At 55.8% G+C, this 42,903-nt stretch carries 34 protein-coding genes; 16 read left to right on the top strand and 18 right to left on the bottom strand.

The window, feature by feature from the left end; translation table 11 throughout:
* Positions 1 to 86 precede the first annotated feature (86 nt).
* Positions 87 to 1,940: a DUF4105 domain-containing protein gene (locus B348_RS0127070; protein WP_017739153.1), complete on the bottom strand. Its 1,854-nt coding sequence runs from the start codon at positions 1,938 to 1,940 to the stop codon at positions 87 to 89.
* Between the two features lie 90 nt (positions 1,941 to 2,030).
* Positions 2,031 to 2,519 (bottom strand): DUF3015 domain-containing protein, encoded by a 489-nt coding sequence (locus tag B348_RS0127075; protein WP_026137099.1) that lies wholly within the window; start codon positions 2,517 to 2,519, stop codon positions 2,031 to 2,033.
* Between the two features lie 268 nt (positions 2,520 to 2,787).
* Between B348_RS0127075 and B348_RS0127080 the strand changes: the two genes are divergently transcribed.
* Complete coding sequence (locus tag B348_RS0127080) at positions 2,788 to 5,226, top strand: Lon protease family protein (RefSeq protein ID WP_017739155.1); 2,439 nt, start codon at positions 2,788 to 2,790, stop codon at positions 5,224 to 5,226.
* Positions 5,227 to 5,538: 312 nt separating this feature from the next.
* Positions 5,539 to 5,847 carry a hypothetical protein gene (locus B348_RS0127085; protein ID WP_017739156.1) on the top strand — a complete coding sequence of 103 codons (309 nt, stop codon included), beginning with the start codon at positions 5,539 to 5,541 and terminating at the stop codon, positions 5,845 to 5,847.
* 3 nt (positions 5,848 to 5,850) lie between these two features.
* On the opposite strand, the gene B348_RS0127090 is transcribed toward B348_RS0127085, so the two are convergent.
* A complete protein-coding gene (locus tag B348_RS0127090; protein ID WP_017739157.1) occupies positions 5,851 to 7,674 on the bottom strand; it encodes a hypothetical protein in 1,824 nt (607 codons plus the stop codon).
* A gap of 161 nt (positions 7,675 to 7,835) precedes the next feature.
* On the opposite strand from B348_RS0127090, the gene B348_RS0127095 reads away from it, so the two are divergent.
* Entirely contained in the window at positions 7,836 to 8,324 is a 489-nt protein-coding gene (locus B348_RS0127095) for a TIGR00645 family protein (RefSeq protein WP_017739158.1), read from the top strand.
* 15 nt (positions 8,325 to 8,339) lie between these two features.
* On the opposite strand, the gene B348_RS0127100 is transcribed toward B348_RS0127095, so the two are convergent.
* Both B348_RS0127100 and B348_RS0127105 read right to left on the bottom strand, forming a co-directional pair.
* A complete protein-coding gene (locus tag B348_RS0127100) occupies positions 8,340 to 9,773 on the bottom strand; it encodes a glycosyltransferase family 39 protein (protein ID WP_017739159.1) in 1,434 nt (477 codons plus the stop codon).
* A 145-nt stretch (positions 9,774 to 9,918) separates the two neighbouring features.
* Positions 9,919 to 10,428 (bottom strand): hypothetical protein, encoded by a 510-nt coding sequence (locus tag B348_RS0127105; protein WP_017739160.1) that lies wholly within the window; start codon positions 10,426 to 10,428, stop codon positions 9,919 to 9,921.
* Between the two features lie 162 nt (positions 10,429 to 10,590).
* On the opposite strand from B348_RS0127105, the gene B348_RS0127110 reads away from it, so the two are divergent.
* The 4 genes from B348_RS0127110 to B348_RS0127125 all read left to right on the top strand — a co-directional run bounded on the left by B348_RS0127110 (position 10,591) and on the right by B348_RS0127125 (position 15,877).
* A complete protein-coding gene (locus tag B348_RS0127110; RefSeq protein ID WP_026137100.1) occupies positions 10,591 to 11,127 on the top strand; it encodes a sigma-70 family RNA polymerase sigma factor in 537 nt (178 codons plus the stop codon).
* On the top strand, positions 11,124 to 12,071 hold the full coding sequence (locus B348_RS0127115) for a FecR domain-containing protein (protein WP_017739162.1): 948 nt from the start codon (positions 11,124 to 11,126) through the stop codon (positions 12,069 to 12,071). The genes B348_RS0127110 and B348_RS0127115 overlap by 4 nt, the downstream gene beginning before the upstream one ends.
* A gap of 96 nt (positions 12,072 to 12,167) precedes the next feature.
* The gene (locus B348_RS0127120; protein WP_017739163.1) at positions 12,168 to 14,612 is read left to right on the top strand and encodes a TonB-dependent siderophore receptor; all 2,445 of its coding nucleotides are present in this window, start codon (positions 12,168 to 12,170) and stop codon (positions 14,610 to 14,612) included.
* Between the two features lie 461 nt (positions 14,613 to 15,073).
* Entirely contained in the window at positions 15,074 to 15,877 is an 804-nt protein-coding gene (locus tag B348_RS0127125; RefSeq protein WP_017739164.1) for an HNH endonuclease, read from the top strand.
* 72 nt (positions 15,878 to 15,949) lie between these two features.
* On the opposite strand, the gene B348_RS0127130 is transcribed toward B348_RS0127125, so the two are convergent.
* The 3 genes from B348_RS0127130 to B348_RS0127145 all read right to left on the bottom strand — a co-directional run bounded on the left by B348_RS0127130 (position 15,950) and on the right by B348_RS0127145 (position 19,522).
* Positions 15,950 to 17,821, bottom strand: coding sequence for a DUF2075 domain-containing protein (locus B348_RS0127130; RefSeq protein ID WP_017739165.1), 1,872 nt, complete (start codon positions 17,819 to 17,821; stop codon positions 15,950 to 15,952).
* Positions 17,822 to 17,845: 24 nt separating this feature from the next.
* Positions 17,846 to 18,229 carry a nucleotide pyrophosphohydrolase gene (locus tag B348_RS0127135; protein ID WP_017739166.1) on the bottom strand — a complete coding sequence of 128 codons (384 nt, stop codon included), beginning with the start codon at positions 18,227 to 18,229 and terminating at the stop codon, positions 17,846 to 17,848.
* 609 nt (positions 18,230 to 18,838) lie between these two features.
* Positions 18,839 to 19,522 carry a hypothetical protein gene (locus B348_RS0127145; protein ID WP_017739168.1) on the bottom strand — a complete coding sequence of 228 codons (684 nt, stop codon included), beginning with the start codon at positions 19,520 to 19,522 and terminating at the stop codon, positions 18,839 to 18,841.
* A gap of 156 nt (positions 19,523 to 19,678) precedes the next feature.
* Between B348_RS0127145 and B348_RS1000000130550 the strand changes: the two genes are divergently transcribed.
* The 7 genes from B348_RS1000000130550 to B348_RS0127185 all read left to right on the top strand — a co-directional run bounded on the left by B348_RS1000000130550 (position 19,679) and on the right by B348_RS0127185 (position 31,474).
* The gene (locus B348_RS1000000130550; RefSeq protein ID WP_017739169.1) at positions 19,679 to 21,058 is read left to right on the top strand and encodes a hypothetical protein; all 1,380 of its coding nucleotides are present in this window, start codon (positions 19,679 to 19,681) and stop codon (positions 21,056 to 21,058) included.
* A 54-nt stretch (positions 21,059 to 21,112) separates the two neighbouring features.
* Complete coding sequence (locus B348_RS0127155) at positions 21,113 to 21,343, top strand: AlpA family transcriptional regulator (protein ID WP_017739170.1); 231 nt, start codon at positions 21,113 to 21,115, stop codon at positions 21,341 to 21,343.
* A gap of 332 nt (positions 21,344 to 21,675) precedes the next feature.
* Complete coding sequence (locus tag B348_RS0127160; RefSeq protein WP_017739171.1) at positions 21,676 to 22,656, top strand: inovirus-type Gp2 protein; 981 nt, start codon at positions 21,676 to 21,678, stop codon at positions 22,654 to 22,656.
* Positions 22,657 to 23,069: 413 nt separating this feature from the next.
* Positions 23,070 to 23,954 (top strand): YafY family protein, encoded by an 885-nt coding sequence (locus tag B348_RS0127170; RefSeq protein ID WP_026137101.1) that lies wholly within the window; start codon positions 23,070 to 23,072, stop codon positions 23,952 to 23,954.
* A gap of 131 nt (positions 23,955 to 24,085) precedes the next feature.
* On the top strand, positions 24,086 to 26,953 hold the full coding sequence (locus tag B348_RS01000000130365) for an SNF2-related protein (RefSeq protein ID WP_017739174.1): 2,868 nt from the start codon (positions 24,086 to 24,088) through the stop codon (positions 26,951 to 26,953).
* Complete coding sequence (locus tag B348_RS0127180) at positions 26,953 to 28,647, top strand: site-specific DNA-methyltransferase (protein ID WP_017739175.1); 1,695 nt, start codon at positions 26,953 to 26,955, stop codon at positions 28,645 to 28,647. Before B348_RS01000000130365 ends, B348_RS0127180 begins: the two co-directional genes overlap by 1 nt.
* 1 nt (position 28,648) lies before the next feature.
* Positions 28,649 to 31,474 carry a DEAD/DEAH box helicase family protein gene (locus B348_RS0127185; protein ID WP_017739176.1) on the top strand — a complete coding sequence of 942 codons (2,826 nt, stop codon included), beginning with the start codon at positions 28,649 to 28,651 and terminating at the stop codon, positions 31,472 to 31,474.
* A 241-nt stretch (positions 31,475 to 31,715) separates the two neighbouring features.
* On the opposite strand, the gene B348_RS0127190 is transcribed toward B348_RS0127185, so the two are convergent.
* Both B348_RS0127190 and B348_RS0127195 read right to left on the bottom strand, forming a co-directional pair.
* A complete protein-coding gene (locus B348_RS0127190; RefSeq protein WP_017739177.1) occupies positions 31,716 to 32,507 on the bottom strand; it encodes a hypothetical protein in 792 nt (263 codons plus the stop codon).
* Between the two features lie 116 nt (positions 32,508 to 32,623).
* Positions 32,624 to 32,977 carry a hypothetical protein gene (locus B348_RS0127195; RefSeq protein WP_017739178.1) on the bottom strand — a complete coding sequence of 118 codons (354 nt, stop codon included), beginning with the start codon at positions 32,975 to 32,977 and terminating at the stop codon, positions 32,624 to 32,626.
* A gap of 139 nt (positions 32,978 to 33,116) precedes the next feature.
* Between B348_RS0127195 and B348_RS0127200 the strand changes: the two genes are divergently transcribed.
* A complete protein-coding gene (locus tag B348_RS0127200; protein ID WP_017739179.1) occupies positions 33,117 to 33,464 on the top strand; it encodes a helix-turn-helix domain-containing protein in 348 nt (115 codons plus the stop codon).
* On the opposite strand, the gene B348_RS0127205 is transcribed toward B348_RS0127200, so the two are convergent.
* The 7 genes from B348_RS0127205 to B348_RS1000000131300 all read right to left on the bottom strand — a co-directional run bounded on the left by B348_RS0127205 (position 33,451) and on the right by B348_RS1000000131300 (position 38,023).
* The gene (locus B348_RS0127205; RefSeq protein ID WP_017739180.1) at positions 33,451 to 33,756 is read right to left on the bottom strand and encodes a hypothetical protein; all 306 of its coding nucleotides are present in this window, start codon (positions 33,754 to 33,756) and stop codon (positions 33,451 to 33,453) included. The genes B348_RS0127200 and B348_RS0127205 overlap by 14 nt on opposite strands.
* Positions 33,757 to 33,815: 59 nt before the next feature.
* On the bottom strand, positions 33,816 to 34,028 hold the full coding sequence (locus tag B348_RS0127210; protein WP_017739181.1) for a hypothetical protein: 213 nt from the start codon (positions 34,026 to 34,028) through the stop codon (positions 33,816 to 33,818).
* Positions 34,029 to 34,038: 10 nt separating this feature from the next.
* Entirely contained in the window at positions 34,039 to 34,536 is a 498-nt protein-coding gene (gene radC / locus B348_RS0127215; RefSeq protein ID WP_017739182.1) for a DNA repair protein RadC, read from the bottom strand.
* Positions 34,523 to 35,458 carry a hypothetical protein gene (locus B348_RS0127220; RefSeq protein WP_017739183.1) on the bottom strand — a complete coding sequence of 312 codons (936 nt, stop codon included), beginning with the start codon at positions 35,456 to 35,458 and terminating at the stop codon, positions 34,523 to 34,525. The genes radC and B348_RS0127220 overlap by 14 nt, the downstream gene beginning before the upstream one ends.
* Before the next feature lie 87 nt (positions 35,459 to 35,545).
* Positions 35,546 to 36,550, bottom strand: coding sequence for a YqaJ viral recombinase family protein (locus B348_RS0127225; RefSeq protein ID WP_017739184.1), 1,005 nt, complete (start codon positions 36,548 to 36,550; stop codon positions 35,546 to 35,548).
* A gap of 78 nt (positions 36,551 to 36,628) precedes the next feature.
* Entirely contained in the window at positions 36,629 to 37,597 is a 969-nt protein-coding gene (locus tag B348_RS0127230) for a DUF932 domain-containing protein (RefSeq protein ID WP_026137103.1), read from the bottom strand.
* A 96-nt stretch (positions 37,598 to 37,693) separates the two neighbouring features.
* Positions 37,694 to 38,023, bottom strand: a complete 330-nt coding sequence (locus B348_RS1000000131300) for a hypothetical protein (protein WP_081609295.1) — start codon at positions 38,021 to 38,023, stop codon at positions 37,694 to 37,696.
* A gap of 282 nt (positions 38,024 to 38,305) precedes the next feature.
* Between B348_RS1000000131300 and B348_RS0127240 the strand changes: the two genes are divergently transcribed.
* A complete protein-coding gene (locus B348_RS0127240) occupies positions 38,306 to 40,543 on the top strand; it encodes a hypothetical protein (RefSeq protein ID WP_017739187.1) in 2,238 nt (745 codons plus the stop codon).
* Positions 40,544 to 40,692: 149 nt separating this feature from the next.
* On the opposite strand, the gene B348_RS0127245 is transcribed toward B348_RS0127240, so the two are convergent.
* The gene (locus B348_RS0127245; RefSeq protein ID WP_017739188.1) at positions 40,693 to 41,982 is read right to left on the bottom strand and encodes an integrase domain-containing protein; all 1,290 of its coding nucleotides are present in this window, start codon (positions 41,980 to 41,982) and stop codon (positions 40,693 to 40,695) included.
* Positions 41,983 to 42,903: the final 921 nt, after the last annotated feature.

Below are 42,903 nucleotides of genomic sequence, written 5' to 3' on the forward strand. Positions count from 1 at the left end.
CAGTCACTGGAGACTTGGCTGATACACCGCCATCGCGGGCAAGCCCGCTCCCACATTTTGGATCTGTATTTAGGTTTGGGGCTTGGTTAGTAGTGATACCACTTCACTTCCAGCATCACTTCATTCACCGGCGTCGACAGGTGGCTGTACTCACGCTGCGCACTCAAGCGCACACCCAGGTTGCGCGACAGTTCCCACTGCTGGTTCAGGCTGAGACTACGGCGCACTTCGCCATTGGTGAAGAAGTCGCCCTTGGCCTCCAGGCTGAGGTTACCCAGCGGATTCCTCCACAGCACACCGGTGTTAAACCCGGCCGCGGGTGAAATGGCTTCGTTGAAGTCATTGTTGTGTTCCACGCGCACGGTGCCGAGGGCGAAGCCGAGCATGTCGTCGCGCAGTTGCCAGGTGCCGCCGGCGCCGCCGTTGACGTGGGCGACCAGGGTTTCGTCGTCGTGTTTGCCGGGGACGCGCTCCAGGCCGCCAGTGACTTGCCATGACAGCGGTTGCAACAGGGCGTTGCGCGGGGTCAGGGAGCGGATGGTGGCCAGGTCCAGTTGCTGCAATTGCCAGTGGTTGCCTTCGTACTGGCGCAGTTTCATTTGCAGGATTTCGATCTGTGCGCCGAGGGGGAAGCCTTCGGCGTTGTCGTTGAGGTCGTGGTAGGCCATGCGCAGGCCGTATTCGCCAAAGGCCTTGTCGCCCCGGGTGCCGATGCCGGCTTGCCAGGTGCGCGATTCATGGCCGTTTTCCGGCAGGCCGGGCGGGGTGATCTTGAGGTCGGGCGCGGGGTTCTGGTTGATCGCGCGCAGCAGTTCGAAGCTGCGTTGGGAGCGGGCCGGGTCGCGTTCCAGGCCGTTGGCGCGGTAGCGGCCAAGGCGATAGGCGGCGTCGATGATCAGGGCCTGGCGGTCTTTGGCGAGGGCCTTGAACGCCGGGTCTTGCAATTGCTTCTGGTCATCGCTGACTTTCAGCACCCATTGCTGTTCATCACTGTCCAGCGGCTTGGCACGCTCCAGCAACTCGCGTTCGCGGGAAGGCCGATAGTCGATCTTTTCAACCAGGCCGGCATCCTTGACGGCTTTTACGGTGTCGGTGGGGATCGCGGTCAGCGGGAACTGTTCGGTCAGGCGCAGGCCGGGGCGCGCCACTTGCAGCAGTTCCAGCAGGCGATAGGAGCAGTTTTCGTCGAAGAAGAAATAGTCGAACTTGATCTGCTTGAGCTCCCACACGTGCTCGACCATGCGCTCGGTCTCGACCTGCGTGAGGTTGAGGCGGTATTCCCACAGGTCGCGGTTCTCCAGGCTGCGGTATTCGGAGAGTTTTTCCTGGTACGGCACCAGCGCGAACAGGCCGGGGTAGCCGCCCATCAGGCCTTTCCAGGCGTAGAGGATGCTGTTGTCCGAGCCTTCGATATAGGCACCGAAGTTGATCGCGTAGCTGAGCAGGGCGGTCTTGTCTCTCTGCACATCGGCCTGGTCGATGCGCAGCAAGGTATGGCCAAACATCGACGACGGGCTGTTGAGGTAGGCCGCCGGGAAGATCATCACCGCGCTATGGGGGGCGACGTCCTTGAACCATTGCTTGAATTCTTTGCAGTCCACGGCGGGCAGGTCGGTCAGGTGCAACTGATCCTTGAGCCAGCGGGTACGTGCGGGGTAGACGCATTGGGCGTGTTTTTCGCCGAGGCTTGCCGGCGCGTACAACGCGTCAACGGTGGCCTTGAGTTCGGCGTCGGGGTGGTGCGCGCCATCGGTGGCGAGAAAGAACTTCTGCTCGCTGACGTAACTGCGCCAGCCACTGATTTTGCCGGCTTCGTAATGGCCCAAAGATAGCCAGAACGGATCGTTGGCCAGTTGCTGCAAACGTTGATCATCAAGATGCGGGGCCGCGTACAGCGGGGCGCAGGCGAAGAGTGCCATCCAGGCAAAGCGTTTGAGCATAGGGGCAACTTAAAGTCGGAAAAGTGAGACCCAAAAGGGGGCGGGTCCAAAAATACAGCCCGCGCCTGGAGAGGCGCGGGCTGGTCGAGCTTAAGCTTGGGTCGCGTATTTCGCCAAGCGGGCATCGCTTTTCAGTACAGACAGGGTGTTGTTGTGCACGTCGTCAGCGGTCACGTCAGCCTTGCTGAAGATCTGCTGGAAGTGCTCGTGGGTCACGGCCGCGAAGTGCTCGCGATCTTCCGGCGCCACGCCCAGTACCACCGCGTAGGTGGTCAGCGCTTCGCCATTGCCCTTGGCCATGTCTTCGGACAGCTCGTTCATCATGCCATTCATGGCAATCCAGGACTTGCCGCCATAGGTCAGGGCGCTGTTGGTGCTGCAACCGTTGGTGCCCGAGGTCATGCCGAAGGTGGCGTTGCCGGACGTGCCGTTGGTGGTGGAAGCCAGGAAGTGGGCTGGCGTGCCGCGCTGGCCTTCGAACAGCATGTTGCCCCAACCGCAGTTCGGGCCGCCTGGCGATTCTGCCATTGCATTGAGGGAGACAACGGTGAAGAGAGTACCGAGAAGGATCCGTTTCATAGCTTTGTTCTCTTTGTGTGCAAACCAATGGACAAGGGTTCAGGCGCGTTGCAGCGCCCTAGGGGCCAGTTATTAGTCCAACCCGCGCAGTTTGGAGTTTAGGCAGGTTCAAGGGGTTCCGTGGTTTTTTATAAAACAATCAGAGATGTCGTGCTTTTTTTTGTAGGACCTGTTCTGTGTCCACGCTTTCCCAACGACGCGCCTTGCCAGAGCGCGCAAGCGAGAGCCAGAATGCCGACATCTGCCCCGCCTGATGTAAGGAAGCCCGATGCCTGATCCTGTTGCTGCCAGCTTGCGTCTAGCGCCCGAAGCGCTGACTCGCCCTTTCTCCGCTGAACAGTTCAGCTTCTCGACCACCAATGATTTGGAGCCCTTTCGCGGTGTGCTTGGCCAGGAACGTGCGGTTGAAGCGTTGCAGTTCGGTGTGGCCATGCCACGCCCCGGTTACAACGTGTTTGTCATGGGCGAGCCGGGCACTGGCCGCTTCTCGTTCGTCAAACGCTACCTGAAGGCTGAAGGCAAACGCCTGCAGACCCCGTCGGACTGGGTCTACGTGAACAATTTCGATGAGCCGCGCGAACCCCGCGCCCTGGAATTGCCCGGCGGCGCTGCTGCGGCGTTCATCAACGACATCAACGGGTTGGTCGACAACCTGACGGCCACCTTTCCGGCGGTCTTCGAACACCCCACTTACCAGCAACGCAAAAGTGCCATCGACCGCGCCTTCAACCAGCGTTACGACAAGGCCCTGGACGTGATCGAGCGCCTGGCCCTGGAAAAGGACGTGGCGCTCTACCGCGACAGCTCCAACATCGCGTTCACGCCGATGCTCGACGGCAAGGCCCTGGACGAGGCGGAGTTCTCCCAGCTGCCGGAAGCCGACCGCGAGCGTTTCCACACGGATATTTCCGAGCTGGAAGAGCGTCTCAACGAGGAGCTGGCCAGCCTGCCGCAGTGGAAGCGTGAGTCCAACAACCAACTGCGCCAGTTCAACGAAGAAACCATCACCCTGGCCCTACAGCCTTTGCTCGCGCCGCTGTCGGAAAAATACGCGGAAAACGCCGCCGTCTGCGGTTACCTGCAAGCCATGCAGGTGTACCTGCTCAAGACCGTGGTCGAGCAATTGGTGGACGACGCCAAGACCGACGCCCAGGCGCGCAAGTTGCTCGAAGAGCAATACTGCCCAAGCCTGGTGGTGGGCCATCCGGTCAACGGCGGCGCGCCCGTGGTGTTCGAACCGCACCCGACCTACGACAACCTGTTCGGCCGTATCGAATACAGCACCGACCAGGGCGCGCTCTACACCACCTATCGCCAGTTGCGCCCGGGCGCTTTGCACCGCGCCAACGGTGGTTTCCTGATCCTTGAAGCCGAGAAAATGCTCAGCGAGCCGTTTGTGTGGGACGCCCTCAAGCGCTCCCTGCAATCGCGCAAGCTGAAGATGGAATCGCCGCTGGGCGAGCTGGGCCGCCTGGCCACGGTGACCCTCAACCCGCAGATGATCCCGTTGCAGGTCAAGGTGATCATCATTGGCTCGCGCCAGTTGTACTACGCGTTGCAGGATGCCGACCCGGACTTCCAGGAGATGTTCCGCGTGCTGGTGGACTTCGACGAAGACATCCCGATGGTGGACGAAAGCCTGGAGCAGTTCGCCCAGTTGCTCAAGACCCGCACCTCGGAAGAAGGCATGGCGCCGCTGACCTCGGATGCGGTGGCGCGGTTGGCCACCTACAGCGCACGGTTGGCGGAGCATCAGGGCCGTTTGTCGGCGCGTATCGGCGATTTGTTCCAACTGGTGAGCGAGGCGGATTTCATTCGCCACCTGGCCGGCGACGAGATGACCGATGCCGGGCATATCGAACGTGCGCTCAAGGCCAAGGCCACCCGCACCGGGCGTGTGTCGGCGCGGATTCTTGACGACATGCTCGCCGGGGTGATCCTGATCGACACCGACGGTGCCGCGGTGGGCAAGTGCAACGGGCTGACGGTGCTGGAAGTCGGTGACTCGGCCTTTGGCGTGCCGGCGCGGATTTCCGCCACGGTGTACCCGGGCGGCAGCGGTATTGTCGACATCGAGCGCGAGGTCAACCTCGGCCAGCCGATTCACTCCAAGGGCGTGATGATCCTCACCGGTTACCTCGGTAGCCGTTATGCCCAGGAATTCCCGCTGGCGATCTCGGCGAGCATTGCGCTGGAGCAGTCCTACGGCTACGTGGACGGTGACAGTGCGTCGCTGGGCGAGGCGTGCACCTTGATCTCGGCCCTGTCGAAGACGCCGCTCAAGCAGTGCTTTGCCATCACCGGTTCGATCAACCAGTTTGGTGAAGTGCAGGCGGTGGGCGGGGTCAACGAGAAGATCGAAGGTTTCTTCCGCCTGTGCGAAGCGCGCGGTTTGACCGGCGAGCAGGGGGCGATCATTCCCCAGGCCAACGTGGCCACGCTGATGCTCGATGAGAAGGTGTTGCAGGCGGTACGCGCCGGGCAATTCCATATCTATGCGGTGCGCCAGGCGGATGAAGCCTTGAGTCTGCTGGTGGGCGAGCCGGCCGGTGCGCCGGATGCGGAAGGGCAGTTCCCGGAAGGCTCGGTCAATGCGCGGGTGGTTGAGCGTTTGCGGGTGATTGCGGAGATGATCAGTGAGGAAGACCTGAAGGAAGCGGAGAAGGAGTTGGCGCAGGAGGCGCTGGCGGAAGCCAAGCCCACCTGAGGCTCGGTCCCCTGTGGGAGCTGGCTTGCCTGCGATAGCGGTGTGTCAGTCAACAGAGATGGTGGCTGTGAGTCCGTCATCGCAGGCAAGCCAGCTCCCACATAACCCAGCTCCCACATGGGTACAGCAGCGCCTTCGGGGGCTGTCATGAAATTGACTCGGGTTCGGGACCAACGCCCGTTGGTCCCTACAACCTTGGTTTCTCGCGGTTTTCTTCTATTCTCTGCTCAAGGGATCTCCACAGGAGTCGCAGGATAGAAACAGCCTCGCCGAGCGTTGAGGCTGAACACCGATCTACCGAGGGTCGCCGCCATGCCGCGCAGCCTTTGCCTTACCCGCCAGTGCCTGGGCCTGGTTACCCGTATCGAATGTTCCATTCGCCCTCTTGCCGGGGATAACGGGCTGTGGACCTTGTTGTTTGCCGCCGGAATGACCGGTGAACAGCCGTCCACCATCAAGTCACAAGGCCCGTTTCATGGGCCGGTCGTGGCAGAAACCATGCTTGAATCAATCGTCGACAGCCTCACCCTGCATGGCTATGAGCAGGCCGGCGATCCGCAGATCTGGAGCCTGCACATGCAGGCCCATTTGCGACAGCTCAATGGCGACACCCATCACTGAGCGCTATTTGCTCTCGGGCTTGTCCAACTTGACCTCGAAACCGTATTGCACGGTGCTCAGGTCGGTGCGCTGGTAGCTTTCCAGGGCGGTTGGCTGGCCGTAGAAATAATGCACGTCAAACATCGCCGTGCCGTATTCCTCGGCGCGGTGGCTGACGCCGAGGATTTCCTTGAGGTAATGGCCGCTGGCGTCCTTGGCATAGAAGCGCCAGCTGTCGGCGGGGAATTCTTTCTGATCAACAATCAGCGCGTTGTCCTTGAGCGACAGGCCTTTGGGCAGCTTGCTGGTATCAATCGTGGCTTTCTCGATGGTGGCCAGAAACAGCGGGATCGAACCCACCACATACGCCGGGTTTTCCGGGAACAGGTTGAGGTCGTAGGTGAGGGTGCCGCGCACCGGATTGAGCTCGAAGGCTTCGCTCGGCAGCTCGATAGGCTCGCCGCGTTCGCCCTTGTCGTCGGCGGTGAAAAAGGTGATCGGTGATTCACTGCTGTTGCGTTCGGCACCGACCAGGTCGTCATTGAAGGTGAACGGGTGGTCGAAGACGATATGCGCGGCGCTGGCGTCTTCGGTGGACTGGCTGATGGTGACGCTGTTTTTCAGCTGGTCTTCGGTCAGGGTCGCGTCTTTCAGCCAGCTCGCGGCACCGTCGTCATACACCGTGACGGGCATCGGCAAGGCTTGCACGGTTTTTTGCAGGCTGTTCTTGTCGAAGCGCAGTACCGGCAGGTCGAGGTCTTTGCGGGTGAGCGTGGCCTTGGAAAAATCCAGCACGCTGATCTGCAGGTTGTCGATCACGCCATTGAAGTAGACCTTGGCGTAATGGCTGCTCTGCTTGTGTTCGAAGTCTTTCTGTTGGTCGACGAGTTTTTTCTCGAAGGCCTCGGACCAGGCCGTCTGTTTTTGCATCTCGGCCAATTGTTTCTCGTAGAACGCCACCTGCGCGGCGCTTTCGTTGATCGAGCCCGAGCGTGTGAGAAATTGCCCGGTGCTGTCCCGCGCCTCGACCAGCAGCGGGTTGGGCGACTCGTCACCGACCTCCGGGGCCAGCGGTGCGCTGTTGCTCATCTCGATCTCGGCGTAGTTCTTTTCCAGCAACAGCAGCTTGAGGGTGACCGTGCCTTCGGTACGTGTGCGCCCGACGTCCTGTTTGCCCAGGTCAAAGCTCAGGACTTTGCCCGGCGCGATCACTTCCACCGTGCCTTTGAGGCTGACGGGCTGCGGCTGGCTCTTGTTTTCGGTCTCGATGCCGTCGATGAACGGGTAGGTCACCGTCAAATCATCGGGGTTGGTCAGGTTGGAACTGCTGGGGCTCAACTGGATGCCGGGGTCGGTTTCCGACCATTCCGGCTGGAAGGGAATGACTTTGTTGTTGCTCAACGTTACCGACTGCCACTCTAGCCCATGGGGGAACGGGAACTGGTCCGGGCTGTTGAAACTGAATGGGAAGACCGGCTGCAAGTCCGTCAGGTAGTCGGAATGGGAGGCTTTGCGCAGTACGAAAAGGCCGTTGATATAGGTGTCCACCAGCGCCTGGGGCGTAGGGTAGTGGCTGAGCAGGGCGAGGGAGTTCTCACCGTATTCCGCTTCGATGGGTTTGTCGGCGAGCTTGACCCGCGCCCGTTCCAGCAACAGCAGCGAACCGCCAAGGTCGGCGATGGCGTCGCGCAGCTTGGGGTCCTGGATGCTGTCCAGGGAGTGTTCGAACTTAGCGGTTTTCTCTTCGAGGGTGGCTTGCTTCTGCTCATCTTTGGGGGAGCAGCCGCTGGCCATCAGCAACACTGCACACAGGCCGAAGCTGGCCAAAGGCGTTCGCACATCCATCATCTGAGTTTTCCTGTCCGACGTCATCGAGCCGATTTAATGGCCTCGACACTAGCAGAAAAATTCTCTTACAGATGCGCCCAGGTCAGTTTTCTCGCGGTTACAGGTGTCTGGTAGCGGCTGGTATACTCGCCGCCATTTCTAGCCCCGCTGTGTGAGATCCCATGGAACGCTTTATCGAAAACACTATGTACGCCTCACGCTGGCTGCTGGCGCCGATCTACCTGGGGCTGTCCCTGGGCTTGCTGATCCTGGCGTTGAAGTTCTTTCAGGAAATCATCCACGTCCTGCCCAACGTGTTCACCATGTTGGAAGCCGACGTCATCCTGCTGCTGCTGTCGTTGATCGACATGGCGCTGGTGGGTGGTTTGCTGGTGATGGTGATGATTTCCGGCTACGAGAACTTTGTCTCGCAGCTGGATATCGATGACAACAAGGAAAAGCTCAACTGGCTGGGCACCATGGACTCTTCCTCGCTGAAGATGAAAGTGGCGGCGTCCATCGTGGCGATTTCGTCGATCCACCTGCTGCGCATCTTCATGGACGCCAAGAACGTCGATCCACAGCACCTGATGTGGTACGTGATCATTCACATGACCTTCGTCGTCTCGGCGTTTGCCATGGGTTACCTGGACAAACTGACCAAGCACTGATGCACCGCGCCGGCCTTATTGCTCGATGAAGTAGTAAGGTTGGCGGCCGATCGCCATCTCCTTGATCACCTTCACCGGCTCTTCCAGCCCTTTGGTGTGATCCGTCAACGCAACGTTGCCGGGTTTGGCCGTCAGGAATGCGCGCAACTCGGCCTCGGTTTGCAGGAGCGGCACGTAGCCCTGCATATAGAACACCCCGGCCCCGGCAATCCGCTCGTTTGGCTGGAACATCGCCACTTCCCGACCTTCTGCTTGCAGCGCCTGAAGCTCGCTGATCACCGGCACGAACGACTCGTGCTTGTCGGCTTTGGGCGCAAACCAGAAGGCCGTGGTCAGGTAACTGGCAAACAGTGCGGCAAATACGCCGCCGATGATCTGCCGGTGGTAGCGGTACACGCCGGGCTTGCGCTCCTTCAAGCGTTCCAGCAGTACGCGAGCATATTCCGCCGCCAGCACAGCGGCGGCCGGCGTGAGCGACATCAAGTACACGGTGCGTTTGCTGGACGCCAGCGTCAGCAGGGTGAACTGCGCCACCAGCCAGATGCAGAAAAATAGCTGATAGCGATTGCGCACCAGGCTCTTACGGAAATGCCACAGGCCCAGGTACACCAGGATATTCCACGGCAGGAACGCCTCGGGCAGTTTGGCGATGTAGTAGTAGAACGGTTCGTAGTGCCCAGCCTCGACAAACGAGCCACTGAAGCGCCCGACGCTATTGGTCCACAACACTTCGCCGACCGCCTGCATGCCGCCGCGCTGGAACAGGAACGCCAGCCAGATCATCAGCGGCACCAAGGCCAGCAGGGTGAACAGCCCAGGCTTGAGCCAGTCGCCGATGCGCAGGCGCTTGTCCTGCACGCTAGTCACGGCCAGGTACACAAAAATCACAATGCCCGGCATCGCCAGGCCCAGCACGCCTTTGCTCAGGGTGGCGATCACCATGCCCGCGGTAAACAGCGCCCATGCGCCCGCCTTGGAACCCGCGTTTTCGGGGCGCATCGCTTGGTAGAACGCCAGCAATGCGGTGGTCACGCCGAGGCTGAGCAGCGAGTCTTCACCCACGCCGCGCACGTTGCTCCAATAACTGGCCATGGTCGCGAGGATCAGCGCCGCGCTAAACGCCAAGGTCTGCGGCCGGCCGAACTTGCGCAACATCCCGTAGAACAGCATCACGCTGAACAACCCGGCGAACGCCGAGGCCAGGCGCACCGCCCAAGTGGTGCCGCCAAACAGGCGAATCGCCCCGGCGTCGAGCCACAGGCTCAGGGGCGGTTTTTCCAGGAACGGCTCGCGAAACAACTGCGGCACCACCCAGTTGTTGTCCAGGTGCATGGCCATCGCAATCCCGGCGACCCGGGCTTCGGTGGAACCTTGCAGCTCATGGCTGCCAAGGGCGAAGAAAAACAACAGGGCAACAAGCAGGAGCAGCAGAGGAACAGGACGCGTCATGGATTCTGGCTACCAAGGCGGGGGAGCGCTCGGGGGGAGCGGTCATTGCAATGGGCTAGTATCGGTTGGCGATTCTGAATATTTCGTGAACGGATGGATAAATAGTGAGGGGGTCAGCCCCTGCGCCGATCTGGCCGCAGGAGGGTCATATGGGCACAGCGCCTATCACCACAAACCCCAGAGGCCCGCTACGTTTCTCCACCCGCACCCAACCCTGATAAGCACCGCTGCCGGCTTCGCAGATTTTGATCTGTTTGTTCACTTCCGTATCGAACACGTGGATGCCTGTGCAACTACGGTGGCCTCTACCCGCGTATTCGTACGCGGTGTCGTAGCTGCTGAACGTTCTGCTTGTAAGAAAAATGACTGCTGCTAGCAGTGAGACCATGACTACGGCACTCGCGACGAAGGCGCCGAGAAAAACTTTCAACCGCTCCAGCGCTTTTTTGCGCAGCCATTCGCCCTTCCTGGTGTGCCACAGGTGCAATAGCCATGCGATTGCCAGCACTGGCGATGAGATCAGACAGATTTTTTCGGCCATCGGTTTGAAGTGTACAGAGGGCCAGACTATGAGTACCCAGCCCAGCAGCAGCGCCGTGACCAGCACGAAGCCAATGACGACCGGTATCAGGTAGGTGTAGGAATTTCTATTCAATGCAACGTTCGTCCTTGTAGGCAAAGCTTGCTGCCGTTGTCTTTTGGCGGCTGGGGCAGTGGGTCCATTGCGGCGGCCTATTCTGCGGCTTGATCGCGGACAATTGCCATCCCCGGGCCTTTAAGCTAGATTGCGATTCATTCTCAAATGCGCGCAATTACCATGTCGGCCACCCTCCCTCCCCACGAAGCGCCCCAGTCGATTGCCCGTCTGTACAGTGACCACCACGGTTGGCTGGTGCGTTGGCTGCGGGCACGGCTGGGGTGTTCTCATCAGGCGGCAGACATGGCCCAGGACACCTTCGTACGCCTGCTGCTCAGCGAGCGCAAAGGGCCACCTGCAACGCGCCTGCAACAACCGCGTCCCTATCTGGCTACCGTTGCGCGACGGGTGATGATCGACAGTTTTCGTCGCCATGGGTTGGAGCAGGCTTACCTGCAAGCGCTGGCCCAGCAACCTGAAAGCTACGCGTTGTCGCCGGAAGACAAGCTGTTGATGCTCGAAGCGCTGCACGCGGTGGATGCGATGCTCGATGGCCTGGGGCGCAAGGTGAAGCAGGCGTTCCTGCTCTCGCAACTGCAAGGTCAGGGTTACAAGGAGATCGCCGCGACCCTGGGGGTTTCGGTCAGCTCCGTGACGCAATACGTGGCCAAGGCTTCGGAGCATTGCCTGCTGTTTGTGCTGGAGTCGGAGTTGTGACCCTCGACGACAAACGCCAGGCCCTGCGCGCCGCTGCACAATGGTTGGCCCGGCGAGCAGGGGCGCCGGACGACGTGGCGCTGGAGCAGGCGTTTCGCCAATGGCACCTGGACAGCCCGACCCATCGCTGGGCCTGGCAGCGTGTGGAAAACCTGCAAACCCAACTGGGCCAACTGCCCGGCGCCGTGGCGTATCAAACGCTCGATCACGGTCCAAGCGCCGGCCCGACGCTCAACCGCCGTACGCTGCTCAAAGGCCTGATAATGGTTGGCGGGGTTGGTGGCCTTGGCTGGTCCGGCTACCGGCAGGCCCCGTTGTGGTTGGCCGACCTGCGCACGAACGTGGGCGAGCGGCGCAGCGTGCAATTGGCCGACGGTACTCGCCTGGTCCTCAACACCGCGACGGCCGTGGATATCGAATTCACCGGCCAATTGCGCCTGATCACCCTGCGCGTCGGCGAGATCCAGGTGCAAACCGGCCAAGATCCGCGACCCTTTGTGGTGCGCAGCGCCCAAGGCGATATGCAAGCACTGGGCACACGGTTCGATGTACGGCAGAACGACGGCAGCACCACCTTGAGCGTGTCGGAGCATGCGGTGCAGATCCGCCTGGGCGATGGCCGCACACAGTTGGTCAACAGTGGGCAGGCCATCACCTTCCATCATGGCGATTTTGGCCCGTTGCACGCGGCGTCGCCGGGAAGCGAGGAGTGGGTGCAGGGCCGCCTGCTGGTCGACGCCTGGCCGTTGCGGCAGGTGTTGGCTGAACTGAGTCGGTATCGCGTCGGCTATCTGGGCTGTGCCGATGACGTGAGCCACCTGCTGCTGTCCGGTGCGTTCCCCCTGGACGATCTGGATGCCGCACTGGCTGCCGTCTCGCGCGCGCTGCCGGTGGCGGTAGTGCGCCGCACCCGTTACTGGACGCGGGTGGTCAAAAAAGCCTGAGCGCAAAAATAAATGCGCGACCTCTGTAGAAAACCGAATCCCCGCTCGACCTACTCCTGAACTTATAAAACTCTGCCCATTACGTCAGGAGCCCCCATGTACCTCCAGCAAACAGAGGACGTTTGTCTTCGCACCCATCGGCCACGCAAATCCACACTGGCCACGACGATTCTGTCGGCCGGCCTGGCCTTGCAGTGCATCGCCCTGGCGCCCCTGGCGAATGCTGCCGAGCAGGCTCAAGCCAGCGCCGAGCAGAAGGCTTTTCGCATCGCGGCCGGTCCTTTGGGCACAGCGCTGACGCGGTTTTCGGGGGATGCTGGCGTCGTGGTGTCGTTTGACGCGAACCTTACCGCCGGGCGCAATACGGCGGGGTTGAATGGGGTATACAGCGTCGAGCAGGGTTTCGCGCTGTTGCTGCAGGGCAGTGGTCTGCTGGCGCAGAAAGTCGATGAGCGCACCTACCTGGTGTCTGCGGCGCAACAGGGCGACGCCATCAGCCTCGGCCCGGTCAGCATTCGCGGCCAGGAGCTGGCGCAAACCACCGAGGGCAGCGGTTCCTATACGACCGGCTCGACGAATTCCGCGACCAAGATGAACCTGAGCCTGAAAGAGACGCCGCAGTCGGTGTCGGTGATTACCCGCCAGACCATGGATGACTTCAACCTGGCGTCCATCGATGACGTCATGCGCCACACGCCCGGCGTCACGGTCGCGACCTTCGACAGCGAGCGCACCAACTACTACGCCCGTGGTTTTGCCATCCAGAGCTTTCAATACGACGGCATTCCCACCACCCGCAACGACGGTTACTCCGCTGGGCAAACCCTGAGCGACATGGCGATCTACGACCGCGTCGAAGTCCTCAAGGGCGCCCCGGGCCTGATGACCGGCGCCGGTGGCCCAGGCGGCACGATCAACCTGATCCGCAAGAAACCCACTGCGCAATTCCAGGGGCATGTCGATCTGGGCGCGGGCTCGTGGGACAACTACCGCTCGGAACTCGACCTCAGCGGCCCGCTGACCGACAGCGGCAACGTGCGCGGACGGGCGGTGATGGTGTATCAGGACAAGCATTCGTTCATGGACCATTACGAACGTAAGACCAACGTTTACTACGGCACGCTGGAATTCGACCTGTCACCGGACACCTTGCTGACGGTCGGCGCCGACTACCAGAACAACGACCCCAAAGGCTCCAGCTGGACCGGCAGCCGCTCGTTGTTTGACACGGCGGGCAATGAAATCAGCTTCCCGCGCTCCTATAACAACGGCCCTAAATGGAGCGGCTGGCAACAATACAGTCGCTCCGTGTTCGCCACGCTGGAACACAACCTCGACAACGGCTGGGTCGCCAAGGCCAACTACACCAATCAGCTCAACGGCTACAACGCACCACTGGGTTACGCATCGCCCAACAGCACCACCACCGCATCGGTGTACGCCGCCAAATACACCGGCCGGACCATCAGCAACAACCTCGACATGTATCTCTCCGGACCCTTCAGCCTGGCGGGCCGCGAGCATCAGTTGGTGGTTGGCACCTCGACTTCTCGCTCGCACTGGAAAGACAAGGACTACTACAACGGTAGCCACGGCAACTACGACCTGTACGGCTGGGACGGCGACGATAACGAGCCGGACTGGGGTTCGCCGAGCATGACCAAGGATGACGTCACCCGGCAAAACGCCGTGTATTTCTCCACCCGCCTGAGCCTCACCGACGACCTGTCCCTGCTGCTCGGCTCGCGCCTGACCGACTACCGCCTCACCGGCACCAACGACTCAACGGAGACCGGCAAAGTCATCCCTTATGTTGGGGTGGTCTACGACATCAACGACAACGTTTCGGCCTACGCCAGCTACACCGAAATCTTCATGCCGCAAATGCTACGCCCCGACCGCAACAACAAAATGGTCGAGCCCGACGAAGGCAAAAACTACGAAGTGGGCCTCAAGGGCGAATTCTTCGGCGGCCGCCTGAACACCAGCCTTGCCTACTTTGAAGTGCACGAAGAAAACCGTGCCGAAGAAGACACCGAATACAACAACAACCCCACCAACCTGCCACTGGATTGGGCCTACGTCGGTATCAAGGCCAAGACCAAGGGCTACGAAGCCGAAATCTCCGGCGAGCTCGCCCCCGGCTGGCAACTGCAAGCGGGCTACACCCATAAGATCAGCCGTGACGACAGCGGCAAAAAGATCTCCACCTGGGAGCCTGAAGACCAACTCAACTTCTACACCAGCTACAAACTCACCGGCAGCCTCGACAAACTCACCCTCGGCGGCGGCGCCCGCTGGCAAGGTAAGGGCTGGCAGGATGCCTACAACTACGGGAAGGGGGTTAATCAAGTGTTCTCTCAAGATCCGTACTGGCTGGTTGACCTGATGGCGAGGTACCAGATCAGTAAAAGTCTTTCGGCGTCGGTGAATGTGAATAATGTGTTGGATAAGAAGTACTTCACCAATATTGGGTTTTATAGGTCTTCGTACTACGGCGATCCGCGGAATGTGATGGTTTCGATGCGTTGGGGTTTTTGAGGTGGGATGGGGAAAGGCCGAGGCGCTGTGAGGTGGCTTGGCTTTTTGTGACTGGGTTCTTTGGGCGGCTATCCGCTCAGCAGCAGCTGAGCTTCCGGTTCCGTAAGCAAGGCTTCGTCAATGCGGTTCGCATGTTTGTGCGTGGTGGGTGTTGGTGAAGGCGTGCCAGGGAGTCTGGGGGGGATTGCGGGCACAAAAAAAGACGTCCGTGGACGTCTTTAGATGAGGTGGGGGAAGCTGAAAAGCTTTCTCATCTTATTAATTTATATAAAGAATAATAATCTTAAATTTTTGCTGGAATACCAATTGGAATACCGCTCTACCGGGCGATACTCACCACGATCGGTGGTATGAGTTCACCAGAGCGGAGCTGACGTTAAGTAAGGATGTAGATCTTAAGTCTCTTGTAAGAAACCTCCTCATTTTTGGTAGGCTTTTGCCATCAGTCTAGAGGAAGTGGAATGCCCGCAGTCATCGTTGAAAACGACACATCGCACTGGCAAGACGAAACCGGTGCTGTCTATCACTTCCCCAAGCGGTACCAAGCCTGGCTTGCTGAAGGAACCGAAGTGATCTATTACAAAGGACGCATCAAGGACAAAACCTTTGCTTCTGTCCGCCTCAGCGCCGATCCGCATTATTTTGGTATGGCACGCATCGGCGAGGTCTACGCAGACCGGAGGAGTGATAAGGGTGACCTTTTTGCTTTGATCGAAAACTTCACTCCGTTTGAAGGCGCTATCCCCTCGAAAATTAACGGAGTGTACCTAGAGACGATCCCCGCTACTCGAGTGAACAACTATTGGCGTGACGGGGTTCGGTCCATTTCCCAACTGGATTACGATGCAATCCTAAGTCATGCGAAGCTCCTGTCTTCCCAGGCTGACCACGTCGCACCAAATTTCGAAGGCGATCCATTGACCTTTGAATCGGCCAATGAAGGCAGCAAATCAAGTTACTTTGGAACCCGCTACGAGCGCCGGAAAGATCTGAGGGTGAAGGCCATTGCTATCCACGGCCTTGACTGCAAGGCATGTGGCTTTGATTTCGAACAGGCGTACGGCGAGCACGCGAAGGGGTTCATTCACGTACACCATATAGTGCCGATTTCGGACTTTGGTGGTGAGAAAGCCGTGAATCCTGAGACTGACCTCGTTACGTTGTGCGCGAACTGTCACGCGGCGGTCCATCGCAAGCGGCATATGACTCTGAGCGTTGATGAGCTGAAAGGAATGTTGCGCGGGCGATGGGTAATCGAGCCTTAGTTTTCTACTGGGTTCAACCTACGTTTTTTGTGAGGCTGAATCCTGGATAGTGACATCCTGCCGGCCGGCCCATTAGCCGTTACTGTGCCTGGCAAGTCGGCTCTCAAAGTATTGCGCGGTCTCCTGATCAGTACAGTATAGGTAGCAGCCTTTCATCCCACGAGTCATCAATGTTCGATACGTGTTTTTGATGATCAGGTCTGTATCTTGTTGCGCCAGAGCAGGTTGCTCCTTCATCAACTTCTTCCAGCCACGAATCGATTTGTCATTCTTATCTCGCTCATGCGGCGACGTTACCACCTGCCCATCACGCACGACTAGATCTGGTCCGATGATCACTCCAATATAATCAACTTCCAGCCCTTGGCAGGTGTGGATACAACCGACCTGTTCAATGGAATTCTCAGCGATGATCCACAAGCTGCCATCCTGATCCAGATTCCATTGGCGTGCGTAGTCATTGCCGATAACGATGTCAGTGGCCTTGGCGTCTTTCTTGCTGAGCCAAGGCCAGCAATAGCCCGCGACCACACGAGCCTTGTTTCCATGGTTTTTCTCGTCAATGGCGTCATGCAGCGCCTGAGGTGAGTCGAATACCTTGAACTCGTACTCCGAGGTGTTGAGCGTCGGATTTGCTGTCGAGCGAATGCCAAGCACGTCATCCAGCCATGCCATGTAACCGTCAGAACCACTGCAGCGAAACTGTGAAGACAGCACATATTCCTCGACCACAGCCCCCTTGGCTTTGGCAAAGGCGCGTATCGCCTGCTTGCTGCCTATGTCGCTCAGGGTCACACGTTGGTCTTCATCGATGAAGAAAATTGAGCATTTCGCTGATTCAATCAGCTCCTTGATCTGGTTTTCGCCAAGGTTCCCATAAAGCCCGCTTTTCTCATTCAACCGGTGGGCTTCGTCCACGATAAGCGCATCGAATGTGTTGGGCTCAGTGTCGATGAACGCTCCAGAGCCTGAAAAGAAATTCGAGAAATGGCTGCGTTTGATGGTGCCAACCAATTTGCTTTCGTAGACCTTGCGTGGGGCGGCATTCTTCGAGACATATTTGCTTAACAACCTCAATTCTGTGAGCCTCACCAGTAAATTGATAGCCAGAACAGTTTTTCCGGTGCCCGGGCCCCCCTCAATGATCAGCACCTTTGGTGCCTGTTCCGAGGCTTCACTTGCTGCCGCAAGCGCTGATTCAAAAATTGCTTTTTGATCGTCAATCAATACGAACTCTGGCTTGCCTGTCATCAGCCCTTCGAGGGCCTCGGCTAGCGCTTTGGACGGACGGATTTTCCCATCGGACAGTTCGTAGAGAACCTCTTTGTTGTCGCCGTGAGCAATATGCTTCTTCAGGAAGCTTCTGAGTTTGGTAAGCTCCTCCGGCCCTTTCAGGAACAGTGGAGCTTTGCTGATGTGGGGCTCGTAGTGAGCTGAGTCGATGATGCCGTCGCTGACGTAGTTATGAAGGTAGGCACACGGACGGATCTCGATGCTTTTGTCATACACAGCCTCGTTGAAACCCTCCAGCAGCACGGCGTATGACCATACTTGATAGGACGGGTGAATGGTCTCAACGAGGCCACCACCCAATGCCGTTTTGACGATGGCATCCTTGGTCGTGGCGCTGGCCTTGCTCCATTGCTTTAATTCGATCAAGACGGCTTTTTTTGCCTGATTTTCGTCGCGACCGGTGAGCAGAAAATCGATGCGCTTCGACGACTGCGGAATGTGCAGCTCAATGGCCAGGCCCGCGTCGCTCGGCAGGCCTTCATCCCTAAGGACCTTGGCCATATACGTTAGAGATCCTTGCCACGACCTGATTTCCGACCTGCCAACGGTCTTGCCGGTGGCTTCCTTGAAATGCCTGAGGATCACCTCCTCAATGTCATCGTTATCGTTGTCTTTAAGAAATTGCTGTTTGGTCGCAGCGTAGACGATCACGGGCTGTCCTTAGATTCGAGTTGTTCAGAGTCGGTCGTACTTTTTGCTGCTGCTTTTGGCTTTATCCACTGGGTACTTCTGGCCGTTCGAGGCGAGTTTCCGTGTCACCGCTTCGTTGAGATCAACGCCGAGTACGCTGCTCAGGCGAACTAGGTACATCAGTACGTCCGCCAATTCGTCTTTTACGGCTATGCCGATTTCGGGATCTTTAGCTACGGAGAGCGAATCGGCATCGCTCATCCATTGGAAGATCTCGCACAGCTCCCCTACCTCGCCAGCGAGCGCCAAAATGAGATTTTTTGGGGAGTGGAACTGCTGCCAGTCGCGATCATCTGCGAAACGCTGAAGGGATGCGGCAAGCTTCACTACGTCAACCAGTGGAGCGGATGAGCTGTCTGAGTCACTCACGGGGCTATCTCTTGGGTATCAGTGGGAGCAAAAAATGTGTAGGAAAACCGGCCTTGGATTGTAGGGGGTTTTGTTGTTTGCGCGGTTTTTTTTGTGTTTTTCTCTCATAGTCTGTGTGCTGACTGAATTGCTTGCCAGCGTTCGCTATATCCTTTGAGCGTGGCAAAGTGGGCCGGCTACAAACAGGTCTTCCAATGCTTGTCGGCGGGCGTAGCTCAGTTGGACGCGGCGACCCTCATGCCCACCGACCAGCCACCCTGTTCGTTTTTTTGCAGATAGAGCCGCAGCACTTTTCAGAGGGAGCTGACGCTGTCCCATTGGTGTTCGGTCGGCAGGACGCCGGGGGAGGTGTTGATGAAAAGCTGCTGAGACGCGCCAATGTCGGCATTCATCCACAGCGATTTTCAGCAATATTCGGTACTCCAGATACAGCGAAGCCCGCACTGGGCGGGCTTCGCTGGTGTTTCAATTGGTGGGCCGGGGTAATCTGAACGGGCTCTGTAACTTGTTGATTTAAAGATAAAATATCGGTTTTGTTTTTTGGTTGGAATGCCATTTGGAATGCCAATGAGATTTGCTTGGTACCTTATGGCTGCGTGATGGAGTCGGTTAGATCAGTCTTGCTTCAATCAGTGTGTGCATTTTAAGAGCATCGCTGATGGCTTTCTCGATTTCTCTAGTCTTTTTCTTCACCTCAGATTGCAGTGTCGCCTGGTCTCCTTCGAAGCCTGGATCAGCCTGCTCCAAGGTGAGCTCCCACATTGACAGAATCGTGGCCAGTCGTTCGATCTGTCTCACTGCTTCGCGGTGCTGAGCCTTCCAGCGATCATCAAGCTGCTTCACTCGTTTGCGTTCAAAATCCAAGGCGTCGCGAAGCAACTGCTCTCGTTCATGGTGTTCCTCAAGCAATTTCCCCGCGCCATTGAGGAGATCGGCGACTAAGGCAGTCTCCGTGATTTTCAGTTTTTTTGCGCTAATGCTGATGGCCTTTTTGGTATCAGTCGGGAGTGTGAACGAGTAGGGCTTCCTTTTATTACCTGCGTTCAATGATCGATGTCGATGCTGCCGAAGGGCGTTCCTTAGGCGAGTCACGAACTCTAGGCCGGCGCGAGTTTCCTGCAGGTACGCAATCGCGTCAGCAACCATTCCATAGCTAAGTTCCTTTCCCCGAGTTGCGTATTTGAGGCTGGTTTGTATTCCTTCGTCGGAGGTTTGCTGCATGTAGCGATAGGCCCACTCCCACTCACCTCCCTCCTTTCGCAACCATCGGGGTCTACCTGCTTTCCCGGTCATCGCCCTTCCTTCCGCTAATTTTCGTCGATTAATTCTAGGGCTAAATCTCTCCTGTCGCCATCGTTTGTAAATGCGTTACTCGTAACGTTATGCGGTAACTCTAATCAGATTTATTCAGGGTGTATAATCTGTAATTTAAATCTGGATTATCAAAGTATGACCCTGCGTATTCAGCCCCTCCTACAGAAGCTGACTGATTGTGGACCTGAGGCGCGATTCATATTGGAAGCCATTGCAAGGGGCGGCTCGTATGGTGGTAGTGCTGGCGAGTGCTTCCGAGGCAAGCTGCTTGCGAAACAGCTCCACATGGTGGAAGGAATAGTCACTGCTGCCTTGGGGGAACTCGTGGCGGTTGGTGTGGTGGAACGTTTGGAGTCGGCCCTTGCCGGAAAAGGTCGGCCAAAGATCAGTTATCAAGTTGCTCCGCAGTCGCTGGCCACTCTTGAGGGTCAACAATGTTCACATGCCTCTCACCCGGAACATCTGAAGCGGCTTTTTTCTGGAGCTGATATCCCGGCAGAGATATTGGGGGCGCAGCCGAAGCCCCAAAGGGAGAGGTCGACAGTTACCAAACTTGGAAAACCTGCGCCTCCGGGGGCTCGTAGCAGGTTGAGTATCTGTAATCGATTGCTGCTGGGGGCATTGCTCGCAAATGCCGATCAATTTGGTGTTGTGACAGGACTCAGCAACTTAGACCTGAGACGAATGACAGGACTCGCCTCCGAGAGTTTGAGTCATCGGCTCCAGCGTCTTAGGGGAGTGGGCTTGATTCGCAGCTACGTACCCGGAGTGACAAGTTCGGTTTTTCGTACCAAGAAGGTCAACAGCTCGTATTTCCTCAACCTAAATCATCCAGGCTATGGCTTGAGTGGCGAAGGTGCGGTTCTGGTGCACTGGCTGCCGCAGTCCAAAGTTCGGAACGATGCTTTCGGTGTGTTGTTACGGGACATTCATGGTTTTCGCCGTCCACCCGCGTTGAACCGCGCAGAGACACCCAAGGCGGCTCTTCACTTTCTAGCTCGTGAACGGCGATCTGTTTTGGAAGTTTTGCGGCTCATGCTCTATCGATGCGCCTCCGAATTGCTCTCGCGCTACTGGTTTGAGCTCGGTTGTGAAGGTTCGGTCGATCCTGGCTGGCTTAGGGAGCGGATTGAGGCAGACCTGCAAAAGCCACCCGGTTTGGGAAAGGGAGATGTCGAGTCTGATTGGGCGTGGAAGGTTGTCATCGACCATTTTTGCAAACTGGTTTCTGGGATTGCGCAGACGTACAGAGCGAGGTTTGGTGCGGCGAATTGGATCGGGTTCGACTTGGCGGATCTCAGTATCCTGCCAGTGTTGGAGGGCGAAGGTGACGAAATCATGGTGCTGCGCTTGCAGCCACGACCGGTGGAGATTTCCACATGCACAATTCTGAGGGAGTCTCAACGTGGTGAGTTGGCCATCGAGAGCTGGGGGGAAGAGTCGGAAATGCCGCTGGACTATCGCTTCGTTTGCGGGTTGTTGACGCCGCCAGCGCGACGGTTACTGAAAAGGTAAGTCATTTTTTACCGCACCTGCAGATCCTCTGAACGAATACGAGGAGCCCCGTTCATGAGGATCATTCGCCTGAAAGAAGTCATCGACTCGACTGGCCTAGCACGGTCGACCATATACAAGTACATCGGGGAAGGCACCTTCCCAAAACCGGTATCACTGGGCGACCGCTGCGTCGGCTGGGTCGACAGCGAGGTGCACGATTGGATCTTGGCAAGGATCGAGGAGCGTGATCTTGCAGAGGGCATTGCAGTACGGTCCACCGGTCACCTGAGTATGGCCAGCTAGAACTGACCATAAGCGCCATGACCGGCTACGGTTGGTCATGGCGCTTATGCCGCTTGGGTAATGCAATTTTCTCAGCTAACTCTTCCATGAAGCGGTTTGGAAAATTTCCCGGTAGGCACGGCAATGTTGCTCCCCGTTGCACGGCCTGGCCGAAATGATCGGCAATGAGCTGGTTGCATCTATTGATATAGTTATTAACTATCAATCAATAGTAACTCAATAGCTAAACGCATTCAGCCTGATCAGCACCCACTGCGTCGATAGGGATGGGCATCAGTAATTTAGAACTACCACGGGACCTGCTATGCCAATAACCAAGCAGGTACCCAACCATGACCAATCGCAAGACCTACACCTACCTTTCCCAATCTGACATTACCCTTCAGATCGAGCGACTCGTCCAGGCCATCGAAGATTCCGATTCACCGGCATACCGAATCAAGCAAGCCCGCACAGGTTACGAGCGTGTCGAAGAGACCAAGCTCTCTCGGTACTTCACACATATCAAGCAGATGTACGACCTGTTCGATGATCGAGTGCCCTACGACTACAGCGAACACCTACAAGCGTTTTTGGAAGCCTGCCAGGACATTGGGCTTGAGCGTAACCCTGATGGCCCTGCCTGTCTGAATGAGCGGGGTACGGCCTGGCTCGATCATCACCGCAGCATGAACGTCCTGGTTGCCCGGATCCGTCAGTTGACCTGTGAACGATGGTATCTCCGTAGGAAAGATGATCTCCGTCACCAAGCTATAAAGCAGGGGATCCAAGCCTGCGACTACGTCGATGCCTTATGGGAACTCTATTCGCGCATCACCATCGTCAGGGTAGATTTCCACTACCGTTCCGAGGCGCACGCCAGGCTGCGAGTGGAACATGTGTTTGAGGACATGAAACAACTGATTGCCCAGCATAGGCGCAATCCAATCTTCGACCACCTAATCGGTCATATGTACTCGGTGGAGCAAGGGGATCGGAATGATGGTGGGGGCTACCACATTCATGCTGCCTACTTCTTCAATGGTAACGAGGTGCGTGGAGATGTCTTCAAGGCCATTAAGCTCGGCGAGTTGTGGGAAGACATCACGCATGGGCAGGGCTACATGTACAGCTGCAACCACGATAAGGATCAGTACGGTGACGAGTGTGGTATCGGTCGCATCGAGAGGAGTGATCGAGCGATTCGGCGCCATGTCCACAAGGTGGTGAAGTATCTCGTCAAAGATGCTCAGCACCTGCGCTTGAGGCCTGAGGGCGCTCGATGCCTGCGGACTGGTCAGAAACGTCCTCGTCGAGGGTGGCGGGCAGCGTAATCGTGCAGGTGCAGGGTTCAAGCTGAGCCAGAATCCAGGGGGCTTGATGTGCATGCCTCCCCTGGAACAGTGGCTCAATCGTCTCAGTGGCAGTGGGTTGGCAGTGAGCCGATGTGACGTCAATGTGTGGGTCTAGTGATTGCGAAGACGGTCTAGGTCGCTCTTGGTACGGCTGCGAATGGTGAGGTCACCGCTGGCGTCTTTCTGCACGACCGAAAAGAAACCGAAATTGGTAAATAGCCACATGTTGAGATCCCTCGCTGGGGTGGGGGTCAGGCAGCGCAGTGCCTGAAGATTGCATTAGGCTATTACAAATCAAAATGATCGGTAAATATCGTTTTTATGATTTTTGGTTGCTGGCGTTGTGATCGCAATTTATGCTGTCCACCGCTTTCACCACGACCAGCGTAGCCATGACCACTGAAGCTCTCTTGCAGCTAACGCAAGCCCAACGCGACCGACTGGCTTACCTCGAATTGCGTCTGCGGTTTGTCGGAGAGATAGGGCGACAGGATCTGATTCAGCGTTTCGGCATTCAAACGGCTGCAGCCACGCGCGATCTCGCCACCTATCGCGAGCTGGCAGGTAACAACCTGGCGTATGACCGTAGTAGCAAAATCTATACGCCGACCAAAGAGTTTCGACCGATCTTCACCTTCTCCGCTGACCGGGTACTGGCCTGGCTCGCAGAAGGGTTTGGCGATGGCGAGCCGGCGAGCAGTGCGCCGGGAGTCTCCTGCGTAACGTCCGGACGGCTTACCCAGCCGGATCTGGACACGCTGGGTGTGGTGACCCGCGCCATCTATCACCGCTGCCCTCTACAAGTGGAGTACCACTCCCTGGCCAGCGGCAAGACCCAGAGAGAAATTGTTCCGTTTGCCTTGATCGATACGGGCCTGCGCTGGCACGTGCGTGGCTATGATCGCAAGCGCGATGCATTTCGGGACTTCGTGATCACCCGCATCAGACGGCCAAAGCTGCTGGCGGAGTCTAAAGTCGCTGAACACGAGCGCCCAGAACAGGATGTCCAGTGGAGCCGGATACTGGAGGTCGAGTTGGTGCCTCACCCGGATCAACCGCACTCGGATATCACTGAGATGGACTACGGCATGAGCAGTGGGGCATTGCGTTTACGCCTGCGCGGTGCCACCGCTGGTTATGTACTGCGCAAATGGAGCGTCGACTGCTCGCCGGATCATCGGCTGCATGATCCGGAATACCGCCTTTGGCTGAAAGACCCTCTATTGCTTTATGGGGTTGAAACGGCGTTGCTGGCTCCAGGTTACCGAACAGGGTGAGCAAGTAATTACACATAAACAGTGATTAATCACCCTTGGCTCCGTTGCCTCTGATAGCCGAGGTAAGGTCGTTAGGTTCTCTTAGCCTGCCATGGCAGGAAGGCCTCAAGTTAAAAGGAATTGTTTTTCCAATGATCTACAGCCCCTACCAAGCCAAGTATTTTGCTCACTTCTTAACGCGTGAAGGTATCGGTGCCGACGAGTCTTTGACCCAGTCCTTGTCTTCGGCGCGTGTGGATCTGAACCCGCACCAGGTCGATGCGGCTATGTTTGCCTTGCGTTCGCCCTTATCCAAAGGCGTGCTACTGGCAGATGAGGTAGGGCTTGGCAAAACCATCGAGGCGGCGTTAGTGCTCAGCCAGCGTTGGTGGGAGCAGCGCCGAAACCTTCTGTTGGTTGTGCCGGCCTCTCTTCGCAAGCAATGGGCCACGGAGCTCCGTGAAAAGTTCTCATTGCCCTCGGTCATTCTTGATGCCAAGCGCCTTAAAGACTTGTCGGCCAGCGGGCAACCCAATCCCATTGGGCGTAAGGAAGGCATCATCATCGTCTCTTACGAATATGCCGCTCGTATCGCCCATCAGCTGCAAAAGGTTGCTTGGGATCTGGTCGTGTTTGATGAGGCGCACAAGCTGCGTAACGTCTTTAAGGCGGCTAACAATTCCCGAGCAGCGGTCCTGCGCGATGCCTTACAGGGTTGTCAGAAGCTTTTGCTGACGGCAACTCCGTTGCAGAACAACCTGATGGAGCTCTATGGTCTCGTTACGATCATTGATGAGGCTTACTTTGGTTCGGAGCAGGCCTTTAAGGCCGAGTTCGGAGGCAAGGGCAATCTTGCCGCTATGACCTTGCTACAGAATCGTTTGGAGCCCATCTGCAAGCGCACCTTGCGCCGTCAGGTCCAAAAGGCTGGACTGATCAACTACACCAACCGCTTGCCGAAAACCTTTGACTTTACCCCCAGCAAGCTTGAGCTGGATCTGTACGAGTCAGTGTCGGCGTACCTGCAAAACCCAGACACCCTTGCCCTAGGTAGAAATGGCCGTCACCTGGTGACCTTGTCCCTGCGCAAGATCCTAGGTTCATCCTCATTTGCCATTGCCAAAACCTTGGACAAGATGGTCAACCGCCTGCAAGCCAAGCTAGTGGTGGATGACGACACCCTAGATGATCTCGATGGCTTTGCTGAGGACGCTGAGGATTGGCGTGATGCTGGCTCTATCGCCGCAACCGAAGCGGATGCTGTCGAAGACCATTCGGATGATGATCTTGATGAGATAGACCCGAAAAAGCTTCAGGCCGAGATCGCCGAGCTGACGCACTACCGGGATATCGCCACCTCAATTAACGATAACGCCAAAGGGCGAGCGCTCTTGGAGTGCTTGCCAATCGTTATGGCTGAGATTAAGGAGGTCAAAGGCGGTCAGCACAAGGCCGTGGTGTTTACCGAGTCCGTGCGCACCCAGGCCTACTTGCGTGATCTGCTTGAACAAAACGGCTTTGCTGGTCAAACCGTAGTACTCAACGGCTCAAACACCGATAAAGACAGCACAGCCCTCTACAAAGCCTGGCTTGCCAAAAATAAAGGCACTGAGGTCGTCTCCGGCTCTAAATCTGCCGATATGAAAGCAGCCATTGTCGATGCTTTCAAACATGACCGCTCCATCCTCATTTCCACGGAGTCCGGTGCAGAGGGTATCAACCTGCAGTTCTGCTCGCTGCTAATCAACTATGACTTGCCCTGGAACCCCCAGCGGGTTGAGCAGCGCATTGGCCGTTGCCACCGCTATGGGCAAAAGATCGACGTCACCGTGATCAACTTCCTCAATCGCAAGAACCAGGCAGAGGAGCGCATTCACCAGCTCTTAGAGCAGAAGTTCAAGCTCTTCGAGGGCGTATTTGGCTCATCTGATGAAGTATTAGGTGCTATTGAGTCTGGCGTGGATATCGAACGGCGCATTCTGGAGATCGTCCAGACGTGCCGTTCGAACGACGAAATCAATGAGGCCTTCGATAAGCTGCAGGAAGAGTTCAGTGTCGAGATTGATGCAGCCAAACAGGCTGCACGCAACCAAATTTTGGCTGAGATGGACGAAAAGGTGATTGAACGCTTGATGAGCCGCAAGGAGGGCGTTCATGCCGTCCTCGGCGACTTCCGTAGGGCGCTGTTGACCCTTGCTCGTGCTGAACTACCCCAGGCCCACTTCCATCCAGATCATGCCGAGCGCTTTGATTATCAAGGCAGCACCTGGTCTACCGAATGGCCTGAGGCAGAGGATAACGGCTGGCGCTTTTTCCGCTTGGGCGATGGGGGCCTGGCAGACAAGCTGGTGGCGCAGGCTAAAGCGCGATCAACTCCCATGGCGTCGCTCGCGTTTGACTACAACGCCTATGCTGGCAATCTGGCGGATGTGGCCAGCTTGCGCGGGCAATCCGGCTGGTTGCGACTCTCACGCCTAACGCTACAAACCCCTGCTCGCACTTGGGATGAGCTGATCTGCGCAGCCTTCACCAATGACGGCAGCATGCTTGACCCGAGTACCGCCGAACGCTTGCTGCACGTTCCTGCCCGAGAGCTTGGCGCACCAGTGGGGCAGGCGCCCGAGGAAGAATTGACGGGCGTTACTGAGGCGCGGCAAACGGCCCTAGTAGGGCATGCGCAAGAGCGTTTGGGTGAATTCCTCAACGAAGAAGAAGACCGCCTGGATGCGTGGCGTAATGACGCCCGTGTGGCCTACGACCAGCAAATAAAAGAGCTGACAAAGCAGGCCAACGAAAAGAACAAACTCGCCCGCGCAACCGCTAATCTGGCCGCCAAGTTGGAGCTACAGCACGAAGCGAAAACCTTAAAACGCCAGGTGGATGAGCTGCAACATCAACTCTATACCCGACTGCGTGAGATCGATAATGAGCGTGAGGCCATGCTCGACAGCATTGCCGAACAACTCAACTTAACGCCACAGGTGGATCACCTGTTTACGATTCGATGGAGCCTGATCTAATGGCCGGTAAAACCAAACTTGAACTGACATGGATTGGCAAAAAAGAGCGTCCGCGCCTCGAACCGCGCATTCTGATTGAAGATCCAGCGTTTTCCTATCACGCCGAAACGCGGCGTGAGGGTGATCATTTCGACAATATGTTAATTCATGGGGATAATCTGCTGGCGCTAAAGGCGTTGGAGACAGATCCAAATGTGCGCGGCAAGGTTAAATGTATCTTCATTGATCCGCCGTATAACACAGGATCGGCTTTCGAACATTATGATGATGGTGTTGAGCATTCGCTCTGGCTCAGCATGATGCGTGATCGGTTAGAAATTCTTCGTAATCTTCTAAGTGAAGATGGAGCAATTTGGATTACAGTTGATGACAATGAAAGTCATTATCTGAAGGTGATGTGCGATGAGGTTTTTGGGCGCAAAAACTTTATCTCAAATGTTGTCTGGCAAAAAAAATATGCACCTGCGAACGATGCTATTTGGCTCAGCGACACCCATGACCATGTTCTGATATATGCAAAATCTAAAGAGATTTGGCGCCCAAATAAGCTTGCACGAACGGAAAAGGCGGATTCTGCGTATAAAAATCCAGACAACGACCCCCGAGGCGACTGGAAAGCTGGTGATTATACCTGCGCGAAGTCTGCGACTGAGCGCCCCAATCTCTACTATGAGATCACCAACCCCAACACTGGCGAAAAAATTATGCCTTCCTCCACTAGGGTCTGGGCCTATGGGAAGGAAGAGCACGAACGTCACCTAAAAGAGGGCCTTATTTGGTGGGGGAAGACTGGTAAAAACTCAACGCCTGCTTTGAAGCGATTTATTACTTCTTTGAAAAGTCAGGGCACAAATGCCCAAACTGTTTGGCTCTGGGGGGAAGTCGGTCACACCCAAGACGGTAGGAAGGAGCAAATTGCTCTTTTCCCCAAATCACCGTTCTCAACTCCCAAACCGGAAAGGATTTTGGAGCGAATTATTCACTTGGCCTCCAATCCCGGTGACCTCGTCCTCGACTCCTTCGCGGGCTCAGGAACAACCGGTGCTGTCGCCCACAAAATGGGGCGTCGCTGGATTATGGTTGAGCTGGGCGAGCATGCTAAAACCCATATCGTGCCGCGCATGAAGAAGGTTATCGATGGGGCCGATAAAGGCGGGGTCACTGAGGCAGTAAGTTGGCAAGGCGGCGGTGGCTACCGCTTTTTCAAACTCGCACCTTCGCTGTTGCAAAAAGACAAATGGGGCAATCTGGTTATCAATAAGGATTACCGGCCGGAAATGCTGGCCGAGGCCATGTGCAAGCATTTCAATTACACCTACGGGCCATCCGCCGAACATTATTGGATGCACGGCAAGGCCACTGAAAACGCCTTTATCTACGTGACCACCAACAGTTTGACCTTTGATCAGCTCAAGGCCCTGTCTGATGAGGTGGGGGAAGAGCGCAGTCTGCTGGTTTGCTGCATGGCTTATGAGGCCGCAGGCGATAACCTGATGAACCTAACCATCAAGAAAATCCCTCGTGTGGTGCTGGATCGTTGTGAGTGGGGTAAAGACGATTACTCCCTAAAAATAGCGGCGTTACCCATGCAAGACGAAGAGCTTAAGGCAGTCGAAATCACGGCGGCTATACCTAAAAAAAATAAAGAATCGGTAGCACAGGCAAACCTGTTCGACGGTACTGAGGAAAACTGAGATGACTGAACTCAACAAGGATCGTGTAGTTGCCCAAGTTAGTCAGCGCCTCTCGTTACGCAAGCCTCAAGCAGAGGCGCTTCGGCGCCTCGATACCATCGTAGGGCTTATTGATCCGAAAAAGGGCACCGATGCTGAGGCCGCTCGGGAGCAGGTGCGTCAGGCATTCGGTGAGGTTAATGATGCGGACTTTACAGATTTTGAACGTGACTTCCCGTCGGTTTGTTTCTCCGTTGCCACCGGTGTAGGTAAGACCCGCTTAATGGGCGCTTTCATCAGCTACCTGCACATGATTGGTAAGAGTCAGAATTTCTTTATTCTGGCGCCAAACCTGACGATTTATGAGAAGTTGCTGTTCGATTTTGATCCGCGCAGCCCTAAATATGTGTTCAAGGGCATTGAAGCCTTTGCTCATAACCCGCCTTTGATTGTTAACGCTGAAAACTATGAAGAAGGTCGTGGTGTACGCGGTGCCGATCTCTTCGGCCGCGAAAGTGTGATCATCAATATCTTCAACATTTCGAAGATCAACTCCGAGGTGCGAGGCGGTGCCGCCCCTCGCATCAAGCGCCTGCAGGAGTACATTGGCGACAGCTATTTCTCGTACCTGTCTGAGCTTGATGACCTGGTACTGCTGATGGATGAAGCGCACCGTTATCGCGGCAGTGCCGGCTTCAAGGCCATTGCCGAGTTGCAGCCCATTATGGGCCTTGAGGTGACGGCGACGCCGAAAACTACAGGTAGCAAACCTCAGCCATTTAAAAACGTGGTTTACCGCTACGACCTGCCGGATGCGATGGAAGACGGTTATGTGAAGGAACCAGCCATTGGTACTCGGGCGAACTTTAATCCGAAGTCGGTTGATGCCGATGCGCTGGAACGCATCATGCTTGAGGACGGAGTTAACTACCACGAGCATGTGAAGGTGGCGCTGGAAACCTTCGCCAAAAACTACGATAAGCCGATTGTGCGACCGTTTATGCTGGTGGTGACCAAGGACACCACGCATGCCTCCGAGGTAAGACAGTTTGTGGAGTCAGACGGATTTTTCGGTGGCCGTTATAAAGGCCGTGTTATCGAAATCCACTCAAAAACGTCCGGGGAAGAGAGTGACGAGAATGCGCAGCGCTTGCTGAACATCGAAAAAAGCGGCGATACCGACATCGTTATTCACGTTAATAAACTCAAAGAAGGCTGGGACGTTACTAACCTGTTCACCATTGTTCCATTGCGTGCCTCAGCTTCCGATATTCTGACCGAGCAAACCTTGGGGCGTGGTCTGCGCTTACCTTATGGCAAACGCACGGGGGTGGCTGAAGTCGATCAGCTCACCGTGATTGCCCACGACCGCTTCAATGAACTGATTGAGTTGGCCAAAACGGAAAACGGCGTTACCAAGAAACTTAAGCAAGTGTTTATTGGTGAGGGCGGTGACGTGACCTCAACGAGACCTGAGGCTGTCACTACGCCAAATGTGGTGCAGCACTTGGTGCAATCCATGCTGCCGAAAGCAGAAGGTAGTGAAAAAGGCACTGCTTACAAAATTCCTGTTCCCTCGAGTCCTGCCGGTGTGGCTGAGGCGCCAGCGCCTTTTATTCTGCAAACAGCGCAAGAAGTGGAAGTGGCTGAGAAGACCCTTCAGATTGTTGTTCAGCAGACCGCTAAACAAGTAGGAAGCCTTGCGGATATCAATAAGCCGGAAGTGCAAGCCGCTATTGTTCAGGCCATTCAAGCGGAGCAAACACCGCAAGCTGAGATCTTTCCGGTTGAAACGCTGAAAATTGAAGCAATCGTGAAGTCGATTTGCAGTCAGTTCGTTGAACGAATTATTGCCATTCCGGCACTGACCATCACACCGACCCAAGATGTGTCTTTTGGTTTTAAACCGTTCGCGCTGGATCTTAAGCACTGGAACCACCAACCGCTCTCGAACGAGTTATTGATTCAGGTCTTACGCACAGAGAAAACGCAGTCCATTAGCGGCGATGCCCATGACGAGCAGCAAGAGTGCCTAGAAAACTATATCGTTGCCAAACTCATGGACTTCCCAGAGATTGATTACGACACGCACTCCGAAGTGCTTTACCAGCTAGCCGGCCAAGTAGTTGCTCACTATCAAGCCAAATACGATAAGCCCGAAGAGTTGCGTAGTGTGCTGCAAGGCCACTCTAGGCAAATGGCCGACGCCATCTTTGCGGACATGAAGAAAAATATGTGGCGCGGGAAAACAAGTTACCGCGTTACTGTGAGTGCGGCCTTCCAAGACTTGCGTCCACAAACTTTCGAAAATGCGGGTAGCCAATATTCATTGGACTTTCGCCAGGCACCGCCAAAGCTTAATGAGATCAAGCGTTATATTTTTAGCGGTTTCAGTAAATCCTGCTACCCACTGGCTAAATTTGATTCAGATACGGAGCGCAAACTGAGCGAGATTTTAGAAAAAGAAAATGGCGTTAAGCTGTGGATGAAACCCGGCCCCAACCAATTCAAACTCTACGACTCAGATGGCTTGCCTTACCAGCCGGATTTTGTGGTTGAAATGCAAGACCGCATTTTGATTATTGAGACCAAGCGCGCGGATGAAATTAGCGATACGGTGGTATTGCGCAAAGCAGAAACCGCAGCGCTTTGGGCACATATCGCCACTGAGTTCCATGCGAAGAAAACTGGCGGTAAGCCGTGGTCTTATTTATTAGTGCCACATACGGACGTGGTCGGAAACTCTACGTTGGCAGGTCTTTCCGCAAAATACACGCGCCAAGCAGACACTGAGCTTTTGACCCGCTATGAGCTATCTAACGAGTTGGGTTTAGTTCTGCAGGCGTAGGGCAGACCACAAAAAAGGGTAGCTCCGGCTACCCTTTTTTGTGTGTCTTTGATCTCCACCTACCGAAAAGTAGGAATCAGACTCACCGTGGCACTGCTGGCGAGCAGTCCCAGGAAAAAGCGCTCATAGTCCGCCACCGACTACACATGCGGCAGCTTTGAGTGTGTGGCGCAGCCAGATATAAGGTTCTTGGCAGTTGGTTTTGGCGGTTTTCCCAAACTGTAGCTCTGCGCAGTGGTCGTTACTGCAACAGATAACCGACGGGTTGATTGTCCTTATCGAAACAGAGGATGGTCTCGCAGAAGCCGCCGATCTGGTCGATGTTCGATTCAGCAACTGCCGGCAACCACTTACCAAGGTCAGCAATCGATACCTTCTTCTCGTTGATGTAGCATTCATCGTCCATACGCGGATTGCACCAGGCACTTTTCACGTCCGGCCAATTTAATTGGGCCGAGGTGGCAAGTGACTGCTGTGTCGATGCTTGTGTACGCCCCTTCTGCACCTGCCAAGCTGCGTAACCACCTTCATAGCGCCCGTCGAACGTTGGTAAAAGTTGATTATCTGGGACGCCAATGTCCAGGTAGAACTGGTGCAGGAGAGATCCCGCCTCGGCATACGACACCTGATGCGAGGTATCGACACGGTAGGCCACCGGCTTGCCGTCGGTGCTGACTCCGATGCGATACCAGATCGACAGGGTGAAGAACACGTCCTGGTTCCAGTCACCCACGATGGTGGCGTTGGTTCGGCACTTGCCGCGTAGGCACGTACCGCTTACTTGGTTGACGTAGCGTACATCCTGCTGGCGCTGAGCATTCCAGATGAGCACCTCGCGGGCGTTTTCCAGCCAAGTGCACTTGATAAGCGGCTGACCATTGAAGGCTTTCTTATTGATGCAGGGGATCGCTTCGGGGAGTCCATTGGTGGACCTCTCGTCCGGGTAGGCAATGTTGTTCCAGGCGTAATGGTCAATGACGGCATTGGCATTGGCGCAGAACGCGAGCAGCAGAATGCTGAGTATCCGTTTCATGAGGTAACTCCTGTTTGTGGTTTCTTGCAGCGAGAAAGAGGAACCGGCGGCGAAGCACGCGAGTCCAGCTGCGCAGTGGTGCTCTTCGCTGTTGGTGGCAGTGGGAATGAGGAGGGCTACTTCTTGTAAACAACCTTGAGCCGCTTGTTGACGTAGTCCTTGATGATTTCGTAATCGGGGTTGTAGGTAACGAGCGTATGCCCTACCCCTGCTGTGGCCGTTAATGCCGCGATGGTCAATGTGGCGGGTGTTGTCAGGATGCTGAATACGGCACCCAGTGCGCCGCCTTGTACCACTGCACTTTTCACATCGCTTTTGACTCGACACTTCAGCCCCTGGCTTTCAATCTTGGTTTCGACCAGTTTGATACCTGCCATGAAATTTCCCCTGAGGCCATGGATTTCGAAGGACGCTTTGCTTTTCACGAGACCTTCAATCTGCATTTCATTCAGACCTGTTACGACGATCATGGGTTTTCCGAGCTCCCTGCAAGAGATAGTGGTTTTGAGAAAAGGTCGAATGACAACCTTTTAGGGTGAGTCTCGGTTTGATGAGTCCTTCATGTCAATGGGTTGATGCTCAACCATCCGGGTTGTCCTGGAGGGTGAAATGTCAAAAACCAAATCGAAGCAGCTAGCGGAGTTTGTTGGGCAAGCCATTGCGCGCCAGCGCATTCGCAGCAAGTTGAGTCAGGAACAGGTTGCGGAAAAGCTCGGGATTGGAAGCGAGGCCGTATCCCGTATTGAGCGCGGCGTTGTGATGCCTAACATCGAACGCTTAATTGAGCTGGCGACGGTCTTCGGCTGCGAGACTGCTGACCTGCTAACTGAGGGCAGCACGCGTCAGGAGGATCAGGCGCGTCGACTGCAGGGGCTGTTATCCGTGCTGGACTCAGGTGACCGTACGCTGGTGTTGGAGTTCGTGGAGAGTTTGGTGGCGCGCCTCAGCCGGGGTTAAGCCGCTCCTTGATTTCGGCTGCCTCGTTGAACAAAGCACCACAGCGTAGGCAGAGAGAGTCAAAGTCGGCGAAGTGGAACCGCACAACCTCATCGGCCTCTTTTCTGGCCGCTGGGTAAGCAGGCACAACGGCGGCGAGTCCGCTGAGAAGAGCGAACTGGCCGCTCCTTTCATGCGGACGTTGAGCACCCTCGATTGCGCCATTAAACAACCCGATCAGCAAGGTCAGTCCTTTGGCGGCGTCACGTGTCAGCACGGCGTTGGAGTCGCAGATCAAACACTGTCTGTTCATCGTATGTTTCCTATTGAGTTGAGGCGCTAGTGCATGCCTGACGCTCCTCAGACGTAGGGTTATTTCGGTGCTGCCGTGGTGGCATCTGCCGCTGCTGATTTGGATCCCAAAGCCTTCAAGAGACGGCAGAGAATCCAACACGCCAGCAGTACGGCGATCAGCAGTGGTGGGAACCGCACGATCAAAAGCACCAACAATAGAGTGGCCAAGCAGCCCGCAAGAATGCCGGTGAACATGAGTACGGCCGCAAACATGCGTAGTAGCTTCATCATCGTGTTCTCCTTATAGATAGCCCTGCTCCGCCAGCGATACGCAGCCCTCGTGACCTACCACGATATGGTCCAGTGTTCGCACCCCAACCAGGTTCAAGGCCTCCTGTAGTTTGTGGGTCAGGGTGAGGTCTGCTTGGCTAGGTTCTGGATCACCGGAAGGGTGGTTGTGTACTAATACAGTTGCTGCAGCATTGTGCTCTAGGGCGGTCTTGACGACCTCGCGGGGATAGACGTTGGCACCGTCCAACGTGCCCCTGAACAGTTCGTGAAAGACGATTACTCGGTGCCGGTTATCAAGTAGGAGCAAGGCGAATACCTCGTGCTCGTAATCGGCCAGCAGCGCTTGCAGATGGCTGAACACTTCCTTCGGCGAAGTTAATGCCCGACCTCGGCGCAGACGTAGGTTTGCCAATTGCCGTGCCATTAGCAGGATGTCGGCTTCACTGATCGGCGACTCGATTTGGTAGGTGCCAGTAGATTCACTAGCCTTCAGCTTATGTAGGCGCATGTGGAGTTCCTTGATGGTTATCTGTCGGTGGGGTGTGGTGCTGAGCTTGCGTGTCCAGCTTCTCGAATAGACTGGCTTTCGTAGATCGCTGGGAAATGCTTGTGGTTGAACACGGGATTTCTTCGGTGGGGTAAAACTCTTCAATCACTGCACCTGCGTCTTCTTCGCTGTCTTCAAAGGCACCATTGCCAAAGCCACGTTGCGCGGCTTCGTCCAGCGCTACCTGATCAAAGCCAGCCTCCTGCCGTTGCGCATCTAGTTCATTCGCAGATTGCAGTGCCTCGGCCATGTCCATACCGCTGCGCACCGTGAGATCGACGTAGAAAATTGGTGTTCCATGGCTTTGCCGCGTTGACTTGCCCCGTAGCCGCAACTCCAGCGGCAGGCAGGCCAATCGATTACCGGAAATAGCTTTGAAGTACTGCAGGCGAGCCGCTAGGGTGCGGATGCTGTTGAAGCCGGTGGTACGAAACACGAAACTGCCTAGCGGATCATCATCCCCAATCAGCACATTCAGTCGGCCATAGGGCTTACATGCGCCGCCTTTAGCCAATGGACAAGCATCCGGTGAAGGACATGGCAACGACTGCATACCGTCCTGCGTAACCCGCTTGCAGCTCTCACCGTTGCCGATACACAACGGCCTGCCAGACTGCCGGTCGAACAGGGTGTAGTCGGCCCGGAAATTCAGTTCCGGTTCGTTGAACAATAGGCGTACAGGAATGCTGCGCAGCTTGTCTTCCTTACTCTGGCGCAGTTCGTCGTTGAGAGGGTGTAGCAGCCAGCCATCCCTGCTTTGCACCTGGGACGTGATAGTGAACTGATCATCTTTCTCCGGCAGGCGTTTGCCGTTTTTCTCGATGACTTTGCCGATGGAGATGCGTCCGAGTACGGGCGGTGTTAGGGCTAAGCCTTTCAACATGATGGTTCTCCTACAAACGAAAAAGGCCAGCCACGCAGGGCTAACTGCATGGACTGGCCAAGGGGAAATAGTTGAGTAAGGTGAATATCAGCCGACTAAGAAGCGCCGACTGCCGTGCTTGAGCTTGGTGTAGCGAGCCTGCAAGTAAGGCTTATTTTTCAGCAGGTTTTCGACATCCAGCACTGTGCTGTCTTTGGACTTTTTCCAGCTGATGAAGCCGTGACTGAACTCGGCACGGGTAGCATCGCCCATGGCTTGCTGTAGCATCTGCTTGAGCTGGGCTTCACGCGTTTCCTTTTCAGCGATCAACTGACGTACCGCCTTCAGTTCGAGATAGGCAGCGGTCAGTCCTTCATGATTGCTGAGGTCTAAGGTCTGGCCGTTGTCCTCCGGGTACAGGCAACGCAATGCCAGTTCAGCCGAGGCTGATCCATCTGCAGGTGGTGGTGTATCGGTTTCCACGTACTGCCAGAACCTGCGCTCCAGTTCGATCAGACGAGCAATCATCTGCTCGTCCCGTTCAATGCGGTGGATTTCCAGCGTTTGCCCGCCGAGCAATACCGCTACATCCGCAGCCTGCTTACCAGTGACGGCGAGCTGATGCATGACCTGTAATTGCACATACTCAGGAATACCGCCCTTCCAGAGACGTGCGCCGTTTATGCCGGCAGTCTTGCATTCGAGGATCTGCACATCGTCGGTACCGATCACCTCTCGGTCGATGTTGGCTAGCATCCAGGACATATCCGGATTCGGATGTTGCAGTACGGCGTTTATGCGCCGCACCTTGTTATTAGTACGCTTGCTGTAGTGCCAGGCCACGATTGGTTCCAGCACGTTGCCCCAGTACATCGGACTTTCTTCATCGTGCGGGTCGGCCTTGGGCAATGTGGTGTCGCGTCCCGTTTTCTCCAGCCACAGTTCTAGCTGTGATTTATATGGATTGAGGCCAACGGCCGCGCCTGCATCCGAACTGCCGATGCCCTGCTTACGCACGGCCAGCCAATCTTCACGCGGTAATTCCTTGGTACTGATTAGGCGCAGCGCTGGGCGTGGCTTGTCGGTGCTGCGGTTCAATGAAGTGGCTTTCATAACTTTCACCTTGGGGAAATAGAAACGCCCGATCAGCAATCAGGCTGATCGGGCGTTATGGGGTGAGTATGTGGGCGGTCAAGCGACCAGTTGCAGGGCGGTTTCCAGGGCACGTTGTTTGATCTGCGCGCCCTGGCCGAACCAGGCCGAGTCCATGCGGTACTCGTTGCTGCGTGCCCGCCGTTCGTGGTCGACAAACTCGGTCACGGAGTTGAGCAGGCCCCAGGCGGTGCCGCGTGCCGAGTCGAGCTGACTGCCCCGACCACGACCTTCGTACAGCTCCTGAACCTTGCGCAGAGCGCGTTCGTTGGGCAGTACCTCCGGCAGTGCACCGGTTGGACTGGTCTCGCACAGCACGTTCATAAAGAAACCCAACGCCTCATGCCACTGCACCTTGCGCTCAGACAAGGCCCGCATGCGGTACATAAACTCATCCCACTGCGAGACGGCGATGCCGAGCTGTTTCTTCACCACCGTTGAATCAAAGCGGGTGTTGTGTGGCACCTTAATTGCGCGGCTGTTGCCGTCCAAGGCGATGGTCAGGGTGTTGTTGCATACCACGCGCACTGTGGTCGGGGTTGCCGTGGTGGCCAAGGTGCCGTCGCAGGACGTGGCCAGCAGCAGGTAGCCGTTGACCTGGTCATTACCCTTTATCGCTGCGCCCTGACCGGTGCGTGCCAGTGCCCAGAACTTACGGCCGCCCTTGAGTACGCCAGCGGTTTCCAGCTCGTAGCCAGAGACCTCAGTGAGGTCACGATAAAACTCCAACACTTCCCGAGGTTGCACGGTGTGATAGCGCTGGGAAACCACCGACAGCGGTGCCTTGGTGTCCGAACGAAAGAGTACCTTCTGTTCTGGGAATGAATGGATGGCGCCTAGGTGACCGGCCAGCTCTGATTTGAAGAGTACGGGGCTTTCCTGGATCGCCCAGTCCATGCCGGCTTCGCGTTGCCAGACTTCGATGGGTTGTTTCTGAGTGAGTTGATTACCTAGGCCATGCCACGGTGCAGCGCCAGCGTAGGCCATAGTTTCGACGAGATGAGCCATGGTTGAGATTCCTTCGGGTGCAGGCCGGCATAAAGCGCCGCGCCCAGCGCAGCACCGTCCGGACGATATGGATAAAAAAGGTGTGGTCTTGCCAGATCAAGCCGGCAGGTTAAAACGGTGACCGCAGAGCAAGCAGAGGTTGTGGGCCAGGACGTGTCGATCGAGCGACTCACCCAGTTGGGCGCCGAGAGCGCAGCCGCCGACACCGCCGGCCAACCCGCCGAGGATGGCACCCGATATCGAACCGAGCGTGATACCAACAGGGCCGGCGATGGCGCCAATAAGCGCGCCAGCTTGGCCTCCAGCCAGCACAGCACTAACGCCGCGCGCAGCACCACCCACGGTGCCGATGGCCGCGCCGACTTTCATGGCGTGATGGAAAGAAGCGACTTTGGGGGAATGACAGCGAGGACACTGCAATGACATGGGGCGAACCTCCTTGGTGGTGTAGTCAAGGTGGTTATGTAGGACTGAGATTTTTTTGAATTGGATGCGCTGTCGCAAACCGCTCGCTCTCAACGTAAATATTTTGTGATCGTTTGATGTTGCAATGATGCAATTGTAGTAGCGTTGTGCCTCTAAAAATCTCATGAAGCCCGCGCAATCGGCTTCTTATAGACCTACTTCACTCAAACTGAGTGTTTTGCTGCTGCTTGTGCGTTTAAGGTGATTATGCAAGGAAGTAATAAAAAAACTGAGGCAGGCAGAATGAAGCTGGATTATGAGCGACCATTGATGGCTTATGCGTATCTCGCCCAGTCGGGTGCGCAGAACGATATTCTAGGTGGTTTGATTCCGATCATTTCGCCTATCGCTAGGGAGCATGCTGGTCAAAACGTAGATGTCGACCATCTGAGAGCGGAGCTCGGAAGGTTGTACGGGATTGATGTTCACCCTTGGGCGATGGACGAGTTGTTACCGCGTCTTGTCAAAGCCAAGTTGATCATAGAAAAGCCAGTCGGACGGGGCAGGTGCCTTCACTCCTATGCGGAACGCGAGGAGGGAGCGAACGATTGTACTTCGGAGGCGGACATCCAAGCGATCTTGGATGATGTTGCGGTTTTTGCCGAACACATCATGTCCAAGAGCGGCATCACATTGCCTCATGAGTTCATTCAAAAGCATTTCATGAACCAGCTGGTGACCTCCGATTTCCAGGTCAGGTTGATCCGGCCGGAAGCAAAGCGGACTGCCGAGGGGAACATTCTGAAGTTGCCATCAGCAGATACTGGTAAGCCATTTGAGCCAGAAGTATCAGCTGAAGCCAAAAATCTCAGCCAAGTGAAGATCATTTGTGCTGCGTACATTCTTCACGCGTTCCATAACAACCCGGATACTTATCAGAAGCTGCTGAATATTGCATCTGGCGCGATTATCGCAGAGTACGTTCTCAATCTCAGGGAGCCGGGGGAGAATGTCTCCCTCAACGGTCTCAAGCTATATCTCGATGGCCCTTTGGCGATGTCCTATCTAGATTTGAGCGAGGTAGCTGCTGGTAAGCACATCAGTCTTCTACTGGATAAGCTCAAGGAGAAGGGTGCCCAGCTCTGTATTTTTAGAGACCACGTGGACGAGATTAATGACAACCTTCGTGCGGCTCTTGCTGTCCATAACAGCGACAGCAATGGGCCTCCGCGGGCCACTCACCGAAGATTGCAAACGTCGAGTTCGTTTAGGTCGTACGTGCAGATGGTGCTCGCCGATATCGACGGGGCACTAGTGCGAAAATCAGTGAGCGTAGTACGTTACCCTGATCACTCGGTAAACTACTTCAACGACGACCTCGTTTCGACTTTGACCAGCGACCTCGGCAACTACGGCGCTCACGCACGGTTTCGAGATGCTCGAGCGATTGGCGGTATCCTTCGCCTGCGTGGTGGTCGGGTCACGTCGCAAAGTTACTTCCATGATTGCCGGCACATCTTCGTTACCGAGAACAAGAAGGTGGCTTCGGTATCCTTCGATTTTTCAATCCGGCACAACGATTACCGGCAGAGCTATGTTCCACCGGTCATTACGGATAGATACCTTGCGGGTTTGATGTTGGTCATCTATGGGGGCAACTCTGCCTCGGATGTCAGTCATGAACGCCTGCTCGCGAACTGCGCTTCAGCCCTCGAGCCGAACCATGAGCTGCTTTCTAGGGTGACGGGGTTTCTCAGCGACGTCGGTGCTGACAGGGCTGATGCGTTCATCGAGATGATGACTAGCTCTCGTTCTTCGCAACATCGTGCTGTCTACCTGCTTGACGAGAGGACCGTAATTCGAGATCTCGCCGATGCAGAAAGGGCTTTTGTTGCATTTGAGGCGGAGATTGCAGACAGCATTCGAGCTACCTACGAAGCCAAGCAACTTGAAGACAAGCAGTCTTTCGACTCTCAGCTGGCTAAGGTCCATGAGGATAAGGAAAAGCTTGTACAAAATGCAGATCAGGCAGGTCGCCAGTACGAGGAGCATATTGGAGATTTGGAGGTCAAGTTAGGCCAGACCCGCTCCGAATATGAGGAGGTTACACGTCGTTTGGACAGACAAACCCAGGAGCGTCTGGAGCGTGAAAAAAATGACCTTGAGGACCTTTTGGCACAAGCGAAGCTGGCGGTCGAGAGAAGGAGGAGGCGAATCGTGTGGGCGATCGGGGCACTCGGCCTGCTTATGGCGGGGATTGTGAATTACATTTCCTTCAGTCTTGAAGGGATGACTCAGAAGGTTGTTTGCGCCATTGCGCTGGTTGCGGTACCAGCAATTTTTTCGACCATTACTTCAAATGGGCTGAAAAAAAGTGATAAAAAAAATGTGAAAGACACCTTCCGGCGTTTGCTGACACAGCGCAAGAATCTAGAAAAGGCTTCTTACGATTACGAGCTCAACTACCTCACTTGTGAGGCTGTATGGGTCGGAGAGGCAAGCGCTGGCGGGGCCGAGAGACTGCTTGAGTCTGCATCATAAATAAAGGAAGGAGCGGGATCAGCTGCTTCAAATCCCGCTTCGACTAGATGACCGCCATCAGTTTGTCGAAGCGGGTGAGGACGTCAAGCTAACCTTGCAGCGATTCAACCCCATTGATTGTGATCAAGAGTTGCCGGTCCCCGACGGTTCTAACGCTGCCCATTGGTCAACTGGGACTTTAATAAGCGTATCGAAACGACCTTTTTATCTCTATTTTCTCTGATGGCTGACACAGATAGGTTGCCGGTAGCAGCTTCCTGGATGTGGTCGCTCCACCAGGCCATCATCGGGCGTCTGCGCTCGATGTACTCTGCTCGGTTGTAGGCGTTGCGTACCTCATCCTTATCGACGTGGGCTAATGCCACCTCTATTAACTCAGGCTCCCAGCCATGTTCGTTGAGAATGGTACTAGCCATTGAGCGCATGCCGTGGCTTACCAGTCGGCCTTCGAAGCCCATGCGCTTTAACGCCATGTTGGCGGTCTGGCTATTGCAATGGGTTCGAGGGTCCCGGTCTGCAGGGAATACGTACTCCCGGTGTCCGCTGTAGGGTTTGATTGCCTCCAGCAATGCCAGTGCTTGATCTGTGAGCGGCACGATATGTATGCGTCGTTTCTTCATCCGCTCGGCAGGGATCGTCCAGATACGCTTCTCGAAGTCGATGTCCGCCCAGCACGTGGTTGCAGCCTCGGCTGGGCGGGTCATTGTGTTGAGCTGCCATTCGATAAGGCAGCGCGTAGTCCTTTTTATGCTGGCATTGGCAATTGCCACCATGAGCTCTTTCAGCTCATCGGGAGCAAGCGCCGCCATGTTTTTCTTTTTCGGCTTCTTGAAGACGGAGCGAATCCCGCTGAGCGGGTTTGCGTGTATCAGTCCTGAGTTGACCCCGTAAGTCATGATCTCGTTGAGTCGCTGTGACAGCCGTTTAACGGTTTCAAGACTACCTTTGGTTTCGAGTGGTCGAAGAAGGTTGATGACTTGTGGTGCGCTAATGGCTGAAATCTGTGTGGTGGCTAAGTCCGGAAACACATGCAGCGTCAACGAACGCCAGATGTCCTCGGCATAAGCTGGTGTGACCGCATCCTTTTTCAGTTCAAACCATTCCGTCGCTACATTCTGGAATGTGTGCTCTGTTTCAGCTTGTTTTGCTTGCAGCACTGCATCTCGCTGTTCTTTGGGATCAATGCCTTGGGCAAGTATTTCCCTCGCTGCAATGGAGCCCTTTCGTGCCTGCGCTAGCGATACTTCAGGGAAGGTACCGAGGCCCATGTTGATCCGCTTCTTCGTCACGGGGTGTCGGTAGTTGAAGTTCCATAGCTTAGAGCCATTACTTCTCACTCGCATTTGAAGTCCGCCACCGTCGAACAGGACGTAATCCTTTTCATCAGGCTTGGCGGATTTGATTTTGAGTTCGGAGAGGCGAACCGTTTGTGCGCACATTGGCATTCCAGGATGAGATTGGCATTCCAAAAATTAGCACTGTTGGGCTTGGAATGCCATTTGGAATGCCATAAAGCGTGGCTGCTCTTGGACGTCCGTGGACGCTTGCGGCGCTGAAACCCCCGTAGTTACTGGATTTCAGGCACAAAAAAAGACGTCCGTGGACGTCTTTAGATGATGAAGTGGTGGAGCCGGGGGGATTAAATATTTGTATCTAAGTTACTGTTTTAAAATGCATTTTTGTTTGTATTCTGCGTAAGTGCCCCCATAAGTGCCCCCGCGCACATATTTTCGATGAACGGCTATTTGAGGAGTTGAACTGGCGTCCTGAATTATCGTTCTGCGACAAGGCGGAGCTAGCCACTCACCGGCGGGCATTAGATGGTGTCGGTCGTGCACAGCATGGTATCGGTTATCTGGCGACCAGGGTTTGATCCTAGCCCAGGCCGGGGCGCTGGGTAGCTCGGGCCACGCAATTGGGTTTTTTCCGCGGTCGCGCACCATGGGCTCATCTAGGACGTCTGAGCTGAGGTGCGGTATGAAACACTCGATGGTTACCTGTCAAAACTGTGGCAAAGCGATGGTTCCGAGAGCGACATATAGCCGTGGCTTCTGGGGCTATTCGCCTTCGTCGAATCACTGTCCCTTTTGCCTGAGTGAGAATTGGCATGGCGGAAATCCGGGGTTAGGGACTCGGCTATTTGCGTTAATTGGCCTGGCTCTAGGTGTTCTGGCCTGTGTGTTGATGGGAGCGTTTCTGTTCAAAGTGCAGTGGTGGCTGGGCGTTGAAGGACAATGGCCTCTATTGAGCCTAACCACATGCGCAGTGTCAGTTATCGCGGGGTATCGATTTTACAACTGGTTTGTAGATTTCTGACTAGGCTTTGTACGAAAAGTATTGCCGCATGCAACGTAGGCTGC

It is taken from the genome of Pseudomonas sp. CBZ-4, assembly GCF_000346755.1.
Lineage (GTDB): Bacteria > Pseudomonadota > Gammaproteobacteria > Pseudomonadales > Pseudomonadaceae > Aquipseudomonas.

Excerpts from the sequence above, each read along its gene's own strand:
- B348_RS0127070 (WP_017739153.1), bottom strand. The coding sequence starts at position 1,940 with ATGCTCAAACGCTTTGCCTGGATGGCACTCTTCGCCTGCGCCCCGCTG.
- B348_RS0127075 (WP_026137099.1), bottom strand. The coding sequence starts at position 2,519 with ATGAAACGGATCCTTCTCGGTACTCTCTTCACCGTTGTCTCCCTCAAT.
- B348_RS0127080 (WP_017739155.1), top strand. The coding sequence starts at position 2,788 with ATGCCTGATCCTGTTGCTGCCAGCTTGCGTCTAGCGCCCGAAGCGCTG.
- B348_RS0127085 (WP_017739156.1), top strand. The coding sequence starts at position 5,539 with ATGCCGCGCAGCCTTTGCCTTACCCGCCAGTGCCTGGGCCTGGTTACC.
- B348_RS0127090 (WP_017739157.1), bottom strand. The coding sequence starts at position 7,674 with ATGATGGATGTGCGAACGCCTTTGGCCAGCTTCGGCCTGTGTGCAGTG.
- B348_RS0127095 (WP_017739158.1), top strand. The coding sequence starts at position 7,836 with ATGGAACGCTTTATCGAAAACACTATGTACGCCTCACGCTGGCTGCTG.
- B348_RS0127100 (WP_017739159.1), bottom strand. The coding sequence starts at position 9,773 with ATGACGCGTCCTGTTCCTCTGCTGCTCCTGCTTGTTGCCCTGTTGTTT.
- B348_RS0127110 (WP_026137100.1), top strand. The coding sequence starts at position 10,591 with ATGTCGGCCACCCTCCCTCCCCACGAAGCGCCCCAGTCGATTGCCCGT.
- B348_RS0127120 (WP_017739163.1), top strand. The coding sequence starts at position 12,168 with ATGTACCTCCAGCAAACAGAGGACGTTTGTCTTCGCACCCATCGGCCA.
- B348_RS0127125 (WP_017739164.1), top strand. The coding sequence starts at position 15,074 with ATGCCCGCAGTCATCGTTGAAAACGACACATCGCACTGGCAAGACGAA.
- B348_RS0127145 (WP_017739168.1), bottom strand. The coding sequence starts at position 19,522 with ATGACCGGGAAAGCAGGTAGACCCCGATGGTTGCGAAAGGAGGGAGGT.
- B348_RS1000000130550 (WP_017739169.1), top strand. The coding sequence starts at position 19,679 with ATGACCCTGCGTATTCAGCCCCTCCTACAGAAGCTGACTGATTGTGGA.
- B348_RS0127155 (WP_017739170.1), top strand. The coding sequence starts at position 21,113 with ATGAGGATCATTCGCCTGAAAGAAGTCATCGACTCGACTGGCCTAGCA.
- B348_RS0127160 (WP_017739171.1), top strand. The coding sequence starts at position 21,676 with ATGACCAATCGCAAGACCTACACCTACCTTTCCCAATCTGACATTACC.
- B348_RS0127170 (WP_026137101.1), top strand. The coding sequence starts at position 23,070 with ATGACCACTGAAGCTCTCTTGCAGCTAACGCAAGCCCAACGCGACCGA.
- B348_RS01000000130365 (WP_017739174.1), top strand. The coding sequence starts at position 24,086 with ATGATCTACAGCCCCTACCAAGCCAAGTATTTTGCTCACTTCTTAACG.
- B348_RS0127180 (WP_017739175.1), top strand. The coding sequence starts at position 26,953 with ATGGCCGGTAAAACCAAACTTGAACTGACATGGATTGGCAAAAAAGAG.
- B348_RS0127185 (WP_017739176.1), top strand. The coding sequence starts at position 28,649 with ATGACTGAACTCAACAAGGATCGTGTAGTTGCCCAAGTTAGTCAGCGC.
- B348_RS0127190 (WP_017739177.1), bottom strand. The coding sequence starts at position 32,507 with ATGAAACGGATACTCAGCATTCTGCTGCTCGCGTTCTGCGCCAATGCC.
- B348_RS0127195 (WP_017739178.1), bottom strand. The coding sequence starts at position 32,977 with ATGATCGTCGTAACAGGTCTGAATGAAATGCAGATTGAAGGTCTCGTG.
- B348_RS0127200 (WP_017739179.1), top strand. The coding sequence starts at position 33,117 with ATGTCAAAAACCAAATCGAAGCAGCTAGCGGAGTTTGTTGGGCAAGCC.
- B348_RS0127205 (WP_017739180.1), bottom strand. The coding sequence starts at position 33,756 with ATGAACAGACAGTGTTTGATCTGCGACTCCAACGCCGTGCTGACACGT.
- B348_RS0127210 (WP_017739181.1), bottom strand. The coding sequence starts at position 34,028 with ATGATGAAGCTACTACGCATGTTTGCGGCCGTACTCATGTTCACCGGC.
- radC (WP_017739182.1), bottom strand. The coding sequence starts at position 34,536 with ATGCGCCTACATAAGCTGAAGGCTAGTGAATCTACTGGCACCTACCAA.
- B348_RS0127220 (WP_017739183.1), bottom strand. The coding sequence starts at position 35,458 with ATGTTGAAAGGCTTAGCCCTAACACCGCCCGTACTCGGACGCATCTCC.
- B348_RS0127225 (WP_017739184.1), bottom strand. The coding sequence starts at position 36,550 with ATGAAAGCCACTTCATTGAACCGCAGCACCGACAAGCCACGCCCAGCG.
- B348_RS0127230 (WP_026137103.1), bottom strand. The coding sequence starts at position 37,597 with ATGGCTCATCTCGTCGAAACTATGGCCTACGCTGGCGCTGCACCGTGG.
- B348_RS1000000131300 (WP_081609295.1), bottom strand. The coding sequence starts at position 38,023 with ATGTCATTGCAGTGTCCTCGCTGTCATTCCCCCAAAGTCGCTTCTTTC.
- B348_RS0127240 (WP_017739187.1), top strand. The coding sequence starts at position 38,306 with ATGAAGCTGGATTATGAGCGACCATTGATGGCTTATGCGTATCTCGCC.
- B348_RS0127245 (WP_017739188.1), bottom strand. The coding sequence starts at position 41,982 with ATGTGCGCACAAACGGTTCGCCTCTCCGAACTCAAAATCAAATCCGCC.